The sequence below is a fragment of the Cellulomonas uda genome, assembly GCF_006538705.1.
GTDB classification, from domain to species: domain Bacteria; phylum Actinomycetota; class Actinomycetes; order Actinomycetales; family Cellulomonadaceae; genus Cellulomonas; species Cellulomonas uda.
This window is the reverse complement of the sequence record NZ_BJLP01000025.1, coordinates 1-55,836: the sequence shown is the minus strand read 5'-3', so window position 1 is coordinate 55,836 and position 55,836 is coordinate 1. Positions and strand designations below refer to the sequence as shown.

Below are 55,836 nucleotides of genomic sequence, written 5' to 3'. Positions count from 1 at the left end.
ACCTAGACGGTGTGGGGGAGCCGCATGCCCTGCTCGAACGCCGGCACGGTCGCCTGCGCGCGGTCGCGGTCGCACCCGACGGGACGGTGCTCGTGGTCACCGGCAACACCGACGGTCGCGGCGACCCGCGCCCGGACGACGACACGATCCTGCGGCTGACGGTCCGCTGACCTGCGGCGACGCGCTGTCGCCGGGTTGTCCACAGGGCGTCCGCGGGCCGTTGCCCGTCCCGGCTACCGTCCTGCCACGACCGATACCGGGGGTGGAGATGGACGGGTTCGAGGTGGACACCGACAGGCTGCGCGAGCACGCGCGGCACGTCCGCGAGCGCGCGGGAGACGTCGCGGAGCTCGCGCCGGTCGCGCTCGCGATGGCTGCCGACCCCGGTGCGTTCGGGATCGCGCTCGCCCCGGTCGGCAACGCCATGGCGCTCGCGCAGGCGGCCTGCGGCGTCGCGATCGGCGGCGTCGGGGGCGCCCTCGCCGTCACGGGCACGGCGGTCGACGTGGTGGCCGACTCGTACGACGTGACCGACACGGCCGTGCGCACGGTGTTCCGTGCGGGCCAGGTGGTGCTGCGATGAGCGGGCTGCCCGCTCCCGGGGTCGAGGTGGCCGAGACCGAGGCGTGGCACTCGGGCGCGGGGCTGATCAGTGACGTCGCGACCCTTGCCGGGCAGGCCCGCAGCGGGTCCTGGGTCGACGCCACGCTGAGCACGGCGGCCCTGGCGGGCAACGGTGTGGCGCTCGGGGTGGACCCGCTCGGCGCGGCGGTCGCGTGGGGAGTCGGGTGGGTGCTGGACCACGTGCAGCCGCTCAAGGGGTGGCTCGACGAGGTCGGGGGCGACGCCGACCAGGTCACCGCGTACGCGCGCACGTGGGAGACGATCGAGCGGGACCTCGTCGCGGCCGCCGACGGGCTCGAGAGCGACGTCGCGCGTGACCTGGCGTCGATGTCCGGCCCCGCTGTCGCCGCCTACCGCGGCGTGGCGTCGGTCCAGGTCGAGGCCGCCCGGACCGTCGCGCACGCGGCCGGTGCGCTCGGCAGCGCGCTGGCGGCCTGCGCCAAGCTGGTGCGGATGGTCCACGACCTGATCCGCGACGCCATCGCGGACGTGGTCTCGTCCGTCGTCTGCTGCACCAACCCGGTCTCGGCAGTGGCGAGGGCGAGCCGGCTCGCGGCGCGCTGGGGCGTGCGCCTCGGACCGCAGGTCGTGGCGCTCGCCCGCACGATCGACAACCTCGTCGACCTGGTGCGCTCCGTCACCCGCCCGATCCGGGCCGTGGGCGAGTTCCTGAGGCGGCGCCAGGAGGGGATCGGCCTGTCGAGCGCGGTCGGTCCTGCGGTGACGGGGATCGGGTACTTCACGACAGCGGTCGCCCCGTTCCTCCCGGGCCCGGCGGCCCCGGCGGCGAGCGTCCCGCCGTGCGCGCCGCGGCCCTCGCCCTAGGGTGGACGTGCGGTCGCCCTCGACGCACGTGCCGCCGAGGTCGCGGCGGTGCGCGACGCGGTCGTCTCGCGGACGCACGTCGTCGTCACGGGTCTGCCCGGCTCCGGGCGCTCGCACGTGCTCGCCCAGGTGCGCGCCGCGCTGCCCGACGACGTGACCGCGGTCGAGGTCCGCACCGTCCGCGGGGAGGGGCGTCCGCTCGAGTCGCTCGCGCTGGCCGGCCTGCTGTCCGGGCCCGCGGCCCCGAGCGCGATCGCGTCCGCGGTCGACCAGCTCGCGCACCGCGTGGCCGGCCGCCGCGCCGTGCTGCTCGTCGACGACGCGGACCGCCTCGACCCGGCGTCGGCGGCCGTGGTCGCCGCGGCGGTGCCGGCCGACTGGCTCCGCGAGACCGACCGGGCCGTCGTCCTCGAGCACCTGGCGCACCGGGGGCTGCTCGCCGCGCGGCCGGTCCCGCTGGCGAGCCACCTGACCGAGCAGGTCGCCCGCCGTGCGCGCGGTCCACGCACGCCCTGACCTCCAGCGCCCGACGTCGCGCCCCGCCCCCGTCCGGGTCGGGGCGCTCGTCGTCCCTGCGGCCGGTCGGTGGTCGCGCCCTCGGCGCACGCGGACGCTCACCTAGGATCGGGCGCATGTCCCGCATCCTGTCGGCCGTCGCGTGGCCGTACGCGAACGGTCCCCGTCACATCGGTCACGTCGCCGGCTTCGGCGTCCCGTCGGACGTCTTCTCGCGCTACATGCGCATGGCGGGCCACGACGTGCTGATGGTCTCGGGGACCGACGAGCACGGCACGCCGATCCTCGTCGAGGCCGAGAAGCACGGCACGACCCCGCAGGCGCTCGCGGACCGGTACAACCGCGTGATCGCGGAGGACCTCACCGCGCTGGGCCTGACCTACGACCTGTTCACGCGGACGACGACCCGCAACCACTACGCGGTGGTGCAGGAGATGTTCCGTACCGTGCACGCGAACGGCTACATGATCGAGAAGACGACCATGGGTGCCATCAGCCCGAGCACGGGGCGCACGCTGCCGGACCGCTACATCGAGGGCACGTGCCCGATCTGCGGCTACGACGGCGCGCGCGGCGACCAGTGCGACAACTGCGGCAACCAGCTGGACCCGGTGGACCTGGTCAACCCGCGCAGCCGGATCAACGGCGAGAAGCCGAAGTTCGTGGAGTCGACGCACTTCTTCCTCGACCTGCCGGCGTTCGCGAACGCGCTCGACGCGTGGCTGCGCACGCGCTCGGACTGGCGGCCCAACGTCCTGAACTTCTCGCTCAACCTCGTCGACGACATGCGCCCGCGCGCCATGACGCGGGACATCGACTGGGGGATCCCGGTGCCGCTCGCGGGCTGGGAGGACAACCCGAACAAGCGGCTGTACGTGTGGTTCGACGCGGTGATCGGCTACCTGTCGGCGTCGATCGAGTGGGCGCGCCGCTCGGGCGACCCGGACGCGTGGCGCCAGTGGTGGAACGACCCGGACGCGCGGTCGTACTACTTCATGGGCAAGGACAACATCACGTTCCACTCGCAGATCTGGCCCGCGGAGCTGCTCGGCTACGACGGCAAGGGCGCCAAGGGCGGTGCGCCGGGCGCGTACGGCGAGCTCCAGCTCCCGACGGAGGTCGTCAGCTCCGAGTTCCTCACCATGGAGGGCCGCAAGTTCGCATCGTCGCGCGGCATCGTCATCTACGTGCGCGACATGCTGGCGCGCTACCAGCCGGACGCACTGCGCTACTTCATCGCGGTCGCGGGTCCGGAGAACCAGGACTCCGACTTCACGTGGTCGGACTTCCTGCGCCGCACCAACGACGAGCTGGTCGCCGGCTGGGGCAACCTGGTGAACCGCACGGCGAGCATGATCCACAAGAACTTCGGCGAGATCCCCGCCGCGGGCGACCTGCTGGACGTGGACCGGGCGATCCTCGACCAGTCGCGCGCGGCGTTCGGGACGGTCGGGGACCTGATCGGCACGCACCGGCACAAGGCCGCGATCGCGGAGGCGATGCGCGTGGTGCAGGAGGCGAACCGGTACGTCTCGGAGACCGAGCCGTGGAAGCTCAAGGGCGACCGGGAGCGTCTGGGCACGGTGCTGAACACGGCCGCGCAGGTCGTCGCGGACGCGAACACCCTGCTCGCGCCGTTCCTGCCGCACTCGGCGCAGAAGGTGCACGAGACGCTGGGTGGCACGGGCGTGCTCGCGCCGCAGCCGCGTCTCGACGAGGTCACGGACCTGGACGACGAGTCGCGCCACTACCCGGTGATCACGGGTGACTACTCCGACGTGCCGGCGTGGGTCTCGCCCACGCTGACGCCCGGGGCTCCCGTGCCGGCCCCGACGCCGGTGTTCACCAAGCTCGACGACTCGATCGTCGAGGAGGAGCTCGCCCGCTACCAGAACCGCTGATGGGCCGGTCGCGCGAGCGGGGCTGGCCCGCGACGCCCGAGCCGCTGCCGGTCCCGGTGGTGGACAACCACACGCACCTGGAGACGGTGGTCGGCTGGCGTGCGCCGGGCTGGGACGACGAGCGCGCGGACCACGGGGCCGACGGGGGCGACGAGTGGCCCGACCTCGCGGCGCACCTGTCCCGCGCCGCCGAGGTCGGCGTCACGCGCATGGTGCAGGTCGGCTGCGACGTGGAGGCGGTGCGCTGGACCGACGCCGCGGTGCGCGCGCACGCGGAGCTGCTGGGTGCGGTCGCGGTCCACCCCAACGAGGCGGTGCTGCACGCGGGCGTGCACGAGGTCGCGCCCGACGGCCTCGAGCCGGACCCGCAGCCGTGGCACGACCTGCCGCTGGACGAGGCGCTGGACCTGGTCGCGACGACCGCGCGCGGCAACCCGCGGATCCGGGCGATCGGTGAGACGGGGCTGGACTTCTTCCGCGCGGGGCCGCGGGGCCGTGCGGTGCAGCGTGAGGCGTTCCGCGCCCACGTCGCGCTCGCGAAGGAGCTGGGCCTGGCGCTGCAGATCCACGACCGCGACGCGCACGACGAGGTGGTCGAGGTGCTGCTGCGCGACGGCGCACCCGAGCGCACGGTGTTCCACTGCTTCTCGGGCGGCGAGGACCTCGCGCGGCTCGCGGCCGAGCACGGGTGGTACTGCTCGTTCGCGGGCCCCGTCTCGTTCCCGGCGAACGAGCACCTGCGGGACGCCGCGCGCGTGCTCCCGGCCGAGCTCCTGCTCGTCGAGACGGACGCGCCGTACCTGACGGTGCACCCGCTGCGCGGCCGGCCGAACGCGCCGTACCTCCTGCCCGGGACGGTGCGGGCGCTCGCGGCGGCGCGCGACGAGGACGTGGCGGGGCTGTGCGTGACGCTGGCGCGCACGTCGCAGGAGGTCTACGGCTCCTGGTGACGACCGACCCGCGACGACACGCCGGGCGACACGCCGGAGCGCGGGTGCGCCGGGGCGCGCGACCGGGTGATCACCTGCTGGGAAGGTCCAGGTGCCGGGTTCCACCGCCGATCACCGATCGGTTACGGTCGGACGTGCGTCCGGGGGGCAGGACGATCGAGCACGGCCGTTCGTGGTCGACGACGAGCACGAGCACCGGCACGACAGGCGTCGCGGGACCGCGACGACGGCCCGCAGGACGGAGGAGCACCGCGTGAGCACGGCACGTCGCGTCGGCCCGCGCCGGGGTCACGACTCGGGTCGCAGCTCGGGTCACGGCTCGGGTCACCGGCTGGGCCGTCGGCTGGGCAAGGCGGTCGCGCAGGGCACGGTCGTCGCGCTCGTCGTCGGTGCCACGACCGCCTTCGCGGTGCTGCACAAGGAGGTCGTCGTCGACGTCGACGGCGAGCTGGTGCAGGTCGAGGGCTTCGGCCGCACGGTCGGCCAGGTGCTCGCGGCGGGGGACATCCACGTCGGTGAGCGCGACCTCGTCGCGCCCGGCGTGCACGAGGCGGTGACGCGCGGTGAGCAGATCGTCGTGAGGCACGCGCGTCAGCTCGACGTGGCGGTCGACGGTGAGCAGGCGCGCATCTGGACGACGGCGCTGACGGTCGGCGAGGCGGTCGACGCGCTCGGGCTGCGGGACGGCGAGGTGCGCCTGTCGGCGTCGCGCTCGGCGTCGCTGGGCCGCGGGACGCTGCACGTCTCGACGCAGAAGACGATCCACCTCGTCGTCGACGGTCAGGTGATCGACGGCATCTCGAGCGGGTCGACGGTGCGGGACGCGTTGCGGGACATCGGCCTGGTGCTGAACGAGGGTGACCAGGTCTCGGTGCCGCTCGACGCGGCCGCGGTGGACGGGCTCGCGGTGCTCGTCACGCGCGGCGAGCAGAGCGGCGAGGTCGTCACGGAGACCCTCCCGTTCGAGACCGAGGAGATCGAGGACGCGAACCTGCTCAAGGGCATGCGGATCGTGACCCAGGCGGGCCGCGCGGGCGTGCGGACCACGACGTACGAGCTCGAGGTCGTGGGGGGTGTCGTCGTCGGGCGGCACGTCATGACGTCGGTGGTGACGACGGAGCCGGTGACGCAGGTCGTCAAGGTCGGCACGTCCGAGCTGCCGACGAACGCCACGGTCTCGCCGGGCACGGCGCAGGCCCTGGGCAAGGAGATGGCCGCGGCGCGGGGCTGGGGCGACGACCAGTTCGCATGCCTGCTGACGCTCTGGAAGCACGAGAGCGGGTGGCGGGTCAACGCGGAGAACAAGTCGTCGGGTGCGTACGGCATCCCGCAGGCGCTCCCGGGCTCGAAGATGGCGTCGGTCGCGAGCGACTGGCGGACCAACCCTGCGACGCAGATCACATGGGGCCTGAACTACATCAAGGGGCGTTACAAGACGCCGTGCGGCGCTTGGGGCCACTTCACGGTCAAGGGCTGGTACTGACCAAGTCCTGACCGGCCGGACCGCCGTCAGGTCAAGGGTCGGTCACGTCCGGACCGCGTCGAACGTCCTGCTTCGCCCGCCGTGACGCTTGGCGGGATGATCACGATCGGGTTACGGTCGCGTGTCGTCGTGTGAGCACACAGGGTCCTGCCCGCTCGCCGCGGCCTCGCGCACCGGCCCGGACGGCGGCCCGCGAGCGACAGCCGGATCGGGGATCCGGGACCGACGGTGACGGCTCCCTCCAGTCGCCACACGCCCAGCGCGCGCGCCCCGCGTGCGCAGCGACCGGCGACGTCGGGCGTCCTGCGGGACGCACCCGCTCCCCGTGCCCGGGAACCACGACGGCTGGAGCCCCGTGCCCTTCTCGACCCGCATCGGACGCCTGATCACGCGCACGCGTGCCACCACGGAGCCCACGGCTCCGCTCGACACCACCACCGAGCAGGGCGGCCGACCGGGCCGACGCCTGGCTCTTCCCGCGCTCGTCGCGGCCGGCGCGCTCGTCGTCGCCGGCGGGACGGCCGTCTACGCCCAGGCCCACAAGACCGTGACGCTCGACGTCGACGGCACGACCCGCACGGTGACCACGTTCGCCGGGTCCGTTGACGGCCTGCTGTCCGACGAGGGCGTCGCGACCGGCGCCCGCGACTCGGTCGACCCGGCCGGCAGCCTGTCCGACGGCGACGTCGTGACCGTGCGCCACGCGCACCGCGTCACGGTCGCGCAGGACGGCAAGCACCGCACCGTGTGGACCACCGCGCTGACCGCCGACGAGGCGCTCGACCTGCTCGCCGTGCGCGACCCGGACGTCCAGCTCGTCGCGTCGCGCTCCGGCGGCGGCCGCCCCGAGCTCTCGCTCGACCTGTCCCTGCGCGGCCCCGCGACGATCGTGGTGGACGGCAAGGAGCTCGAGGTCGGCGACGTGCGCACCACGGTCGCGGACGCGCTCGAGGACGCGGGCATCGCGCTCGGCGGGTACGACCGGGTGCGCCTGGCCAACGACGACGAGCGCCACGTGCGGGTCGTCGTGCAGCGCGTCTCGGTCCGGACCGTCACGCGGTCCGAGGAGGTCGCGTTCTCCTCGAGCGAGAAGGACGACCCGTCGCGCTACGTGGGCACGCAGGCCGTGACGACCAAGGGTGTGCCCGGCACGCGCACGATCGTCGAGCGCGTCACCACGGTCGACGGCAAGGAGACCAAGCGCGTCCTCGTCGCCGACACGCAGACCGTGAACCCGGTGCACGAGGTCGTGTCGGTCGGCACCAAGAAGCGCCCGGTCGTCAGCTCGGGCGGCGGCGGTGGCTCGTCGAGGGGTGGCCCGATCGGCGACACGCGTGACGCGGACTCGCTGAACTGGGCCGCGCTCGCGAAGTGCGAGTCGGGTGGCAACCCGACGATCGTCTCGGCCAACGGGCTGTACCACGGGCTCTACCAGTTCTCGGTGGGCACGTGGCGCTCGGTCGGCGGTGCCGGTCTGCCGTCGCAGGCGTCGCCCGCGGAGCAGACCTCGCGCGCCAAGATGCTCTACCTGCGCTCCGGCGCGGGCCAGTGGCCGCACTGCGGCCCGCGGCTGTTCAGCTGACCGCTGTCCCGCCGGCTCCCCGATGAGGGAGGCCGCACGTCCGACGAGGGCGCTCGCCCCGGCCGCACGCAGCACGCGTGCGCGCCCGGGGCGGGCGCCCTCGTAGGCTTGGCGCCCATGACCGTCACGCTGCTCGGCCCCGCGCAGATCCGCGACCTCGCCGAGCGCGCCGGGGTGCGCCCGACCAAGACCCTCGGGCAGAACTTCGTGCTCGACGCGGGCACGGTCCGCAAGATCGTCCGCCAGGCGGGGGTCGAGCCCGGCATGCGGGTCGTGGAGGTCGGGCCGGGCCTCGGGTCGCTCACGCTGGGGCTGCTCGAGGCGGGTGCGGACGTGGTCGCGGTCGAGATCGACCCGGTGCTCGCGCGCCTGCTGCCGAGCACGGTCGCGGAGCACGCAGGCCTGCACCCGGACGCCACGTCGCCCGACGAGCCCATGTCCGACGAGCCCGTGGTGCTGCGGGACGACGAGGGCCGCGCGCGCCTCACGGTGGTGCTCCAGGACGCGCTCGAGGTGACGGCGCTGCCGGGTGAGCCGCCGCGCGCGCTCGTCGCGAACCTGCCGTACAACGTGTCCGTCCCGGTGCTGCTGACGTTCCTGGAGCGGTTCGACTCGCTCGACCACGCGCTGGTCATGGTGCAGGCGGAGGTCGCGGACCGGCTGGCGGCGCCGCCGGGGAGCCGAACGTACGGCGTGCCGTCCGCGAAGGCGGCCTGGTACGCGCACGTGCGCCGGACGGCGACCGTGGGGCGCTCGGTGTTCTGGCCGGTGCCGAACGTCGACTCGGCGCTCGTGCGCCTGGACCGCCGAGAGCCGCCGACGACGTCGGCGACGCGCCTGGAGGTCTTCGAGGTGATCGACACGGCGTTCGCGCAGCGACGCAAGATGCTGCGGGCGGCGCTGGCCCCGCTGTTCGGCTCGAACGAGGCGGCGGCGGCCGCGCTCGCGGCCGCGGGCGTGGACGCGCAGGCGCGGGGGGAGACGGTCGACGTCGAGGGCTTCGCGCGGGTCGCGGAGCAGCTGGCCGGTACGCGCCGTGGCGCGCCTGCTGGCACAGTGGGGCCGTGACGCTGAGCCCGGTGGAGGTCGCCATCACCCGCGAGGTCCGTGTGCGTGCCCCCGGCAAGGTGAACCTGTCGCTGCACGTGGGGCCGGTGTCGCCCGACGGGTACCACCCGTTGACGACCGTGTTCCAGGCCGTGTCGGTGTTCGAGGAGGTCGTCGCGCGCACGTGTGACGAGCGGGTGGTGACGGTCTCGGGCCCGCAGGCGGAGCTGGTGCCCACGGACGCCTCGAACCTCGCGCTGCGCGCGGCCGAGCTGGTCGCGCAGGCGGCGGGGATCGACGAGGGTGTGCACCTGCACATCGACAAGGGCGTGCCGGTGGCGGGCGGCATGGCGGGCGGCTCGGCGGACGCGGCGGCGGCGCTGCTCGCGTGCGACGCGCTGTGGGGGGCGGGGCTCTCGCGGGCGCAGCTGCTGGAGCTCGCGGCGCAGCTCGGCTCGGACGTGCCGTTCGTGCTGCAGGGGCACACCGCGGTGGGCCAGGGCCGGGGCGACCTGCTGACGCCGGTGCTGGGCCGCGGCGAGTTCCACTGGGCGTTCGCGGTGCAGGGGCGTGGCCTGTCGGCGGGCGCGGTGTACCGCGAGCTGGACGCGCTGCGTGACGGTGCCGCCGACCTGGGCCTGCCGCCGGACCTGGACGACGACGTGCCGCTGCTGCAGGCGCTGCGCGCGGGGGACCCGCGGGCGCTGGGCGCGGCGTTGCACAACGACCTGCAGGACGCGGCGCTGTCGCTGGACCCGCGCCTCGCGGAGCCGCTCGGTGTCGCGCGGGACGCGGGCGCGCTCGGTGTCGTCGTCTCCGGCTCGGGCCCGACGGTCGCGGCGCTCGGGCGCAGCAGGCAGCACGCGCTCGTGCTCGCGGCGGCGTTCACGGCGTCGGGCGCGGCGGACCGGGTGCTCACGGCGACGGGCCCGGTCGCGGGTGCGCGCGTCGTGTCGACGTCGGACTAGACGATCCCCACCACCTCTTGACGACGCCCGGCGACGTGTCAATAGTTAAGTACATGCTTAACCATGGCGACGGGGACGACCCCGGGACCCGGCTCGACGCCGTGTTCCGTGCCCTGTCGGACGCGAGCCGCCGCACGATCGTCGAACGCCTCGTGCGCGGACCCGCCAGCGTCGGCACGCTCGCCGCACCCCTGCAGATGTCCCTGCCCGCGGTCCTGCAGCACCTCGCGGTGCTCGAGACCGCCGGCATCGTGCAGTCGCAGAAGATCGGCCGCGTGCGCACCTGCTCGCTCGTCCCCGGCGCGCTCACCGGCCCGACGGCCTGGCTCGCCGCCCAGCGCCTGCCCGCCGAGCGGCGCCTCGACCGCCTCGGCGACCACCTCACGACCACCCGACCCGCACCTCAGGAGCAGTCATGACCACCACCACCGCCCCGCTCGCGCACGCCTCGTTCACCATCGAGCGCACCTACCCGGTCCCGGTCGAGCGCGTGTGGGCCGCGCACGCCGAGCTCGAGCAGCGCCTGCAGTGGTTCGGCGACGCCGAGAGCTTCGACACCGACGAGCGCGCGCACGACTTCCGGCCCGGCGGGTTCGACGTCGAGGACGGGCGCTGGCACGACGGACCGCGCAGCCGGTATGTCGCGCGCTACTCGGACCTCGTCGAGAACGAGCGCATCGTGCACACCTACGACATGTGGGTCGACGGCGTGTACCTGTCGACGTCGCTCGTCACGACCACGTTCGAGACCGTCGACGGCGGCACCCGCCTCACCTACACCGAGCAGGGCGTCTACACCGACGGGCCCGAGGGCGTCGCGGGCCGGGAGTCCGGCTGCGGGCAGATCCTCGACGCCCTGGGGGCGTTCCTCACGCGGTGAGCCCGGCGCGTCGGGGCCGGTAGCCTCTAGATCCTCATGGCTCACCTCCTCGGCGCGGACCGCGTCACCCTCGCGCTCGGCACCCGGGTCCTGCTCGACGGCGTCTCCCTGGGTCTGGACGATGGGCAGCGTGTCGGCGTCGTCGGGCCCAACGGCGCCGGGAAGTCCACGCTGCTGCGCGTCCTCGCGGGCGTCCAGGGTCCCGACGACGGGCGCGTGACCCGCGCGGGCGGCGTGCGCCTGGCGATGCTCGACCAGCGCGACGACCTGGGCTCCGGCACCGTGCTCGACGCGATCCACGGCACGGCCGACGCGCACGAGTGGGCCTCCGACCCGCGCATCCGCGCCGTGCACGCGGGCCTGCTGCCCGACGTCGACGTGACCGCCGACGTCAGCACGCTCTCGGGAGGGCAGCGCCGCCGGGTCGCGCTCGCCGCGCTGCTCGTGCGCGACGACGAGGTGCTCGTGCTCGACGAGCCGACCAACCACCTCGACGTCGAGGGCGTCGCGTGGCTCGCCGCCCACCTGAACCAGCGCTTCTCGCGCGGGCCCGGCGCACTCGTCGTCGTGACCCACGACCGGTGGTTCCTCGACGCGGTCTGCACGCGCACGTGGGAGGTGCACGACGGCGCGGTCGACCAGTACGAGGGCGGGTACGCCGCGTACGTGCTCGCGCGCGCCGAGCGTGCCCGCACCGCGGCCGTCACCGAGGAGAAGCGGCAGAACCTGCTGCGCAAGGAGCTCGCATGGCTGCGCCGCGGTGCCCCCGCGCGCACGTCCAAGCCGAAGTTCCGCATCGACGCCGCGAACGCGCTCATCGCTGACGAGCCCCCGCCGCGCGACCCGCTCGAGCTGTCCCGCATGGCCACCGCCCGGCTCGGCAAGGACGTGCTCGACGTCGAGGGCGTCACGGTCGCGCTCGGCGGGCGCACGCTGCTCGACGACGTCACGTGGCGCCTGGGACCGGGGGACCGGTACGGCGTCGTCGGCGTCAACGGCGCGGGCAAGACGACGCTGCTGCGCCTGCTGTCCGGGCGGCTCGCGCCCGACGCGGGACGGGTCAAGCGCGGCAAGACCGTCCAGGTCGCCGAGCTGCGCCAGGACGTCGAGGACCTCGACGAGGTCGCGGACCTGCGGGTCGTGGAGGTCGTCGAGGCCGAGAAGCGCTCGGTCGTCGTCGGCGGCAAGGAGCTGACCGCCGCCCAGCTCGTCGAGCGGCTCGGCTTCACGCGCGACCGCGCCCGCACACCCGTGAAGGATTTGTCCGGCGGGGAGCGCCGGCGCCTGTCGCTGCTGCGTCTGCTCGTCGGCGAGCCCAACGTGCTGCTGCTCGACGAGCCGACCAACGACCTCGACACCGACACGCTCGCGGCCCTGGAGGACCTGCTCGACGGCTGGCCGGGCACGTTGATCGTCGTCTCGCACGACCGGTACCTGCTCGAGCGCGTGTGCGACCGGCAGGTCGCGCTGCTCGGCGACGGGCACCTGCGGGACCTGCCCGGCGGCGTCGAGGAGTACCTCGAGCTGCGGCGCGTCGCGCTCGAGGGCGCGGCCTCGTCGTCGGGCACCCCTGCCGCAGGGACGGACGCGACGACGACGGGCTCGCCGAGCGCCGCCGACGTGCGCGCCGCGCGCAAGGAGGTCGCGCGCATCGAGCGCCGGTTGGCGAAGATCGCCGACCTCGAGTCCGCGCTGCACGCCCGCATGGCCGAGCAGGCCACCGACCACGAGGCCGTGCAGCGTCTCGACGCGGAGCTGCGCACCCTCGCGGCCGAGCGCGAGGAGCTCGAGGAGGCGTGGCTCGAGGTCGCGGACGTCGCGGGCTGAGCGCCGGCCGGCAGTACTGGTTACGGCGCTGGCCGTCAGTACTGGCCAGCGGTGCTTGCGTCAGTGCGGGGCGTCGAACGGCAGCAGTGCCGAGCGCAGCAGGTCCGCCAGTCGCGTGCGGTCGTCCTCGGTGAGGTCCGCCAGCAGCGTGCGCTCGGTGTCCAGCAGGTCCGCGAACGCCGCGTCCACCCGCGCCAGGCCCGCGGGCGTGAGCTGCACGAGCACACCGCGCCGGTCGTCGGGGGACGGCTGACGCTCGACCAGACCCTTCTCCGCGAGCCGGTCGATGCGGTTCGTCATGGTCCCCGACGTCACGAGCGTGAGCGTCAGCAGCGCCCCGGGCGACAGCCGGTACGGCGTGCCCGCGCGACGCAGCGCGGACAGGACGTCGAACTCCCACGTCTCCAGGTCGTGCCGGTCGAACGCGCCCCGGCGGGCCAGGTCCAGGTGCCGCGCGAGGCGGCTCACGCGGGAGAGGACCTCGAGCGGGCGGACGTCCAGGTCGGGCCGCTCCCGGTTCCAGGCGGCGACGATGCGGTCGACCTCGTCGTGAGCCGTCTCCGCCATACGCCGAGATTACTCGACGTCGACAGAACGCCGGCGGACCGGCGCGGGTTCGGCCTGCCCGGCCGTCGCCTCGCCCGCGGTGACCTTGGTGAGCGAGGGGCGCCGCTCGAGGCCCTGCAGGCCGTTCCACGCGAGGTTCACCAGGTGCGCAGCGACCTCGGACTTGCCCGGGCGACGCGCGTCGAGCCACCACTGACCGGTGAGCGCGACCATCCCGACGAGCATCTGCGCGTACATCGGCGCGGTCTTCGGGTCCTGCCCCTGCTTCCGGAACTCGTCCGCCAGCAGGTGCTCCACCTGGGTGGCGACGTCGCCGATGAGGCTCGAGAACGTGCCCGTCGCCTGCGCGACCGGCGAGTCCCGCACGAGGATGCGGAAGCCCGCCTCGTTCGCCTCGATGTACGACAGCAGCGCGAGCGCGGTCCGCTCGACGAGGACCTTCGGGTGCCCGCCGCCCTCCAGCGCACCCGTGAGCGCGCCCGTCAGGCCCTGCACCTCACGGTCCACGACGACCGCGTAGACGCCCTCCTTGCCCCCGAAGTGCTCGTAGACGACCGGCTTGGAGACCTCGGCGCGTGCCGCGATCTCCTCGACGCTCGTGCCCTCGAACCCCTTCTCGGCGAACAGCGTGCGCGACACGTCCAGCAGCTGCGCACGTCGTTGGACCCCCGTCATCCGTGACCGGGGTGCCCGTCTGCTCTCCGCCATGGCGCCCATCATGCCGTGCCACCCCCCGCCCCCGGGCCCGGGTCGCGCGCCGGGACGCCCAGGTCACCCGACCGCCCCGCCCCCGGCGCGACCGGGCGGCCTCGTCCGGCTGGCAGACTTGGGGCGCCGTCGGCGGCGCGCGCCGCCGACGATCCGCCCTGGTGTAACGGCAGCACGCAGGCCTTTGGAGCCTTGCGGTCCAGGTTCGAATCCTGGGGGCGGAGCCCGGCCCGGCCGGTGGGCCCGGTGGCCCGGGGATCCGAGCAAGGGACGTCCGCCCGCCGCGGCCTGCGGCGCCGCGGGCAGGATGGGTCGGTGGGCACCCAGCAGCTCGTCCCGTCCCACCCGCCGACGAGCGTGCGCCACGTGCTGCGTGAGCTGTCGGACGTCGTCGGCCGGGGTGAGCCCCGGCTGCGCCGGGTCCCGGCGGCGGTGCTGCGGGCAGGTGGGCGCGTGGTGCCGCTGCTGCGCGAGGTCGACGGGATCCGCTACCAGTTCGACGAGCCGTTCGTCGTCGACACCGCGGAGACGACCGCGACCTTCGGGCTCGAGCCCGTGCCGTGGCGCTCGCTGGTCGAGACCACGGCCCGCGCCTGGGCGGCCCACCGCGACTGACCGGCCGGCCCGCCCGGCGGGTCAGGCGTGGACCAGGGAGCCCTCGGGCGTGACCTCGTCGGCCGTGTCGTCGTCGAACCAGCGGCCGTGCTCGCCGAGGTAGCGGAACCGCACGACCGTGCCCGGCGGGACGGTGACGGTCACGCTCGACGTGCCGTTCGAGCGGCGGCGCAGCACGTGCGCGCCGGGCGTCCAGTCGTTGAACGTGCCGACGACGCTCACGGGACCGTCGACGGCGGTCGTCGGCAGCGCGAACGTGAGGCGGGTGGCGGACGCGGCGCGGGACTTCTTGAGCAACGGGACCTCGCTGTTCGTGGGTGCGTGGCCGGCACGTGGGTGCGTGCGGTGACGGTTCGGCGATGACGGGTGTCGCGGGCATCGTGGCGCGGTCCTGTTACGAGCAGACCCCGGGCGGGTGACCGGTGTGTGACGCCGTGCTCCGATCGGTCGGCGCCGAACCGGGTGAATCGGGACGAACCCTGCTGACGGGTGTCAGACCGGACACCTAGCCTCGGGGGAGCAGGCCGTGCCGCGGCCGGGTGAGCACCGGCCGGGCTGGTGGGGACGGGGGCCGGGTGTCCGAGCGGGCTGACGTGCAGGAGGGTGCGGGGGGCGAGCCCGTCGCCGCCGACGAGCGCGTGGACGTGCCGGTTCCCGACGAGACCGGCCCCGACGAGACCGGCCCCGACGAGACTGGCCCCGAAGAGACCGACCCCGCCGGTGCGGCAGCCGCGCCGAGCAGGCGGCGGTGGGGGCGGCGCGTGCTGCTGTCGCTCGTCGTCGTGCTGGTCGTCGTCGTGCTCGCGGGGGTGTGGCTCGCGTGGCGCGGGACGCAGGTCGCGGCGGCGCTCGCGGACGCGGAGACCCACCTGGGCACGGTGCGGGACGCGGTGAGCGCGGGGGACGTCGCCGCGGTCGGCGGGGTGCTGCCCGGCCTGCAGGACGCGGCGGACCGCGCGAGCCGCGCGACGGGCGACCCGGTGTGGCGCCTGGCCGAGCACGCGCCGTGGCTGGGTGCGCAGGTGTCGGCGGTCTCGGCCGCGACCGACGCCGTCGACGCGCTCGCGCACGACGCGCTGCCGCCGCTCGTCGACGTCGCGGGGGACTTCTCGACCGCCGCGCTCACGCCCCAGGAGGGCCGGGTCGACGTGGCGCGGCTCGACGCGATGGCACCCGCCGTCGCGCAGGCCTACGCGGCGGTCGACGCGGGCGTGTCCCGGCTCGAGGCGGTCGACGCCGACGCGCTCGTCCCGGCGCTCGCGGACCGGCTCGTCCCGGCGCGCGAGCAGCTCGTCGAGCTGCGCGACCGGCTCGAGGCCGCGGACACCGCGCTCGCGATCGTGCCGCCGCTGCTCGGCGTCGACGGCCCGCGCTCGTACCTGGTGCTCGTGCTCAACCCGGCGGAGCTGCGCAGCGCGGGCGGCATCGTCGGCTCGGTGCTGGAGGTGCGCGCGGACGCGGGGGCGATCACGGTGGGGGCGCAGCACCCCGCGCGGACCATGGGCCGTCCCGACGAGCCGGTGGTCCCGCTCGACCCGGCGGAGCGTGCGCTGCTCGGCGACGTGCCCGCGCGGTACATGCAGGCGGTGACGGCGACCCCGGACTTCGCACGCACGGCGGCGTTCGCGAGCGCCCTGTGGACGCGCGAGACGGGCCGGACCGTGGACGGCGTCCTCACGGTCGACCCGGTGGTCCTCGCGCGGCTGCTGGACGTGATCGGCCCGACGACCACGCCCGACGGCACGACGCTCACGTCCGACGACGCGGTCGAGACCCTGCTGTCGGCCGCGTACGCGCGCTACCCCCACGCGGCGGACTCCGACGCGTTCTTCGCGCAGGTCGCGCAGTCCGTGGTCGCCGCGACGTTCGCCGGCGGGTACTCGGGGTCGGCGCTCGTCGACGCGGTCGGTGACGTGGTGGGCGAGGGGCGGGTGTCGGTGTGGACGTCCGACGACGCCGTGCGCGAGCGGCTGCGCGAGGTCGGCCTGGTGCACGACTTCCTCGCCGACGACGCGACGGCGGACGTGACCGCCGGCGTGTTCCTCAACGACACGACGGTCTCGAAGATGGACTACTACCTCGACACCGCGCTCACCGTCGACGACGCGACCTGCACCGCGGACGGCGCGAGCACGTGGCTGCACCTGACGCTCACGAGCACCGCGCCGGCGGACGCCGCGACGACGCTGCCCGAGTACGTCACCGGCGGCGGCGACAACGGCACGCCCGCCGGGTCGTTCACCACCCAGGTGCTGCTGTACTCGCCGCGCGGCGGTGCGCTCGGCGAGATCCGCGTGGCGCGCGACGGCGGCGAGCCGCAGTCCGTGGGCCCGGGGCTGCAGGAGCACGCGGGGCGCCAGGCGGGTGCGCTCACGGTGCGGCTCGCACCGGGCGAGACCGCCACCCTCGACGTGCAGGTGACGGCCGGTGCGGGTGCCGACGAGGTGCGCGTCGAGCGCACGCCGACCCTGCAGCACGGCCGCACCGGGCCGGTCGCGGTGTGCGGTGCGGCGGCGCCCTGACGCCGGACGGCGGTGTGACCCGTGACTCGGCCACCGCGCGCGGGCGTGCCCGGACGCGGCGGTAGAGTGGCGGGCGCGCACGGATCTCACGCCCGGATCGTCGGGCACACCCCCGCGAGGAGCACCCACAGGTGACCGTCCCCCGCCCAGCTGCCGTCATCGTCCTCGCCGCAGGTGAGGGAACCAGGATGCGCTCGGCGACCCCGAAGGTCCTGCACACGCTCGCCGGTCGCAGCATGCTGGGCCACGCGCTCGCCACCGCCCAGGCGCTCGACCCGGAGCGGGTCGTCGTCGTCGTCCGGCACGAGCGGGACAAGGTCGCGGCGCACGTGACCGAGCACGTCCCCACCGCGCTGGTCGCCGACCAGGACGCGATCCCCGGCACGGGCCGTGCCGTGCAGGTCGCGATGACCGCGCTCGACGCCGCGGCACAGGCGAGCGCCGTCGCGGCGCTCGACGGCCCCGGGGTGCCGGGCTCGGCGTCGGGCGTGCTGCTCGAGGGCGCTGTCGTCGTCGTCGCGGGTGACGTCCCGCTGCTCGACGCGGGCACCCTCGGCGAGCTGCTCGCGGCGCACCACGCGGACGGCAACGCCGTCACCGTGCTCACCACGGAGGTCGAGGACGCGACGGGCTACGGGCGCATCGTGCGCGAGCCGGGCACGGGTGACGTGCTGCGGATCGTCGAGCACAAGGACGCGAGCGACGCCGAGCGCGAGATCCGCGAGATCAACTCCTCGATCTACGTGTTCGACGCCGCGGTGCTGCGCGGTGCGCTCGGCCGCCTGGGCCGCGACAACGCGCAGGGCGAGGTCTACCTGACCGACGTGCTCGCGATCGCGCGTGGCGACGGCGGGCACGTGCGCGCGCTGCGTGCCGACGACCCGTACGTCGTCGAGGGCGTCAACGACCGCGTGCAGCTCGCCGCGCTCGCCGCGGAGCTGAACCGCCGCATCCTCGAGGACTGGATGCGCGAGGGCGTCACCGTCGTCGACCCGGCGACGACGTGGGTGGACGTGGACGTCGAGCTCGAGCGTGACGTCACGATCCTGCCGAACACGCAGCTGCACGGCGCGACGGTCGTGCGCGAGGGCGCGACCGTCGGCCCGGACACCACGCTCACGGACGTCGAGGTCGGGCCGCGCGCCACGGTCGTGCGCACGCACGGCAGCCTCGCGGTGATCGGCGAGAAGGCCAGCGTCGGCCCGTTCGCGTACCTGCGCCCCGGGACGGTCCTCGGCCGCAAGGGCAAGATCGGCACGTTCGTCGAGACGAAGAACGCGCAGATCGGCGAGGGCTCGAAGGTCCCGCACCTGTCGTACATCGGCGACGCGACGATCGGGGAGCACTCGAACATCGGCGCCGCATCCGTCACGGTCAACTACGACGGCGTCAACAAGCACCGCACGACGATCGGCTCGCACGCCCGCACGGGCGCGGACAACATGTTCGTCGCGCCCGTCACGGTCGGCGACGGCGCCTACACGGGCGCCGGGACGGTCATCCGCCGCGACGTGCCCGCGGGCGCGCTCGGCGTCAGCGCCGGGGCGCAGCGCAACATCGAGGGCTGGGTGCAGCGCTCGCGCGCCGGCACGCCCGCCGCCAAGGCCGCGCAGGCCGCAGCGCCCGCCGCCGGCACCCCGCTCGACGAGTCGCTCTCGCCGCAGGCCCGCGCGGAGCTCGAGCGCGCTGCCACCGCCGCACGCGGCATCCCCGTCACGCCCCCGCCCGGCCTGCCCGGCCAGCCGGCGCAGCTGTCCGACCCGCCCAGCCCCACCGGGGGCCAGACCACCGCCGAGCACGGCACCGAGGAGACGAGCACGCGATGACGGGGATCATCTCCCACGACGGAGAGAAGCGGCTCGTCGTCGTCTCCGGGCGGGCGCACACCGAGCTGGCCCAGGCCGTCGTCGACGAGCTCGGCATCGAGCTCGTCCCGACCAGCGCGTACGACTTCGCGAACGGCGAGATCTACACGCGCTTCGGGGAGTCGGTGCGCGGCGCGGACGCGTTCGTGCTGCAGTCGCACGCGTCGCCCGTGATCAACAAGTGGATCATGGAGCAGCTGCTCATGGTCGACGCGCTCAAGCGCGCCTCGGCCAAGACCATCACCGTGATCGCGCCGTTCTACGGCTACGCGCGCCAGGACAAGAAGAGCCGCGGCCGCGAGCCGATCTCGGCCCGCCTGCTGGCCGACATGTTCAAGACCGCCGGTGCGGACCGCATCATGTCGGTCGACCTGCACACGTCGCAGATCCAGGGCTTCTTCGACGGCCCGGTCGACCACCTGTGGGCCATGCCGATCCTCGTCGACTACGTGCGCTCGCGCGTCGACCTGACGAACGTCACGGTCGTCTCGCCCGACGCGGGCCGCATCCGCGTCGCGGAGCAGTGGGCGGCCAAGCTCGGCGGCGGCCCGCTCGCGTTCGTCCACAAGACCCGCGACGTCCGCACCGCGAACAAGGCGGTCGCCAACCGCGTCGTCGGCGACGTCGAGGGCCGCTCGTGCGTGCTCGTCGACGACCTGATCGACACCGCCGGCACCATCTCCGAGGCGGTGCGCGTCCTCAAGGAGGCCGGCGCGAAGGACGTCATCGTCGCGGCGACGCACGGCATCCTGTCCGAGCCGGCCGTCGGCCGGCTCTCGTCGTGCGGGGTGCGCGAGGTCGTCATCACCGACACGCTGCCCGTCGAGGACGACAAGCGCTTCGAGCAGCTCACCGTCCTGTCGATCGCGCCGCTCATCGCGCGCGCGATCCGTGAGGTGTTCGACGACGGCTCGGTCACCAGCCTGTTCGACGGCAACGCCTGAGCCGACCGCCCCCCGAGACGCCCCGTGTGCGGGGCCGTCCTCGTGTGGGAGCCTGCACGCGTGCTGGTGCGCATCCTCGTGAGGCTGTCGGGTGGCTGGTGGGCGCACCGCGAGCGGACGCTGCGCGCGCGGGGCCCGCTGCGGCGGCTCCACGCCGCCGTGCACAAGCTCTACCTCGAGGAGTTCGGCGGGTACATCTCGCTGCTGACCATGTTCGCCGGACCGCCGGTGTTCCCGCACAAGCCGATCGGTGTGTTCATCGCACCCGGCGCCGTGATCGGGCGCGGCGTCACCGTCTACCAGCAGGTGACCATCGGCAAGAACGACATCGAGACGAGCCCGCGGTTCGGCTCCCCGACGATCGGCGACGGCGTGTACATCGGTGCGGGCGCCAAGATCATCGGCGCCGTGACCGTCGGCGCGGGTGCCCGCGTCGGCGCGGGTGCCGTCGTGGTGAGGGACGTCCCCGCGGGGGCGACCGTGGTCGCCGGACCCGTGCGCGTGCTCGAACGCCGCGACGAGCCCGCGGCGGGTGACTGACCCCACGCCCGACCCCGCGCCGCCGGGTTTCAGCCGGGCCACGTGAGCGGGTAAGATCCTCAGGTTGCCTCGGCGAGGGACGTCGGACGGTCCACACCGCTTCCGGTCCGTGATCGACTGGGCGAGCGCCTCCGCGTGCGCCCGTCCTGCGCCCCGCGTCGAGGCCACCGGGCCCTTCGTCGGCCCACCGCCAGACCACCGGCCCCGTGCCGCACCCGTTCTCGTACGTCGCGCCCCCGTGCGCCCAGCATCACTGGAGTCATCGTGTCCGAGGTCAAGCTCGCCGCCACCACCCGCACCGAGTTCGGCAAGGGCGCCGCGCGTCGCCTGCGCCGCGCCGGCCAGATCCCCGCCGTCCTGTACGGGCACGGCACCGAGCCCGTCCACGTGTCCCTCCCGGGCCACGAGACGATGCTCGCCGTCAAGCACGCCAACGCCCTGTTCGAGATCCAGGTCGACGGCAAGCCGGTCCTCGCCCTCGCCAAGGACGTCCAGCGCGAGCCGGTCCGCCAGATCATCGAGCACGTCGACCTGCTGATCGTGAAGAAGGGCGAGAAGGTCTCGGTCGAGATCCCCGTCGTCATCGTCGGCGAGTCCGCGCCCGGTACCATCCACGTCGTCGAGACGCAGACGCTGGCCCTCGAGGCCGAGGCCACGCACCTGCCCGAGTCGGTCGAGGTGTCGATCGACGGCCTCGAGGACGGTGCCATCGTCAAGGCCGGCGACGTCACGCTGCCCCAGGGCACGACCCTCGTCACCGACGCCGAAGCGACCGTCCTGACGGTCTCGACGCCGCGCGTCTCCGCCGAGGACCTCGGCGAGGAGTCGGGCGACGCCGAGGCGCCGGCCGAGGGCTGAGCACCCCACTCGCGGGCCACGCCCCGCGGACCTGCGACCGACGCCCGGTACCGTCTCGTGCGGTGCCGGGCGTCGGCGCGTCGTCACCGCCGCCCGCCCGACGGCCGGGGCACGACGACGGACGAACGCTCGCGACGCAGTGAACGACTGAACGAGGAGGACCGGTGGCTGACGCTCCGTGGCTCGTGGTCGGCCTGGGCAACCCCGGGCCGCAGTACGCGGGCAACCGGCACAACGTCGGCCAGATGGTGCTCGACGAGCTCGCCCGGCGCACGGGATCGTCGTTCGGCGCACGCGCGAGCGGCCTGCTCTCCCGGCGGCCGCAGGCGGCCGTCGCCGAGGCGCGGCTCGGCACGCTGCCCGGCGGGGCGCCGGGCCCGCGCGTCGTGCTGGCGAAGCCCACCACCTACATGAACGTCTCCGGCGGGCCGGTCGCCGCGCTCGCGCGGTACTACGACGTGCCGCTCGAGCGCGTCGTCATGGTGCACGACGAGCTGGACATCCCGTTCGCGGACGTCCGGCTCAAGCGCGGCGGTGGCGAGGGCGGGCACAACGGGCTGCGCGACACCACCAAGGCGCTCGGCAGCAAGGAGTACGTGCGGGTCCGGGTGGGGATCGGCCGCCCTCCCGGGCGTCAGGACCCCGCGGACTTTGTGCTCAAGGACTTCTCGAAGACCGAGGCGAAGGACCTGGACTGGCTCGTGGACCGCGCCGCGGACGCCGTCGAGGCCGTGGTCCTCGAGGGGCTCGAGGCGGCCCAGCAGCGCTTCCACACCAAGCCCTGAGACCGGGTGGGTGCGCCGCGTCAGTGCTGCCGGCTGGTCACACGGCGCAGCACGTTGCGGGCGCGGGCCGGGGCGTCGCGGAGCTGACGTCGCCGTCGCTCGCGCGCGTGGCGCGACTGCAGGTGCGCGATGAGTGCGCGACCCTCCTGCTCGTCGTCGAGGATGCCGCGTCGTGCCCACAGCGCCGCGAGCTCCGCGGCGGCCTGCTGGGACAGCCGCGGGACCGCGTCGCGGTGCAGACCCATCACGGGCAGGCCGTCGGCGGAGGCGATGACGGCCCGCACCCCCTCGACCGTGGCGGTCCGCGGCCACACGATCGGGTTGGCGTCGTCGGTGAGCTCCATGGCGCGCTCGAGCGTGCCGTCGCGCCGCGCCACCCACCCCGCGTAGAGGAAGAACTCGGTGAGGTCGTGCGCGACGAACTCCTGCGCGAAGGGTCGGCCCGCGCTCGCCTCGACGTCCGCGAGCAGGTCGAGCACGGTCGCGCGCTCGAGCGTGAACGGCGTCGTCGTCGCCGCGAACCGGGCGACGTGCGGCGCGGGGTCGAGGCCCAGGTACCGGCACACGCGCTCGAGCGACGGTCGCAGCGTGTGAGCGGTGTAGGCGTAGGCGCGTACGCGGGGACGGCCGTCGGCCGCGACGAAGAAGTGCTCGTCGGGCGGCGCGACGACGTGGTTCTTGGCGTCGAGCGCCACGTAGTGCGGTGTCTCGACGAGGTGCGCGACCGCGAGCTTGAGGACCTGCTGGCTGCGCCACCCCGAGGTGAGCGGCAGAGCCGTGACGTCGGCCGGGCGCAGCACGCGCACGTGGGCCTCGTGCGGCCCGTACCGGGCTCGCAGCGCGGCGACGTCGCGGATGCCGCGCCGGGTGTTGTCGAGCACGACGACGTGTGTGCCGGGCGGCACGTGCCGCGCGAACGAGCGCGCCTGCAGGTCGAGCAGCGCGAGCTCCGCCTCGAAGACGGGCGTCACGAACGTCAGATCGGGCACCCGTCCTCCTGTCCGCGGTCGGCGCGAGCATATCGGGCATCCCGGACGGGGCGGCGTCCGGCACCGGGTGAGGTCCCCACGGCCGAAGGCCCGCACCGCCGGGGGCGGTACGGGCCTTCGAGGAGGTGGGTGTCAGATGTTGGTCCGCGCGACCGTCCCGCCGTCGACCCACGCGTTGCCGCGCATGTCGAGCGGGAAGGCCGTCGGGACCCGGACCGCGCAGTTCTTGTAGATCTGGCCGCGCCCGAACGTGTTGTCCGCGATCGTCACGCCCTTCGGTGCGGTCGTCGTGTTCTTGATGTTGATGCTGCACGCCCCGCCGTCGATGCGGTTGCCCGTGAGGGTGACGTCCGAGACCGTCCCGGCGTCCTGCGTGAGCATGAGGGCGGCGTTGCCGGCGCCCGAGATCTCGTTGTTGCGGATCGTGATGTTGGTGCCCTTCTGGAGCTGGATCGAGTCGGAGTGGCTCGGCGTGCCGCCCCAGTTCGGGTCCTCGAGGAAGTGCGCGTTGTCGTGCAGGCGCGAGTTCTCGATCAGCACGTTCGACCCGTGGATGTGGACCGGGTCGACGACGTCGGAGATGTCGACGCGGCGCAGCGTGAAGTTCCAGCCCTTGACGCCGTCCTGGTCGGGCGTCCGCGTGCTCGCCTTGAGGGTCGAGCTCTCGACGGTGACCGAGTAGCCGTCCCCCTGCACCCGCAGCAGGTCGTTCTTCGCGGGGACGTCGGTGCCGCGGATGTAGCTGTTGCGGATCACGACGTTCTTCGCCTTGATCGTCACGTACCCGTGGATGTCCCACTTGTCGATCACGGTGTTGTCCTCGGTGACCGTGACGTTCCCGTTGACGACCTTGGTCATCGTGGTGCCCGTGGGGACGCCGACGCTCGTCGGGTCGGTCTCGACCGGGCTGGTCGCGGCGCCGGTGTCGGCGGCCGTGCCCTTCACGGTGAGGTCCCGGAAGGACACCGTGAGCGGCGCGACGGTCGCGGAGCCGGCGAGGTACGCGTTGAGGGCGACGGAGCCGGCCTTCTGGTACGTGGCGTTCGAGCCGGTGGCGGTGAGCTGCCAGTCCGTGGGCTCGGCGGTGCCGGACTTCCAGAGCTTCGCGCGCACGGTGGTCGGAGCGGTCCCCACGACCTGGACGCGGACCTGCTGGGCCGACTTGGCGGCGACGGTGCCGAGCGACGTGGTCGCCAGGGCGGTCCCGCCCTCCATGAGCGAGAGCTGGGCGGTGCCGTCCGTCTGGTACTTGACCCGTGCGCTGTAGCCGTCGGTCCCGACGACGCGCCCGACGACCGCGATCTGGGCGGCGGCGCCCGCGATCGTCTTGTCGAGCGTGACCGACACCGTGGTGTCGCTCGCGGTCGCCTGGACGCTCGTGAGCGAGGAGATGCGGGTGGCGCCGGCGGCGCTGATGACCTGCTTCGCGGCGCCCGAGGCGACGGAGTAGTTCGCGGTCGACCCGAGGTGCGTCCACGCGCCACCGGTCGTCGCGGTGCCCCAGCCGTTGGAGCGGGCGGTGCCGAACGCGTCGCGGGCGAGCACGGTGGTCCCGACCGGGGGGACGGGCGCGGTGACCGTGACGGTGCTCGTGGCGGTGCCGGTCGAGCCGTCGTTGTCGGTCACCTTGAGCGTCACGGGGTAGGAGCCCGCGGTGCGGTAGGTGTGCTCCGGTGCGGCGCTCGTGGAGGTGGTGCCGTCACCGAGGTCCCACGCGTAGGAGTGGATGGTGCCGTCGGTGTCGGCCGATGCCGAGCCGTCGAGGCTCGCGGTGAGGTCGTCGACGGAGGTGGAGATCGCGGCGGTGGGGACGGCGTTCGGGATGGCCTTGGGGGTCGCGGCGCGCACGCTCAGGTCGTCGTAGGTGAACGCGAGCGGCGCGTTCGTCGCGGAGCCCGAGACGTACGCGGACAGGCCCACCGCGCCCGCGGTCTGCAGACCGGCGGTCGCGCTCGTGGTGGTGACGGTCCACTCGGCGGGCTCGGAGGAGCCCGCGGCCCACGCCTTCGCGCGCACGGTCGTCGGGGCGGTGCCCGTCACCTGGAGGCGGACGGAGACCGCGTCGCCGGCGCCGAACGTCCCGGGGAGCGTGACCGCGGTGCCGGACGCGCTGCCGTCGACCGTGGCGAGCGTCGCGGTGCCGTTCGCGAGCAGGCGCACCTTCGCGCCGTACTGCAGCGAGCCGACGAGGCGGCCGGCGAACGTCAGGTGCGTGCCGGAGCCGGTCTGGCCCTTGTCGGCGACGACGGTCGCGGTGAGGTCGGTGTCGGTGGAGGAGACGCCGAGGAGGTTCGCGCTCAGGGTGGACCCGGCGCGGGGGACGGAGAGCGTGCCGGCGCCGCCGGCCACGCCGAAGGCGCTCGCGGAGTTGACGGTCCATGCGCCGCCCTGGTCCGCGGTGCCCCAGCCGGACGTCGTCGTCCGGGTGAAGGTGTCGCTCGCGATCGAGGGGTACTCGTAGCGGTAGACGGTGCCTTCGGCGGCCGAGGCAGGCAGTGCGGAGGCGAGGGGGGACAGCGCCACGGCGATCCCGGTGAGGACGGCGGCAGCGAGGGACGAACGCGTCGTCGTGCGACGGTTCGCGGGGTATTTCGTGACCACGGTGCTTCCTTGGGGAATTTGAGGTTAGTGACCGGATGGGGGGATCCGGGCTTTTTTCTAATTCGCCCTGAAGTGCTCGGTCAACTGCCTCGAATCGGGCGTAACTTCGCGATATGCAGTGTGATGCAGACCACGAAACGCCCTGATCAGGACCGTCATCACGGGGAAGTCCGCCGTCGTATGAGCCGCGTCACATGCATTTCACCCGCTACATTTGTCTCTGCGCGCAATTCGGGCAAGTAGGTGCAAGATAATGCACATCGAAAGGGGCCGAAGGTCCTATTCAGGAGCCATTGTCGAGACGTGCGGGAGCGCGACCGCGCGCCGCGACCTGCGCCGATGCGGCCGTGCAGGCGGGAGGGTGGCCTGACCGCGAGGACGGCCGGCCTGGCCGGCGCGACGGCTGAGCGGCCGTCGACCCCGCGCGGGTGGGGCTGGGTGCGGGCTGTCCCCCACGCGCGTGACGCCGCCACGTCGGCGGGGTGAAATCGGACAGAAGGTACTGACCGGACACCTGGACCGCACTAGCGTCGCGGTGTCGAGACCGAGGGGGCCAGGTCGCTCTCAGTCAACCGGGGGGACACATGACGTTGACCGCTGACCGCGGCTACTTCGCGTTCGGCGAGGACCACGAGCGTCGCCGTCCTGCCCGGGAACCACGGCGCTCCTGGGCGTCGACCGAGCCCTTCGAACGCCGCCGCACCCGCTTCAACGCGCAGGAGGCCTCGCGTGTCGACGCGTGGCGCATCGTGCGTCGCCGGTACGCGCTCACCGCCGCGACGTTGGACGCGATGTGCGCCGCCCTGGTGACGTACGTCGTCTCGCTCCCGTCCGTCGACGGGCTCGTCGGCCCCGCGATCGCGCTCGGTGCGAGCATCGGCTTCGTCGTGCTGGTCGCCGTGTGCGGCGGCTACCGGCCCACCGAGCTCGGCGACGGTCCCGGCGAGTTCCAGTCCATCGCGCGGGCCGTCGGCCTCGCGGTGGTCACCGCGATGGCCTACGCCTTCCTCACCGGCGCCGCACTGCCGCGAGCCGGTGTGCTCGTCGGCGCGCCGGCCCTCGTGGCGAGCGCGGGCGCACTGCGCTACGCGCAGCGCCGTCGGCTGCACGCGTCGCGCCGCGACGGCGAGGCGATGCGCGGCACGCTCGTCGTGGGCGACCCGGTGAGCGTCGCGCGCGTCATCACGGACCTGTCCGGCGAGCCCCACCACGGGTACCGCATCGACGGGGTGTGCCTGCAGACCCTCGACGGGCGCGAGGCGGTCGAGGGTGCGCCCGTGCTGGGCGGCCTCGCCGACGTCGTGCAGGTGGTCGCGGACCATGCCGCCGAGGTCGTCATCGTGACGGGGTCCTGCCTCGGTGGCGAGGCGCTCCGGCGCCTGTCGTGGGCGCTCGGCCGCGCGGGCGCGGACCTCGTCGTCGCGCCCGACCTGCTCGAGGTCACCGCGCCGCGCCTGTCGGTGCGACCCACGGCGGGTCTGTCCCTCCTCGAGGTCGAGGTCGACGCGCCGCGCCGCCGGCTGGTCGCCAAGTCGGTGCTCGACGTGACGGTCGCGACCCTCGCGGGGCTGGTGCTGCTGCCGCTCGTGCTGGGTCTCGCGGCGGCCGTCCGGCTCACCTCGCGCGGACCGGCGTTCTACCGCCAGACGCGCGTCGGGATCGACGGTCGGACCTTCACGATCTGGAAGCTGCGCTCGATGTTCATCGACGCGGACCAGCGGCTCGCCGCGCTCGCGGCGCGCAACCAGGGTTCGGGCGTCCTGTTCAAGATGCGCGACGACCCGCGCGTGACCCCCATCGGCCGGGTCCTGCGCAAGTACTCGCTCGACGAGCTGCCCCAGCTGTGGAACGTGGTGCGCGGCGACATGTCGCTCGTCGGGCCCCGGCCGCCGCTGGTGTCCGAGGTCGCCGAGTACGAGGACGAGGTGCACCGCCGGCTGCGGGTCAAGCCCGGGCTGACGGGCCTGTGGCAGGTCAGCGGGCGCTCGGACCTCGACTGGGACGCCGCTGTGCGGCTCGACCTGCGGTACGTCGACAACTGGTCGGTCGCGATGGACGTCATGATCCTGTGGAAGACCTTCCGCGCGGTCGCGACGGCGTCGGGCGCGTACTGACGCCCGCGCACACCCGGAAGGTGGACAGGTGACAGGACGGACGCTGTCGATCGCGATGATCGGCACCCGCGGCGTGCCCGCACGGTACGGCGGGTTCGAGACGGCGGTCGAGGAGGTGGGCAGCCGGCTCGCTGCCCGCGGCCACCGCGTCGTCGTGTACTGCCGTCGCACGGAGCACGACGACGACGAGACGTACCTCGGGATGCGCCGCGTGACGTTGCCCGCCCTGCGCCGGCGCTCGCTCGAGACGCTGAGCCACACCGCGCTGTCGGTCGGCCACCTCGCGGCCCGGCGCACGGACGTCGCGTTCGTGTTCAACGCGGCGAACGCGCCGCTCCTGCCGGTCCTGCGCGCGTCCCGCGTCCCGGTCGCGACGCACGTCGACGGGTTGGAGTGGCGGCGCGCCAAGTGGGGCCCGACGGGCCGCAGGTACTACCGACGCGCCGAGGAGCTCGCGGTGCGCTGGTCGGACGCGCTCATCGCGGACGCGCCGGGCATCGCGGCGTACTACGACGAGGAGTTCGGCGTGGGCACGCGGCTGCTGTCCTACGGCGCACCCGTGCAGGAGGACGCCGCCCACGACCGCCTGGGCGAGCTGGGGCTGGTCCCGGGTGGGTTCCACCTCCTCGTCGCGCGCTTCGAGCCCGAGAACCACGTCGACCTCGCGGTCCGCGGGTACGTGGACAGCGGTGCGCGCCTGCCGCTGGTCGTCGTCGGGTCCGCGCCGTACGCCGACGAGTACACGCGCCAGGTCCACGAGGCGGCGCGCGGCGACGCGCGGGTCCGCTTCGTCGGCGGCGTGTGGGATGCCGAGCTGCTGGACCAGCTGTACGCGCACGCCTCGACCTACCTGCACGGGCACAGCGTCGGCGGCACCAACCCGAGCCTGCTGCGCGCGATCGGCGCGGGGACGGCGACCATCGCGTTCGACGTGTCCTTCAACCGTGACGTGCTGGCCGACGACGGGCGCTACTTCCGCAGCCCGGCGGACGTGGCGCTCGAGCTCGACGACGCCGAGCGGGATGCGGCCGCCACGGCCGAGCGGGGCAGGGCGCTGCGGGAGCGTGCGCGACGCTACGACTGGGACGACGTCGCGCTCGGGTACGAGCGGCTCGCGCTCGACCTCGCGGCACGCGACGTGCCGGGGCCGCAGCGCGTGCGACGGCGGCGCAGCGCGTGGCCCGACGAGGCGCCCGAGGCCGCGACCCAGACGGTGGGCGCCCGTGACTGAGGTCGAGCCGCGGCCGGTCCGCACGCGCGAGCCCTACCGCGACACGGTGCGGCGGCTGGCGGACGCGCAGAAGCAGGCGGCCCGCGGCGCTCCCGCGTACTCGCGCTTCGTCAACCGCCGGCTCGGCCGGCTCCTGGCGGCGTGGGCGTACGGGCGCGGCCTGACGCCGAACCAGGTGACCGGGCTCAGCGCGCTCGCGACGTTCGCGGGCATCGCGCTGCTCGCTCTCGTCGAGCCCTCGTGGTGGCTCGGTGCTCTCGTCGCGGCGCTCCTGGTGCTGGGGTACGCACTGGACTCGGCCGACGGCCAGGTGGCGCGGCTGACCGGGACGGGGAGCCCCGCGGGCGAGTGGCTCGACCACATGGTCGATGCGACGAAGATCGCGACGCTGCCGCTCGCGCTGGGCGTGGGCCTGTACCGGTTCGACGCGGTGGACCTGGGGTGGCTCGTGGTCCCGCTGGTGCACGCGGTCGCGGGCAGCGTCCTGTTCTTCGGGATGATCCTGACGGAGCAGCTGCGCCGCGCGCAGGGGGTGCAGAGCGTCGCGGTGACGGGCGGACGTGCGCCCTGGCTGCGGTCGGTGCTCGCGGTCCCGACGGACTACGGCGTGCTGTGCTGGGTGTTCCTGCTGCTGGGCGCGCCGGACGTGTTCGTGCTGGTGTACGCCCTGGTGGTGGCCGCGACGGCGGTGTTCACCGTGGCCGCCGCGGTGAAGTGGTACCGGGAGATCTCCCGCTTCGCGCGGTGAGAGAGCGCTGTCCTCACGTCATGTGACGAAGGTCACATCCGCGTGCGTCCGCTGGCGAACCCGCAGGTCGGGGCGACGGCAGCCGCTGTCCCGGTTGTTGCCGTTTCGTGACATTTCGTGGAGGGACGTTCTCACCCGTTCGGACCAACCCCTAGGCTCCCGGCCAGCACGAGCACCATCAGGCGACAAGGCAGGAGACGTGCCTATGCGGGCCCGACGACGACACGCCAGGACGAGCCGGAAGGGGATGTGGCGGGCGATCCTCGCAGGAGCGGTCGCCGGCATCGCCGTCGGTGTCGTCCTGGTCCAGCCCGGCGCCGCCTCGGACACCTACCGCGTCGACCAGCGCGTCATGACGAACGTGGTGCTCCGGCCCGGGACGCAGTACGTCCTCGAGCTGCCGGTCCCTCGGGACACGACGGCGGTCTCCCTGGTGGTCGCCGGACAGCTCGCCTGGCGGCCCACGCGGATCTCGGTGTGCGCAGGCGCGACCGCGAGCTCGGGCTGCACGGCCAAGCCCCAGCTCGTGACCCCGACGCTGAAGCCGGGCTACGCCCACATCTCCCTCGCGCTCAAGCCCGGTGACCGCCGGGTCGTCGTGCACAACGCGGGCGCGAGCGTCGCGGTGACCATGCGCCTGGCGACCTACACGGGTCCGACGCCGCCCGCCACGACCACGCCGACGCCCCGGTCGACGACAGCCGCGCCGTCCCCGACCCCCCGTCCGACGGCCACCTCGAGGCCGAGCGTCGCCCCGACGACGACACCCACGCCGAGGGCGACCGCCACGGCGACCCCGACCACGCGGCCGACGGCCACGCCCAGGCCGACCGCGACGGCCTCGCCGAGACCGACGGCATCACCGAGCCCGACCACGGCACCGAGCACGGGCGTGCCCGGTCCGTCCAACACGGGAGTGCCGTCCGGCACGCGGCTCACCGTGCACGAGGGTGACCTGCTGATCTCGAAGGACGGCACGGTCGTCGACGCCCTCGACGTCCGCGGCTTCGTGCGGGTCACCGCCAAGGACGTCGTCATCAAGCGCTCGGTGATCTCCGGCCGGCCGATCTCCTCGAGCCTCGGGCTGGTCATGGTCATGCCGGGCGCCGGCGTCACCATCCAGGACTCGGAGCTGTACGCCAAGGAGCGCTCGCCGCACGTGCGGGCCGTGATCGGGTCGAACTTCACGCTCACGCGCGTCGACATGCACGACGTGGTCGACCAGATCATGATCACGGGCGACGACGTCGTGGTGCAGGACTCCTGGCTGCACGACAACGTGTACTACGAGTCCGACCCGACCGCCGGTGGCGGCCCGACGCACGACGACAACGTCCAGATCTCCCAGGGCCGCAACATCAAGCTGCTGCGCAACAGGCTCGAGGACACGCACAACGCGGCGATCATGGTGACGCAGGACGCCGGCCCCGTCAGCGGGCTGCAGGTCGTGGGGAACACGATCGGTCACGGCGCGTGCTCGGTGAACCTCGCCGAGAAGGCCGTCGGCCCGATCGCGAGCGTGACGCTGCGGGACAACGAGTTCGTCCCGACGCAGAAGTTCGCGAAGTGCGCGATCGTCGCCGACCCCGCGACGATCCCGCTGCTCTCCCTGCGGAACAACACGTGGACCTCGGGGTCCGCGGTGTCCGTCACCGAGCGGCAGTGACCCGGCCGGGGACGAGCGCGTCGAGCTCGGCGCGCACGTCCCCGGCGTAGCGCTCGGTGCTGAACCGCACCAGGGCCTCGGCCCGCCCCGCGTCGGCGAGAGCCCGGCGCAGGGCGGGGTCGTCGTGGAGGCGGCGGAGCGCGGCCGCGAGCGCGTGCGGGTCGTCGGGCGGGACGAGAAGGCCCGTCCGACCGTCCTGCACCACCTCGACGAGGCCTTGCGTGGCCGACGCCACGACGGGCCGGCGCGCGAGCATCGCCTCGACCGCCGTGTTGCCGAACGGCTCGACGCGCGAGGGCACGAGTGCCACGTCGGCGTCCGCGAGCTCGCCCCACGGCGGGTGCACGAAGCCGAGCAGCTCGACGCGCTCGTCGAGCCCCAGCTCCGCGACCCGCCGACGCAGGTCCCGCTCGAACCACTCGTAGCCCTCGAAGGTGCTGCCCGCGAGCCGCAGGCGGACGTCCCGGCCCTCGCGGACCAGCAGCCCCACGGCCTCCACCGCCACGTCGCTGCCCTTGCGCGGGGACAGCCGTCCGACGAGCACGACGCGCAGCGCGCCGTCGCCACGCGCCGGCGGCGGCCCCGGCTCGTCGACCGGCCCGAGGACGCCGTTGTGCACGACGCGCGTGCGCTCGCGCAGCGAGCCGAACGCGCCGCCGAGGGCGTCGCGCGCCGCGGCGCTGTTGGACACGAGCCGCGTGGCCGCGAGCAGCGGCGCGGTGAGGCCCGCGGTGACCAGCCGGTGCTGGTCCGCCTCCGCCTCGTGGACGTGGCACAGCGCGGGGACGCGGGCCAGGCGCGCGGACGCGAGCCACGTCGGCAGCGTCACCGTGCTGACGTACAGCGCGTCGACGCGCTCGCGCCGCAGCCACCGTGCCCCGGCGGCCACCGCACGTGTCCCCCCCACGGCGAGGTCGACCAGGCCGCGCGGCCGCAGGAGCGACTTGCGCAGCACGGGGAACGACGCGGTCACGACCCGGGCACCCCGCTGCGCCGCGCGCGGCGCGAGCGGGCCGTCGCCCGGGAGCACCAGCGTCACGTCCCAGCCTCCGTCGACCGCGGCCGTGAGCGACTCGAGCATCTGCTGGTCCGCGCCGTACAGCTCGGTGGACGGGTGGACGACCGCGAGGCGCCGCGCGCCGGTGCCGGTCACGAGCCCTGGGCGCCGGTCGGGGGCCACGGCGTCGCGTCGCGGCGCGCGTAGCGCAGGCCCGCGAGCGTGCCACGCGTGACGGCCAGGAGCGGGCCGGGACCCTGCAGGAGCTGACGCTTGCCGCCCCGCAGGACGACCGCGCGCGCCCACGCCGCCGAGCCGCGCGCCCACCGGCGCCGCCCCGCGCGGTCGAGGTGGTGCGCCGCGAAGACGAGACGGTTGCGGCAGTTCTCCTCGTAGTAGGTGTCGGAGCGGCGGCGCGTGCCCGCATGCTCCTGCGTCCCGCCGATGTCGTGGGTCGCGACGAGGTCCCGCCGGACCGCGAGGCGCAGGCCCGCCTGCCGCGCGCGCCACGACAGGTCGACGTCCTCCCAGTAGAGGAAGTACCGCTCGTCGAAGCCCCCGACGCGCTCCCACGCGTCCGCGGTGACGGCGAGGCACGCGCCCGACAGCCACGCGACGTCGTCGTCCCGCGTCGCGCCGTTCGCGCGTGTCCGGCCCGTCGTCAGGTCGATCGTGCCGCCCGAGAACCACGTCGCGCCCTGCGGGCCGAGGATCACGGGTGCGACGAGGCGGTCGGGCGTCTCCAGCACGTCGTCGAGCAGGGCGCGCGCGGCGTCGCCCGGCAGCGACAGGTCGGGGTTCACGACGAGGAACGCGCGCGCCCCACGCTCCAGCGCATGCCGGGCCGCGAGGTTCACCCCCGCGCCGAACCCGTCGTTCGCCGACTCGACCACGTGCCAGCCGTGCGCCTCGCCCACGGCACGTGCCCGCGCGCGGTCCTGCGCGGCCGGCGAGTTGTCGACGACGACCACGTCGGCGTCGAGGGTCTCGACCGTGCGCGCGAGATGCCGCTCGAGGAGGTCCGCCGAGCGGTGGCTCACGACCACGACGGCCGTTCGCTCGGGCGCGGGGTCGGTCACGGCAAGGCCTCCGAGGGTGCTGCGCTCCCCGGTGTCGGACCGGGTGGAATCGGGCACAAGGGACTGACGGATGCTAACCCAGCGGGTACTGTCCGGACCGGGAGTGACGGGGTGAACCGCCTGGCAGGAGCCGCGCGGGGGCGCACCACAGGGGTGCTGCCGGACGATCAGGAGTGTGACGAGCGGTGACGACGAGCGGCCCGGCCCGGAACCGTCCGCTGCCCGACCGGCCGCGCGTGCTCCAGTCGTTCCGCAGGCCGCGCGCGACGACGAACCCCTACCTGGTGCAGCTGCGCGACGAGCTCGGCACGCACGCCGACGTCGAGGTCTTCTCGTGGCCCGCGGCCCTGCTGCGGCCGTTCGACGTGCTGCACGTGCACTGGCCGGAGGTCGTCGTCGAGCGCCGCAGCGGGGTACGGCACGTCGCGGCGTGCGTGCTGTTCGCGCTCGCGGTGTGGCGGGCCTCGCGCGGCGGCCGGGCGCTCGTGCGCACCGCGCACAACCTCGACCCGCACGAGTCGCCGGACCGGGCGACCGCCGCGGTGATCCGCTGGTGCGACCGCCGCACGACGTGGTGGGTGCGGCTCACCGACCGCACGCCCGTGCCCGACCCGGAGCGCGCGACGACGGTCCCGCACGGCGACTACGTCGCGTGGGCCCGTCCGCACGAGCGCGTCCCGGTGGTACCCGGTCGGCTGGCCTACGCGGGCCTGATCCGGCCGTACAAGGGGGTCGAGGACCTCCTCGACGCGTTCGGCGACGTCGACGACGACGCGCTCTCGCTCGTCGTCGCGGGCCGCCCGACGACCCCGGCGGTGGCCGACGAGGTGCGGGCACGGGCCGCGGCCGACCCGCGCGTCGGGCTCGACCTGCGGTACGTGGACGACGCCGCGCTGGTCGCGCACCTGTCGTCCGCCGAGCTCGTCGTCCTGCCCTACCGGCGCATGCACAACTCGGGGGCCGCGCTGCTCGCGCTCTCGCTGGGCCGGCCCGTGCTGGTCCCCCGCAACGACGTGACCGACGACCTCGCGGCCGAGGTGGGGGAGCGGTGGGTCCAGCGCTACGACGGCGCTGTCACGCCGGGGGCGCTGCGCGACGCGCTCGCCGCGGTGCGCGCGAGCGCCGACGCGCCCGGCCCCGACCTGTCGGGGCGGACGTGGGACGTCGTCGCGCGCGGGCACGCGCAGGCGTACCGGCAGGCGCTGGCCGCTGCCCGGGCGCACGCGGGCGACCGGGAGAAGGAGACCGCGCGATGAGCCGGACCGTGGTGGTGGCGATGCTGACGTACCGGCGCCCGCAGGACCTGGCGCAGGCCGTGCCCGCGTTCCTCGCGCAGGCCGCGGCGCACGACGCGACCCTGCTCGTCGTCGACAACGACCCCGACGGTTCGGCGCGCGCGTGGGTCGAGGGTCTCGACGACGCCCGCGTGCGGTACGTGCACGAGCCGCGGCCGGGCATCGCCGCGGGGCGCAACCGCGCCCTGACGGAGTGCGCGGACGCCGACCTGCTGGTGTTCGTCGACGACGACGAGACGCCGGAGCCGGGGTGGTTGGACGCGCTGCTCGCGCAGTACGAGCGGACGCTGCCGGCGGCCGTGGTCGGCGCGGTGGTCTCGCAGTTCCCGGGCGAGGTCGAGCCCTGGGTGCACGAGGGCCGGTTCTTCGAGCGGCGCCGTCTGCGCACCGGCACGACGACCGACGTCGCGGCCACGAACAACCTGCTGCTCGACGTGCGGCAGGTGCGCGCGCTCGGCGTGACGTTCGACGAGCGGTTCGGGCTGAGCGGCGGCAGCGACACCCTGTTCACGCGCACGCTCGTGCGCCGCGGCGGCCGCATGGTGTGGTGCGACGAGGCGGTCGTCGTGGACCACGTGCCGACCGACCGCGCGACGCCCGGCTGGGTGCTCGCACGGGCGAGGCGCAGCGGGAACTCGGCGGCCCGGGCGCAGGTCGCCGTCGCGCAGGGGGCTGCCGAGCGCACGCGTGCACGCCTCGCGTACGTCGTCCGCGGCGGGGCGCGCGTCGTGGGGGGTGGTCTGCGCGTGGCGCTCGCCGCGGTGCGCCGCGACCGGGTGGCGGGGCTCGTCGGGCGTCGGAACGTCAGCCGGGGCGTCGGGATGCTGGGCGGCGCGTTCGGTCACGTCGTCGTGGAGTACGGGCGTCCCGCGGAGCTCAGCCCGCGCGCGGACGACGCAGCGCGGCGGTGAGCGCGGCGCGCAGGTCCGCGACGTCGTCGCGCAGCGGTCGCGCGAGCAGCAGCAGCATCGCCGCCCCCGCGAGCCCCGCGAGGACGCCCGCGACGACCTGCAGCCACGGTGAACGACCGTCGAGCGCCCAGGTCGTGGCCGATGCGGCCGCTCCCGTGACGACCCCGACCGACAGCGCTCGGCCCGCGCCGCGGTACAGCGCGGCGACCGGCACGGGCGTGATGCGGCTCAGCCACCACAGCGACAGCGGCCACGCGAGCATGGGCGCGATCGCGTAGCCGGCGGCCACGCCGACCACGCCCCACACGCTCCCGACGAGCACGCACGTGATCCGGATGACCGCGGAGACGGTCGAGTAGTGCAGCAGCTGGCGCGTCAGCCCGCGCGCGAGGTACACCCAGTACCCGACGTACGCGAGGGTCTGGAACGCGCCCGCGACCGCCAGCAGCCGCAGCAGCGGTGCGACGCCCGACCAGTCCGAGCCGAGCAGGATGTCCACCACGGGCTCCGCGACCCCCACGACGACCGCGAGCCCCACGCACACGGGGTAGGCGAGCGTGAGCTGGCCGACCTTGACGATCCGGTCGAACTGGGGGGTCGTGCCCGCCTTGGACAGCACCGGGAGCGCGACCGTCGTGCTCGGCGCGCGCACCTGGTTCAGCGGGTTCATCAGGAGCTGGAACGCGCGGTTGTACAGGCCGAGCGGGGCGGCGCCGAACCGGTGGCCGATCGTCAGGGAGTCGACGTTGTTGGCCAGGTAGCCGACGAGCTGCGAGGCGAGCAGGTGCGCCCCGAACGAGTACAGCGGCCGCATCGGCGCACCGCGGTCGAACCGCCCCGGCACCCAGCGCCCGGCGAGCGCGAACAGCACGAGCCCCGACGCGGCGGCCGTGAGCTGCTGCACGACGAGCGCCCAGTAACCGGCTCCATGGACGGCCATGACGACCGCCACGACGAGCGCGATCGCCGGTGAGAGCACGTCCACCGTGGCGACCAGCCGGAAGCGCATGGTCCGCACCAACGAGGCGCGGTACTGCGTGGTCATCCCGTTGAGCAGGAACATGCCGGACAGCGCGTAGGTGACCGGGACGAGCTCGGGCGTGTCGTAGAACGCGGCGATGGGGTGGGCGAGCGCGAGCGTCACGCCGCCGAGCGCGAGCCCGATCCCGCTGTTGGTCCAGAACAGGTTGTCGCGCTGGCCCGTGGTGAGGTGCGGGGCCTGGATCGCGGCCGAGCTCAGGCCGAAGTCGCGCAGCAGGTCGCCGACGCCGACGATCGCCAGGACCATCGCGACGATGCCGTAGTCGTGGGGGGACAGCAGCCGCGCGAGCACGACCACGCCGCCGACCTGGATGACGAGCCGCGCCCCCAGGCCGAGGGTCGTGGCGAACGCGCCCCGTGCGGCGCGGCCGGCGAGGTCGGTGGTCATGCCTCGCGTGCCGCCCCGCGACGCACGCGGCGGAACGTCCCGCGCGCGGTGCGCACGCTCGCGCGCAGGTCCGCCAGGGCGAGCCGGAGGAGCCCGAAGCCGCGGAAGCGGGGGACCCGCGCACCCGCGAGCCGTGCCCCGGCCAGCCGCCCGGCGAGGGTCTGCCGGCGGGCGCGCTGCAGCGGCTGGACGCCGGCGACGGTGTCCGGGTCGACGGGCCGGGCGCCGATGACGCCCGCCTCGATCGCGCGCCGCACCACGTCGAGACCGCGTGGCGTGCGGGCGACGAGCGCGCTCACGCCGTCGGACTCGGTGAACACCGGGTAGCCGTGCTCGTCCGCGTGCCACAGGTCGCCCGCCGTGATGTCCGCGCTCTCCCCGATCCCGTCGGGGCAGATCTTGCAGCGCCACTGCACCGCGCGGCCGAGCGTCGAGCCCCACGACTCCTCGTAGGACGTCGAGACCTCGCGACCGGACCGGGTGCGTGCCGTGAACCGGCCCGGCCAGCCGCGGCCGCGGTACCAGAGCTCGGTGAGCGGCTCGTCGGCGTCGACGCCGAGCTGCGCCAGGACCTGCCCGGTCGCGTGCGCCGAGGGCGTCCCCGCGCAGAAGAACGACAGCAGCAGCGGGGACTGCTCGCCGTGGCCGACCAGGGCACGCAGGGCGGCGACCTCGCAGGGCTTGCCGACGGTCGAGGTACCGGGCTCGAGCGCGGACGCCTGCGCGCACACCGCGACGGGGGCGTAGCGCGAGCCCGCGGCGGCGAGCGCCTCCTGCCGTGTGGTGATCGTCACCGCGACCGTCGTGCGCGGCTCACGCGCCGCGGCGGCGGCCGTCGACGCGACGACCTGCCCGGTCTCGACGAGCCACGCCTGCAGTGCGCTCAGCACCCCGCCGCTGCTGCCCTGGCGTCGCAGCTCGGGGTCGGTCGCCCAGGCCTCCCAGCACCCGGCGACCGGTCCGAGCACGTCGTGCCGACGCGAGCCGGTGGTGCGTTGCGCGCGCACCGTGCGGCCCGGGCACGTGCGGTCGAACGTGCGCACGTCCGCGGGGCCCGACGTCGCGGGGCCGGTGCGCACCGGACGCAGGAATCCCGCGGTGCTGGGCTGCATCGTCAGCCCTGCGTCGAGCAGCGTGCACGCGCCGCACCCGGAGCACAGCCCGTCCGCGACCACCTGGCGGACCGCGCGGTCGAGCGCTGCGCTCATCCGGCGTCACCGACGCGGTGCAGCACGCCGGGGACGGGTGCGAGGAGCTCGTCCGCGCGGGCGAGCGCACCCTCGACGTCGTCGTCCAGCGGGCGGTCGGCGAGCGCGAGCACGTCGTCGACGGGGTTCGGCGCGGTGCGCAGGTCGACCGTGTGGTCCCAGCCGAGGCCCGCGAGCAGCGGGGCGAACTTGCGCGAGTACGCGAGCGGGACCGCAGGGGTGGCGCAGGACAGCGCGTTGAGGCAGGCGTGCATGCGTGAGCCGACGACGAGCCGGGCGGACGCCGTGAGCTCGCGGACGTGCGCGAGGTCCCGCGGGACGAGCACCTCGACGTCGGGGTCGTCGAGGAGGGCGGCGAGCTCGCGCACCGCGGGCACGTCGTTGTCGACGGCGGGTGAGTCGAGCACGTGCGCCAGGAGGCTGAGCCGGCGGCCCGACGCGACGAGCTTGCGGGACAGGTCGAGCACGGTCTCGCGGTAGCGTGCCGCCTCGACGTGCGGGTTGGGCGCCCACAGCAGCCCGGAGACGTTGAGCAGCACGTCGCGCGTGCGCTCGACCACCGGGCGGGGGAGCGCGAACACCACGTCGGTCGCGAGCAGGTCGGCAGGTCGCCCGAGGCGCGTCGCGTGCTCGGCGCTCACCGCGTCGCGCGCGATCACGGCGGCGCTCCGCGCGAGGGTGAACCGCCCCAGCGCCGTGCCCCGCCGCGTGCGGAACGGCCCCACCGTCTGCGGCCCGAGCACCACGGGCGTACCCGCGCTGCGGGCGACCTCGGCGACCAGGCTCTGGTTCGTGAGGCGCCCCAGGCCGTAGATGTCGGCGAAGCTGTCACCCCCACGGGTGTCCACCGCGAGGTCGAACCCGGCGAACCAGTCCCGCAGGGGCAGTCGCCGGTCCACCCGCGCCCGGGCGAGCGTCCGCCAGCTGCCCAGCGGCATCGGGCTCACCGACGAGCCGTAGTAGAGGTGGACCACCTCGGCGCCCGGCCACGACCGCTCGACGAGGGCTGCGGTCCCGTGCGCGAGCGCACGCACGCCCAGGTTGGTCGACTCGTCGTTCGCCCACAGGACGACAACCCGCACGTTCGCCTCCTCGGGCAGCTCCGGACGTCGGCGCGAGTCTAGGTGGCGGTGTCCTGGTTCGGGTGCATTCGTCCCAGACATCACCCGGGTGCTCCTGCGCACTTCGGGCACCACGCGCGGGTCCGCCGGGCCATACTGACCGCCGTGCACGCTGGTCCGGCGGAAGGGTCGAGTCATGGCGGAGGAGCCGGTCACGCGCGGTGCGCGGCGCTGGTGGGTCGGGGGTGCGGCGCTCGCCGTGCTCGCCGTGGGCGTCGTGGTCGCGGTGTCGGCCTCGGGTGACGACGAGCCTGGCGCGCGCGCCACGACGACCCCCTCGGCCGCTGCGGTGACGACCGCGGCGGTCACACCGAGCGCGACCCCCGCCCCGGCCGGTCCCGCGCCGACCGCGGCGCCCACGGCGTCCGCCGAGCCCCGGCCCGCGCCCACCGCGTCGGGTGGGCCGGCCGTCGTCGTCCCGGTGCCGCCGATCGGCGACCGCACGCCGACCGTCGCGCCGCCCGAGGGCGAGGCCGAGGTCGGCGGGGTGGGCGTCGCCGTGCAGGTCGAGTCCGTCACCTCGCAGGGCAACGGCCCCGGCGAGGTCTCGGGGCCCGCGTACGCGCTGACCGTCGTGCTCACCAACTCCTCCGACGAGGCGTACGACCCGGCGACCCTCCAGGTGTCGCTGTACGCGGGTGCCGACGGCGTGCCGCTCGCGACCGTCGACTCCGACCCGCGGGCCGCGACGCCCTCCGCGCCCCTCGCGCCGGGCAAGCGGGCGACCGCGACGTACGTGTTCGTCGCCCCCGACCCGCAGGTGCTCCCGCTCGCCGCGGTCGTCGACCTGTCGCCCCGGCTCGCCCCCGTGGTCCACCAGGGACTGACGCCCCGCTGAGCGCCGGCGGCGTCCCGCACCCACCGACGCCACCCGCACGGGTGACACCCGCGGACCTTCCTGGGTGATTCTCCCCAGGGCCGTGGGTGAAGTGTTTTCCCGGATGGTCACGGCTGTCCGATGCGTGTATAAGGTCCGGCTTGTCCAGTTATGCGCGTGTCTGCGTCGGAGGGCGAGCTCATGGTTAGGAGCAATTTCGTGCGGCGCGTGGCGGCCGCCGTGGGGGCCGCGGCGCTCGTCGCCGTCGGCACCGCGTTGCCGGCCGCGGCCGACACGAAGCCGGTCGACCCGGCCGACCCGGACACCCCCGTCACGGTCTCGACCGACCCGCTCCCCACCGTCCAGATCGACGGTGTCGTGTGGGACCAGGTCGTCGTCGGCAACACGGTGTACGCCGCGGGCAAGTTCACGACGGCGCGCCCCGCGGGTGCCGCGCCCGGGCAGAACACCGTGGTGCGCAACAACCTCCTGGCGTTCGACATCCGTACCGGCGAGCTCATCTCGAGCTTCGCGCCGAGCCTCGACGGGCAGGCCCGCGGCATCACGCGCTCGCCCGACGGCAAGCGCGTGTACGTGACGGGCGACTTCAACAAGGTCGACGGTGTGTACCACGTGCGCGTCGCGGCGATCGACACGGCCACCAACAAGGTCGTCGCGGGCTTCAAGCCCACCCTCGCGTCCGCAGGGCTCACGATCGCGGCGAGCAACACCACGGTGTACGTGGGCGGCAACTTCAAGTCGGTCGCGAGCACCACCGGCGGCACGCTCGTCCCGCGCATGTACCTCGCGGCCCTCGACGCGCAGACCGGCGCGCTCACCTCGTTCCAGGCGGACGCCAACGCCCCCGTCACGTCGCTGGCCTACTCGCCGGCGACCGACAAGGTGTTCGTCGGCGGCCGCTTCACGACGATCGGCGGCCAGAGCTACTACGGGCTCGCGTCGGTCCACCCGACGACGGGCGACGTGATCCCGCTGCCCGCGAACTCGACGATCCGCAACGCCGGGACGACGTCCGCGATCCTCGACCTCAACGTGCTGGGCGACAAGGTCTACGGCACGGGCTACCACTACGGTGACGGCGGCAACGTCGAGGGCGTGTTCAAGCTCGACGCGCCCACGGGCGCGGTCGAGTGGGTCGCCGACTGCCACGGGGACGGCTACTCGTCGTTCACCGCGAACAGCGTCGTGTACCTGGTGACCCACGAGCACTACTGCGGCAACATGGGCGGCTTCCCGCAGACCGACCCGTGGACCATCCACTACGGCACCGCGTTCACGGACCACGCCACGGGGGTCAACACCCCCGACATCTACGGCTACCCGCACCACGCGGGCGAGCCGGCACCGTCGCTGCTCACCTGGTACCCCGACCTCATCTCGGGCAGCTACACCGGGCAGGGGCAGGCCGGCTGGAGCGTCACGGGCAACGACGACTACGTGGTGTTCGGCGGGGAGTTCCCCGGCGTGAACAACCGTGGCCAGCAGGGTCTCGTGCGCTTCGCGACCCCGGACAAGGCGCCGAACAAGATGGGCCCGCTGACCGAGGACGTCGAGGGCAACCCGTGGCGTGCGTCGGCGTCGTCGCGGGTGTCCGGACTGGCCCGCGTGACGTTCCCGACGACGTGGGACCGCGACAACGAGACGCTGACCTACAAGGTGTACCGCGGCTCGACCGCGACGACCCCGATCTTCACCGAGACGATCACGGCGAAGTTCTGGCTGCCGGTGACCCGGTCCGTCAACGACCCGGGCAGGACGCCCGGCAGCACGCAGACGTACATCGTCACGGCGACGGACCCCTGGGGGAACGTCGCGCAGGCACCGCCGGTGTCCGTGACGATCAGCGCGACGGGCTCGCTCAGCGACTACTCCGCGGCCGTGTACGACGACGGTGCGACGGGCTACTGGCGCCTGGGTGAGGCGTCGGGCTCGACGGTCGAGGACTGGGCGGGCACGTCCGACGCGATCGCGCAGAGCGGGGTGACGCGCGGCGCCGCCGGTGCGATCACGGGCGACGCGGACACCGCGTCGCGGTTCAGCGGCACGAGCTCGGGGTACGCGTCCACGCAGGCCCGGATCCCCGGACCGCAGACGTTCTCGATCGAGGCGTGGTTCCGCACGACGACGAAGAACGGCGGCAAGATCGTCGGCTTCGGCAACAACCGCACGGGCAACTCGACCAGCTACGACCGGCACGTCTACATGGACACCAACGGACGCCTCCTGTTCGGGGTCTACCCGGGCTCGTCGCAGACGCTGCAGAGCGCCAAGGCGTACAACGACAACGAGTGGCACCACGTGGTGGCGACGCTCGGCTCGGGCGGGATGCAGCTGTTCGTCGACGGCTCGCGTGTCGGCCGGCGCTCGGACGTGACGTCCGCGCAGAGCTACTCGGGGTACTGGCGCATCGGCGGTGACACGCCGTGGACCGCGCAGGGCTACTTCAACGGCCAGATCGACGAGGTCGCCGTCTACCCGTCCGCGCTCACCCCGGCGCAGGTCGACGAGCACTGGGTCGCGTCCGGCCGGACCTCGGCGGTCCCGGCCGCGCCGGCCGACGCGTACGGCGCCGCGGTGTTCGGGCTCTCGCCCGACCTGTACTGGCGGCTCGGCGAGGCGACCGGCACGACGGCGGCGGACTCGGGTCCGTGGGGCAACACCGGCTCCTACAAGGGCACGGTGACGCGCAGCGTGGCGAGCGGCGTGCAGGTCCCCGCGGGCAACGTGGGCGTGTCCTTCAGCGGCGCGGCGAACGCCCTCGTGAGCGCCACGGGCGCGGTCGTGAACCCGACGACGTACTCGCAGGAGCTCTGGTTCCGCACGACGAGCACGGCCGGCGGCAAGCTGATCGGGTTCGGCGACGCGACGTCCGGGCTGTCGAGCAACTACGACCGGCATGTGTACATGGAGACCGACGGCACGCTGACGTTCGGGGTCTGGACCGGCGAGGCCAGCACCATCACCACGCCGGGCAGCTTCAACGACGGCACGTGGCACCACCTCGTCGCGACGCAGTCGTCCGCCGGCATGCGGCTGTACGTCGACGGCGTGCTCCAGGGCACGAACCCGCAGACGGGCGCGCAGGCCTACACCGGGTACTGGCGCATCGGCGGTGACAACACGTGGGGTCCGCAGCCGTGGTTCGCCGGCGCGATCGACGAGGTCGCGGTCTACCCGGTGGCGCTCACGGCCCAGCAGGTCGCCCAGCACTACACGCTCGGCTCGGGCACGGTCCCGAACCAGGCGCCGACCGCGAGCTTCACCTCGAGCGTCGAGGACCTGACGGTCCACCTGACCTCGACCGCGAGCGACCCGGACGGCACGGTCGCGAGCCACCTGTGGACGTTCGACGACGGCACCACGTCGACGCTCGCGAACCCGACCCACGAGTTCGCGACCGCGGGCGAGCACGTCGTGACCCTCAAGGTGACGGACGACGACGGCGCGAGCGACACGGCCAGCGCGACCGTGACGACGACGCTGCCCAACCAGGCGCCCACCGCGGCGTTCGACGCGACGGTGGACCACCTCGTCGTGTCGGTGGACGCGGCGGGCTCGAGCGACCCGGACGGCGAGGTCGTCTCCTACCGCTGGACGTTCGACGGCGAGGTGTCGTCGCAGGACGGCGCCACGGCGACGTTCACCGCGGCCACGGCCGGCCCGCACACGGTGAGCCTCGTGGTCACGGACGACGACGGTGCGACGAGCGCGCCGGTCACCACGACCGTCACGACGACCGCCCCGCCCGTGAACCAGGCGCCCACGGCCGCGTTCGACTGGGAGGCGTCGGACCTGACGGTGTCCGTGGACGGCAGCGGCTCGAGCGACCCGGACGGCACCGTGGCGTCCTACCGGTGGACGTTCGACGGCGCCGTCGCGGGCGGTTCGGGCGCGACCGCGTCCCACACGTTCACGACGGAGGGCGAGCACACCGTGACGCTCGTCGTGACCGACGACGACGGCCTGGCGAGCGCGCCGGTCTCGCAGACCGTGACCGTCACGGCTCCCACGGGCCCGCAGCAGCTCGCGCTCGACACGTTCACGCGGACGACGACGAGCGGCTGGGGGAGCGCGGAGACCGGTGGCGCGTGGACGCTCGCCGGCTCGGCGTCGCTGTTCAAGGCGACGGGATCGGCCGGCACGGTCACCGTGAACCCGGGCTCGACGCCCAAGGCGCGGCTCGACGGGGCGGCCGGTGGCGACGTCGACGTGACCGCGAAGGTGGCGCTGGACAAGCTGTCGAGCACCGGCACCGTCACCGCGTGGGTCTCGGCCCGCATGGGCACGGGCTGGACGTCGGAGTACGCGCTCAACACGCGGTTCTCGCAGACGGGCGTGCTCACCGTGCAGCTGCTGCGGCGCCTGTCCACGGGCGAGACCGTGCTGGCGTCGAGCACGGTGTCGGGAGTGACCTACGCGCCGGGCACGCAGCTCAAGATCCGGCTCCAGGCAGACGGCTCGGGCACGACCGCGCTGCGCGGACGCGTCTGGACGTCCGCGACCGAGCCGACGACGTGGCAGGTCACGGCGAACGACTCGACCGCGGAGCTGCAGGACGCCGGCGGCGTCGGCATCGGCCAGTACGCGGCGGCCTCGACACCGAACGGTCCGATCACGTACACCTGGGACGACGTGTCGTCGCTGGAGCTCGACTGACGGAAGGCGCACGCATGGCACCCGACCCGGATCTCGCGCCTGACGCGACGAGCCGAGCCGACGGTGGGTCCGAGACGGTCGCGGCCGTCTCGGACCTTCCCGCGCCCACCGTGGTGTCGGCGCTGCCGGCGCCCGAGCCGACCGCACCGCCGCAGGCCGTGCGCGGGCCGCGGGCACGGCACGAGTGGATGGACACGCTGCGCGGCGGGGCGATCCTGCTCATGCTCCTGTGGCACGCGGTCTCGATCCCGCGCATCGAGGGCGTCGACGTGCCGGCCTGGCTGGTCGCGTTCAACGACGCGCTGCTGCCGTTCCGGATGCCGACACTGATGTTCCTGTCGGGGCTGCTGCTCCCGCGCTCGCTCGCCAAGCCGACGGCGACGTACTACCGGGGCAAGATCGCGCTCATCGCGTGGCCGTACCTGGTGTGGGTCTGGATCTTCCTGGCGATCGACGGCACGAACGGGTACCCGTGGTGGACGCCGCAGCTCTACATCGCGAAGTCGTACCTGTGGTTCCTGTTCTACATCGGCTGCTTCTACGCGGTCGCGCCGCTCCTGCGCCGCCTGCCCGCGTGGGTCCCGCCGCTGACGATGCTCGTGGCGTGCGTCGTCGTCACGGCGTACCTGCCGCACCGCATGCTGTTCTACGGCGTGTTCTTCTTCACGGGGGCGTGGGTCGCGCGCAGCGTCCCGGACGTGCCCGCCCTCCTGCGCGGGCGCCGGGTGCTCGTCGCTGTGCTCGCGGCCGCGGCGCTCGGGTTCGCGGTGGCCTCCGGGATCGACCGGGGCGTGAACTACGACCCCCTGTTCGTCCCGCTCTCGCTCGCGGGAGTCGCGGTCGCGGTGCTGGGTGCGGCCTCGCTGTCGCACCGGTCGACGGCCGCGCTGCGGTACGTCGGACGCAGCTCGATCGTCTACTACGCGTCGCACTTCCCCGTGATGCTCGGGGTCGTCGCGGTGTGTCTCGCCGTCGACGCTCCGTGGTGGGTCACGGTCCCGGCGCTCGTGCTCGCGGGGCTCGCGGTGGGCACCCTGCTGACCGCGCTGCGTGACCGCGTCCCCGTGCGGTGGCTGTTCGAGGCGCCGTTCCTGGCCCGCCGGCCCCGCGTGTCCCCGACCGGCGGGTGACCTGCGAGCATCTGGGTGAAGGTCCCGTCCATCCGGGGTGAAGATCATCCGGGTTGTCCGGATTCGTGCGGTGCACGGCGCATACTGACGCCTCCGGGGTCGTTCACGCGTGGGGTGGGGAGGTGGCGTGGCCCAGATCCTCGGGAGTCCCGACGGGCTGTCGGTCATGCTCCTCGTGCTGGCCGTCGGCGCGGTCTTCGTCGTCGTCATCCGCGCGCGCCCGGTGCTCGGCGTCGTCGGGTGCCTCGCCGCCCTGTGCCTCGTGCCGCCGTGGGTGGGAGCGGGGTTCGGCGTGTTCGTCACGCCCTTGCTGGCAGCCTGCCTGGGCTGCATCGTCGCGTTGTGGCACGGCAGCGACATGCGCCTGCGCGCGTTCGACGCGGCGCTCGTGCTCGTGCTCGGCGCGGTCGCGGTCGGCTTCGTCGCGGGCATCGTGACCCTCGAGCGCGCGTTCGCGGCGGTGATCGGCTGGGGCGTCGCCTACCTGGCCGGACGGATCATCGGCATGCGGGTCGAGCCGGGTGACGTCGCGACGGTCGTCGCCGTCGCGTTCGGCGTGGTCGCCACGCTCGCGATCCTCGAGTTCTTCACGCGGAACAACGTCTTCGTCGACATCAAGCTCGGCGGCAACGGCTACGCGCGCTGGTCGGGCATCCGGTGGCGCGGCGGCGTCCCGCGCGCCGAGGGCGCGTGGGGGAGCGCGATCGCGCTCGGCGGCGCCCTCGCGATGTCCGTGCCGTTCGTCTGGGTCAGCCGCCTGCGGTCGGCCGCCAAGGCGCTCGTGCTCACGGCGGTCGCGTTCGCCGCGGTCGTGACGTTCAGCCGGATCGGCATGATCTCGACGATCCTGGCCCTCGTCGGGTGCCTCGTCCTGCTCGGGTCGGCCGTGACGCCGGCGTTCCGCCGGGTCGTCGCGGCCCTGCTCGTCGTCGGCGCCGCGATCGCGGTCCCGCTCACGAGCGACGTGTTCACCGCCGCCGGAGACGAGGCGTCGAACAGCGCGGACTACCGCGGCGACCTGCTGTCCCTCGTGCCCGAGATGAGCTGGCTGGGCGGCACGGGGTCCATGACGACGAACGCGGCGGGCGAGACGCGGTACGGCAGCTTCGGCTCGATCGACTCCGCCCCGATCCTCCTCGGCCTCGACTACGGCGTGCTGCCCCTGCTCGTGCTCGTCGGAGCGTCGCTCGCGGCCTTCGTCGCGGTCCTGCGCACGCGCCGCAACGCGGCCCTCGTCGCCGTCGTCGCGGTGATCCCGGGACTGACGAGCGTCGCGTTCATCACCCAGTTCACGACGATGTTCTGGCTCTGCGTCGGCCTCGCGGTGGCCGATGCGGACCGCTCGGCGCGGGCGTACGCGCCACAGGTCTCCTGGACGGGCCCACCGGTCCGTCCGCTCGCTCGTGCCGGGGCGGACCGCCCCGCGCTGCTCGGTTAGGAAGGCTCGTCGATGTCGATGCGGGAACTCGTGATGGCCGCGCGCAAGCACTGGGTGCTCGTGCTGCTGCCGGTGCTGGTGCTCGGCGGTGCCATCGGGTACCTGTCCATGAAGACCCCGCCCTCGTACCGGTCGTCGGCCACGGTCTACGTGACGCTGAGCTCGAGCGGGTCGGCCACCGACCTCAACCAGGGCGCCAACTACACGCAGGCGCAGATGCTCTCGTTCGCGCAGCTCGCGACGATGCCCATCGTCCTGGAGCCGGCGATCGAGGAGCTCGGCCTGGGGATCTCCCCGAAGCAGCTCGCGGAGCGCGTCTCGGCGAGCACGCCGTCCGGCACGTCCCTGCTCACCGTCTCCGTCGCGGGCAGCTCGCCGCAGGCCACGGCCGAGGCCGCGAACGCCGTGGCCGCCGAGCTCACGACCGTCATCCAGGCGCTCGCGCCGGTGAGCGAGAGCGGCCGCGGCACGATCACCGCCACGATCGTCAAGGACGCCGTACCGCCCGCGTACCCGTTCTCGCCCAACACCAAGCGCAACGTCATGGCCGCGGTCTTCGCGGGGCTGCTGCTCGGGATCGTCGCCGCGTACCTGCGCCAGGCGCTCGACACGCGCGTGCGCACCGCGCGGGACGTCGACGCCGTGATCGGCGTCCCCGTGCTCGGGTCCGTGCGGCCCGTCAAGCGCGCCGCCGGGTTCTCGTTCGCCGGTTTCGAGGGCGTGGGCGATGCGCAGGGCGAGGAGTTCCGCCGCATCCGCACGAACCTGCAGATGATCGGCCGCGTCGGCACGCCCAAGGTGTTCGCCGTCTCGTCCGCCGTCAGCGGCGAGGGCAAGTCGTACACCGCGCTGCGGATCGCGGCGTCGTTCGCCGCCGCCGGTGACCGCGTCCTGCTCATCGACGCCGACCTGCGCCGCCCGAGCATCGCCACCGCGCTCGGCATCGAGGGCGCCGCCGGGCTCACCGAGTGCCTCGTCGGACGGGCGACGTTCGACGAGGTCGCGCAGGTGGTCGGCGATGCGCTCACCGTGCTCGCCTCCGGCGCCGTCCCGCCCAACCCGTCCGAGCTCCTCGCGTCGCGAGAGTTCGAGGAGATCCTGGTGCGCGGGCGCGAGCGGTTCGACGTCGTGGTCGTCGACGCACCGCCGCTGCTGCCCGTCGCCGACGCCGTCGTGATCTCCCGCATCGTGCTGGGCATCGTGCTCGTCGTCGACGTCTCCCGTGTGCGGCGTGCCCAGATCCAGCGGGCGGTCGAGACCGTGCGGCTGGGCGGCGGACGTGTCGTCGGCGCGGTGCTCAACCGCGCGAAGGTCTCCGCCGACGAGTCCGCGTACTACGCGCAGGCGCCGCGGAGCAGGCGCGGTCGGCGCGCACGGTCCGGCCCGCCGACGGGCCTGCCGGACCTGACCGTCCGGCCCCTGTCGCGCGCACGCCCGCAGGACGCCGCCGAGCTGCGCGCCGTCGCCGGGCCCGTGCCGACGCAGCACGCCGACGAGCGTGCCGGCGGGCGTGTCGACGAGCGTGATGGCGAGCGTGCCGACGAGCGCGACGGCGGGCGTGCCGACGAGCCTGTCGACGAGCGTGCCGACGGACCGCGGTCCGGGCGGGACGACGGGCCGGAGCGCGCCACGGAGGAGCCGGAACTGCTGCGCGGCGACGAGCCGCGGCACGACGAGGCCGAGTCGGCACCCGCGCACGCCCCGACGGGTGGCGCCTGAGCCGGACAATTCACCCGGGCAGAGCCTGTCCGGGTTGTCCGGATTCGCCTAGCCTCGTCACGTCTGCCGCCAGCGTCGTCGGCGCCCGACGTCGACGACAGGGAGAGCCATGACAGCGCGGATCGGATACGCACCAGGGGCGTACGACCTCTTCCACGTCGGCCACCTCAACATCCTGCGGCACGCACGTGAGCACTGCGACCACCTCGTCGCGGGCGTGGTCTCGGACGAGATGCTCGAGCGCACCAAGGGTCGGCGGCCCGTCGTCCCGCTCGAGGAGCGCATGGAGATCGTCCGGCACGTGCGCTACGTCGACCAGGTGCACGCCGAGACGGTCCCCGACAAGCTCGACACGTGGCGCGAGCTGCGGTTCGACGTGTTCTTCAAGGGCGACGACTGGCGCGGCACGGCCAAGGGGCGCGACCTCGAGCGACGCTTCGCCGAGGTGGGTGTCGAGGTCGTCTACTTCCCGTACACGATGCACACCTCGAGCACCGCGCTGCGCCGTGCGCTCGCACTGCTCGAGGGGGCGTCCGAGCCGCTCGCCGCGGCGCGATGACCTCGTCGCCGCCGGCGTCACGGGCCACGGCCGGTGCGCCTGCGGCGAACGGTCGCCTCGAGTGGGTCGACGCGGTGCGCGGGTACAGCGTCGTCGCCGTCGTGCTGGCGCACGTCGTGCTGTGGGACCTGCTCGGCCCGGGCGCGGCGACCGCCCCCGCGGGTGAGTCGGTGTGGGGACGGGTCTACGCGGTGCTCGGCAGCGCGCGCATGCCCGTGCTGCTGGCCGTCTCCGGTCTCGTGGTCGCACGTCGCGTGCGGCTCGGGTGGCGGCCCGGCGGGCTGACGTTGCGGGTCGCCCGCAACTACTACCTGTACGTGGTGTGGCTGCTGCTCTACGCCGTGTTCTACGCGGTCGTGCGCGACCCGTCGCTCCCGCACCGGGTCGACGGCGTGGCCGACGTGCTGCGTCAGCTCGTCGTCCCCGGCACGACGCTCTGGTACGTGTTCGCGCTCGCGGTGTACATCGCGGTGCTCGGGCTGCTGCACCGCGTGCCCGCGTGGGCCGTGCTGTCGGGCCTGGTCGCACTGTGCCTGGCGGCGCACGTCCTCACGTCGTCGGACCAGGTGTGGGCCAAGGTGCCCGAGCTGTTCCTGTTCTTCGCGGTCGGCGTCTACGGCGCGGGTCCGCTGCGCCGGCTCGGCGAGCGCGCGTCCTGGGGCCTGGCGCTCGTCGCGGCGGCGCTCGCCGTGGCGGTGACCGCGTCGGGGCGCGTGGCACAGGGGGTCGAGCTCGCGGAGGCCGTGGTCTTCGTCGCTCGGTGCCTGGCGTTCCTGGTCCTCGCGGTGCTCGTCGTCGTCCTCGCGGTCCGGTGGGACCCGCTGCGTCGGCTCGGGCTCCTCCTGGGCCGCCAGACCCTGCCGATCTACGTGCTGCACCCGCTGTGGATCGCGGTGCTCCTGGCCTACGCGGGCGGGCCGGCGCGCGAGGTGACGGCGACGGCCGTCGGGTCGTTGCTCTACCCGCCGGTCGTCACCGCGCTCGTCGTCGTGCTGTGCCTCGCGGTGCACGCCGCGGCCCGGCGCGCGCACGGCCTCGTCCCGGCGTTCGCGATGCCGCACGGCTGGGAGGAGCGGCTGGGTGCGGTCGACGAGCGCGCACCCGTGCGCCCGGCACGCGTGGAGTCCGGCCGCGGCGCGTAGGCCCCGTCGTCGAGGTGCGCCCGGCCCGCCCTGTCCTGCCCGGCCCTGTCCTGCCCTGCCCTGCCCTGCACCGTGTCGGCGGCGGCTCGTAGACTGACCGCGACCCCCTGACCGCACGCGGCAGCGGTGTGCGCGGACCGGTTCGCACGGTCCGGCGCCCCCCGTCCGCGCCGGAGCAGGGGCGCTCGTGCTGCCCGCGGCACTCCTGAGGAGCCCGCGGGCACCGCCCGCCCGACGAACGTGAAGGACCCATGGACCTCACCGGACTGCTGCCCGCCCTGCTCGCCGACCCGGCCGCCGCCGCGGCGCTCGAGGCCGTGCCCGCGCGTGGCGAGGTCGACGTCGTCGGACCGGCGGGCATCCGGCCCCCGTTGCTCGCGGCGCTCGCCGGAGCGGGCGGTCACGTGGGTGGGCGCCCGCTCGTCGTGACGACCGCGACGGGCCGCGACGCCGACGAGCTCGCCGACGCGCTGCGCTGCTACCTGCCCGACGACGACGTCGCGGTGCTGCCCGCCTGGGAGACGCTGCCCCACGAGCGGCTGTCGCCGCGGGCCGACACCGTGGCACGGCGCCTCGCGGTGTTCCGCCGGCTCGCGCACCCGACGTCGGAGCGCGGCCCCGCGGGTCCGATCCGCGTGCTCGTGGTCCCCGTGCGCGCGCTCCTGCAGCCCGTCGTCGAGGGCCTGGGGGAGCTGCGTCCGGTCGAGGTCGCGGTGGGGGACCGCGTCGACCTCGACGACCTCACGCAGCGGCTCGTGGACGCCGCGTACAGCAGGGTCGACATGGTCGAGAAGCGCGGCGAGTTCGCGGTGCGCGGCGGCATCATCGACGTGTTCCCGCCGACCGAGTCGCACCCGCTGCGTGTCGAGCTGTGGGGCGAGGACGTCGAGGAGATCCGGTGGTTCTCGGTCGCTGACCAGCGGTCGCTCGAGGTCGCGGACCACGGGCTGTGGGCGCCGCCGTGCCGCGAGATCCTGCTGACGGACGCGGTGCGCGAGCGCGCGACGTCCCTCGTGCCGCAGCTCCCGGGCGCGGTGGACATGCTCGACAAGCTCGCCGCGGGCATCGCGGTCGAGGGCATGGAGTCGCTCGCGCCCGTGCTGGTCGACCGCATGGTCCCCGTGCTGGACCTCGTGCCCGACGACGCGCTGCTGGTGCTCGCCGACCCGGAGCGCATCCGTCGGCGCGCGCACGACCTCGTCGCGACCACCCAGGAGTTCCTCGAGGCCGCGTGGACCTCGGCCGCGGCGGGTGCCGCGACGCCGCTCGACCTGTCCGCGGCGTCGTTCGCGACGTTCGCCGAGGTGCGCGCGCTCTCGCAGGTCCGCGGGCTCGGCTGGTGGACGCTGTCCGGGTTCACGCTGGACGCCGGCGCCGACGACGAGAGCGCCGACGCGCCGGTGCGTGACACGGACGGCGTGGAGACGCTCGTCGTCGCGGCGCGCGAGGTCGAGCGGTACCGCGGTGAGGTCGCCCGCGCGGTCGCCGACGTGCGTGAGCTGCAGCGCGCCGGCTGGCGGCTCGTGCTCGCGACCGAGGGTCACGGGCCCGCGCAGCGCATGGTCGAGCAGCTGAAGGCCGCCGACTGCCCCGCGCGGCTCGTCGCGACGATCGACGAGGAGCCCGCGGGCGGCGTCGTCCTGGTCACGCCCGCTCCGGTCGGTCCCGGGTTCGTCGCCGAGGCGCAGCACCTCGCGGTGTTCTCCGAGTCGGACCTGACCGGGCGTGCCGGGTCCTCCACGCGGGACATGCGCCGCATGCCGAGCCGGCGGCGCAACGTCGTCGACCCGCTGCAGCTGCGCGCGGGGGACTTCGTCGTGCACGAGCAGCACGGTGTCGGACGGTTCGTCGAGCTGGTGCAGCGCACCATCGGCTCGGGCGCCGCCGCCGCGACGCGCGAGTACCTGGTGATCGAGTACGCGTCGTCCAAGCGCGGCCAGCCCGGCGACCGCCTGTACGTCCCCACCGACCAGCTCGACCAGGTCACCAAGTACGTGGGCGGCGAGGCGCCGAGCCTCAACCGCATGGGCGGCGCGGACTGGGCCAAGACGAAGGGGCGGGCGCGCAAGGCGGTCAAGGAGATCGCGTCCGAGCTGATCCGCCTGTACTCGGCGCGCATGGCCACCCCGGGCCACCCGTTCGGGCCGGACACGCCCTGGCAGCGCGAGCTCGAGGACGCGTTCGCGTACGTCGAGACGCCCGACCAGCTCGCGACGATCGACGAGGTCAAGGCCGACATGGAGAAGCCGATCCCCATGGACCGGCTCGTGTGCGGCGACGTGGGCTACGGCAAGACCGAGATCGCGGTGCGCGCCGCGTTCAAGGCCGTGCAGGACGGCAAGCAGGTCGCGGTCCTCGTCCCGACGACGCTGCTGGTCCAGCAGCACTTCGACACGTTCGCCGAGCGTTACTCGCCGTACCCCGTGACGGTCAAGGCGCTCTCGCGGTTCCAGACCGCCAAGGAGAGCAAGGAGATCCTCGAGGGTCTCGCCGACGGGTCCGTCGACGTCGTGATCGGCACGCACCGGCTCATCACGGGCGGCGTGCGGTTCAAGGACCTCGGGCTCGTCGTGATCGACGAGGAGCAGCGGTTCGGCGTCGAGCACAAGGAGACGCTCAAGGCGCTGCGCACCAACGTCGACGTGCTCGCGATGTCCGCCACCCCGATCCCGCGCACGCTCGAGATGGCCGTCACCGGGATCCGCGAGATGTCCACGCTCGCGACCCCGCCCGAGGAGCGCCACCCCGTGCTGACGTTCGTCGGACCGTACGAGGAGAAGCAGATCTCCGCCGCGATCCGCCGCGAGCTGCTGCGCGAGGGGCAGGTGTTCTACGTCCACAACCGGGTCGAGTCGATCGAACGCGTCGCGTCGCGCCTCAACGAGCTCGTGCCCGAGGCCCGCATCGCCGTCGCGCACGGGAAGATGGGCGAGCACCAGCTCGAGCGCGTCATCGTCGACTTCTGGGAGAAGCGGTTCGACGTGCTGGTCTGCACGACGATCGTCGAGACCGGCCTGGACATCTCCAACGCCAACACCCTCATCCTCGAGAGCGCCGACCGTCTCGGCCTGTCGCAGCTGCACCAGCTGCGCGGGCGCGTCGGCCGCGGCCGTGAGCGGGCCTACGCGTACTTCCTCTACCCGCCGGAGAAGCCGCTCACCGAGACCGCCCACGACCGCCTGCAGACCATCGCCGCGAACACCGACCTGGGCGCCGGCATGGCCGTCGCCATGAAGGACCTCGAGATCCGCGGCGCGGGCAACCTGCTCGGCGGCGAGCAGTCTGGGCACATCGAGGGCGTGGGCTTCGACCTGTACATCCGCATGGTCGGCGAGGCCGTCGCCGCGTTCCGCGACGACGTGCCCGAGGAGCTGCCCGACGTCACCATCGAGCTGCCCGTCGACGCGCACATCCCGCACGACTACATCGCGCACGAGCGGCTGCGCCTCGAGGCGTACCGCAAGATCGCCGTCGCCACCGACGACACCGCGCTGCGCGAGGTGCACGCCGAGCTCGTCGACCGCTACGGCCCCGTGCCCGAGGCCGTCGACAACCTGTTCGAGGTCGCGCAGTTCCGCCAGCACGCCCGACGAGCCGGCCTGTCGGACATCACCGCGCAGGGCAAGTTCGTGCGCTTCGCGCCCGTCGAGCTGCCCGAGTCTGCACAGCTGCGCCTCAAGCGGCTCTACCCGGGCACCGTCCTCAAGCCCGCGCTGCGCACCGTGCTCGTGCCGTTCCCGACGACCGCGCGCATCGGCGGCAAGCCGCTCCACGGCCGCGAGGTCCTCACGTGGTGCCGCCAGCTCATCGACGCGGTCATGCTCAACGACGTCTCCGCCGCCGCCCAGGTCGGCACCACCCGCTGACCGGCGCGCAGGCGGGGCAGCCCGTGGCCGCCTCGCCTCGGCCGCTTCAGCTCATCGCTGCTCGCGGCCGCTCGCGGCGCGCGGTCAGGCCTCGACGACGTCCGCGTCCGCGGCGTTCTTCTTGATCGACTCGACCGTCGACTTCGCCGACGCCTTCTCGGTGTACTGCTGGCTGTGCGCCAGCACGTTGCCGTTCTGGGCGACGATCCGGAAGAACCACTTGCCGTTGTCGCTCTTGACGATCTCGAACTTCATGGGACTGCTCCATCCAAGCGCCGTTGCCTGACGCGACTACCCAACACCTCTGGGCGGCCCGTCAGGCAGACGGCGCTCGGGCATTCACCCGTGTGGGCGTGGTCATCGGTCGCTTGTGCGCGCGCGGGGGTGACGCCTGTCGCCTTGTTGTCCACAGGCAGCGACGCACCCGTTGTCCCGTTTGTCGGTCTCCCACTAGTTTTCGTCTCGGCCGCGTGGGATCGTTCCCACCGGCGAGCGCCGCACGGCTGCGGCGCTCCCACGTATGACCGAAGTAGGGGGAACACATGGGTACACCTATGTCCAAGCGTCGCCGAGTGATGGCGGTGATCGCCGTCGTCGTCGGCATCGCGGTCTGCGGCCCGGCGGCCGGCGCGGCGGCGGTCGCCTACGCGACGAAGTCGTCCCCGCAGGTCGCCCGCGGCTACGGCAGCACGGGCAAGACCTTCGGCAGTTGGACCGCGTCGAAGGGATCTCGCACGGCCATCTCCAAGATCGTGGACGCGCGGTACAAGCTCAGCAACGCCGACGACCACAAGGTCTACGTCCACCTCAAGAGCATCGCGGCCATCGGGAACCTCGGTCCTTACGAGAAGGCCTCGAAGTCGGCTAGCGGGACGAGGGAGAGCGGTGAGTGGCTCGCCATCGCGTCCGAGCCGGTGCACACCTACTCCGTGACGATGAAGCCGGTCACGGTGCGTGTGGACGCGTTCATCAAGACCTGCCTCGACATCCCCTCACGGCCGGACGTCTGCTCGGCGGGCAAGTCCTTCTACTCGTACCTGAACTACTAGTCACCAGGCGCGGCGGCCTGTGACGGGCCGCCGCGCCGGCGGG

At 74.0% G+C, this 55,836-nt stretch carries 45 protein-coding genes and 1 tRNA gene; 35 read left to right on the top strand and 11 right to left on the bottom strand.

Annotated features, from left to right (window positions below; genetic code table 11):
• The first annotated feature begins 268 nt into the window (after positions 1–268).
• From CUD01_RS08760 to CUD01_RS08705, 12 genes are all read left to right on the top strand, one after another.
• Positions 269–583: a type VII secretion target gene (locus CUD01_RS08760; RefSeq protein ID WP_141320357.1), complete on the top strand. Its 315-nt coding sequence runs from the start codon at positions 269–271 to the stop codon at positions 581–583.
• Complete coding sequence (locus CUD01_RS08755; protein ID WP_141320355.1) at positions 580–1,449, top strand: hypothetical protein; 870 nt, start codon at positions 580–582, stop codon at positions 1,447–1,449. The genes CUD01_RS08760 and CUD01_RS08755 overlap by 4 nt, the downstream gene beginning before the upstream one ends.
• A 48-nt stretch (positions 1,450–1,497) precedes the next feature.
• Positions 1,498–1,965, top strand: coding sequence for an AAA family ATPase (locus tag CUD01_RS08750; protein ID WP_141320353.1), 468 nt, complete (start codon positions 1,498–1,500; stop codon positions 1,963–1,965).
• Between the two features lie 116 nt (positions 1,966–2,081).
• Positions 2,082–3,866, top strand: coding sequence for a methionine--tRNA ligase (metG, locus tag CUD01_RS08745; RefSeq protein ID WP_141320351.1), 1,785 nt, complete (start codon positions 2,082–2,084; stop codon positions 3,864–3,866).
• Positions 3,866–4,816 (top strand): TatD family hydrolase, encoded by a 951-nt coding sequence (locus CUD01_RS08740; protein ID WP_141320349.1) that lies wholly within the window; start codon positions 3,866–3,868, stop codon positions 4,814–4,816. The genes metG and CUD01_RS08740 overlap by 1 nt, the downstream gene beginning before the upstream one ends.
• Before the next feature lie 253 nt (positions 4,817–5,069).
• Positions 5,070–6,299, top strand: coding sequence for a resuscitation-promoting factor (locus tag CUD01_RS08735; RefSeq protein ID WP_244937725.1), 1,230 nt, complete (start codon positions 5,070–5,072; stop codon positions 6,297–6,299).
• Between the two features lie 355 nt (positions 6,300–6,654).
• Entirely contained in the window at positions 6,655–7,881 is a 1,227-nt protein-coding gene (locus CUD01_RS08730; protein WP_141320347.1) for a resuscitation-promoting factor, read from the top strand.
• Positions 7,882–7,998: 117 nt separating this feature from the next.
• The gene (rsmA, locus tag CUD01_RS08725) at positions 7,999–8,949 is read left to right on the top strand and encodes a 16S rRNA (adenine(1518)-N(6)/adenine(1519)-N(6))-dimethyltransferase RsmA (protein WP_141320345.1); all 951 of its coding nucleotides are present in this window, start codon (positions 7,999–8,001) and stop codon (positions 8,947–8,949) included.
• A complete protein-coding gene (locus CUD01_RS08720; RefSeq protein WP_141320343.1) occupies positions 8,946–9,896 on the top strand; it encodes a 4-(cytidine 5'-diphospho)-2-C-methyl-D-erythritol kinase in 951 nt (316 codons plus the stop codon). The genes rsmA and CUD01_RS08720 overlap by 4 nt, the downstream gene beginning before the upstream one ends.
• A 17-nt stretch (positions 9,897–9,913) precedes the next feature.
• Positions 9,914–10,315 carry an ArsR/SmtB family transcription factor gene (locus tag CUD01_RS08715; protein ID WP_243861195.1) on the top strand — a complete coding sequence of 134 codons (402 nt, stop codon included), beginning with the start codon at positions 9,914–9,916 and terminating at the stop codon, positions 10,313–10,315.
• Positions 10,312–10,776, top strand: a complete 465-nt coding sequence (locus tag CUD01_RS08710) for an SRPBCC family protein (RefSeq protein ID WP_141320341.1) — start codon at positions 10,312–10,314, stop codon at positions 10,774–10,776. The genes CUD01_RS08715 and CUD01_RS08710 overlap by 4 nt, the downstream gene beginning before the upstream one ends.
• A gap of 36 nt (positions 10,777–10,812) precedes the next feature.
• Entirely contained in the window at positions 10,813–12,603 is a 1,791-nt protein-coding gene (locus tag CUD01_RS08705) for an ABC-F family ATP-binding cassette domain-containing protein (protein ID WP_141320338.1), read from the top strand.
• 60 nt (positions 12,604–12,663) lie between these two features.
• Here the strand turns inward: CUD01_RS08705 and CUD01_RS08700 are convergent, their stop codons facing one another.
• Together CUD01_RS08700 and CUD01_RS08695 are read right to left on the bottom strand one after the other, a co-directional pair.
• Positions 12,664–13,170 carry a MarR family winged helix-turn-helix transcriptional regulator gene (locus CUD01_RS08700; protein WP_094181961.1) on the bottom strand — a complete coding sequence of 169 codons (507 nt, stop codon included), beginning with the start codon at positions 13,168–13,170 and terminating at the stop codon, positions 12,664–12,666.
• Between the two features lie 9 nt (positions 13,171–13,179).
• Complete coding sequence (locus CUD01_RS08695; protein WP_243861241.1) at positions 13,180–13,845, bottom strand: TetR/AcrR family transcriptional regulator; 666 nt, start codon at positions 13,843–13,845, stop codon at positions 13,180–13,182.
• Positions 13,846–14,030: 185 nt separating this feature from the next.
• Here CUD01_RS08695 and CUD01_RS08690 point away from each other — a divergent pair.
• Together CUD01_RS08690 and CUD01_RS08685 are read left to right on the top strand one after the other, a co-directional pair.
• Positions 14,031–14,102 (top strand) — tRNA-Gln (locus CUD01_RS08690).
• A gap of 91 nt (positions 14,103–14,193) precedes the next feature.
• Entirely contained in the window at positions 14,194–14,493 is a 300-nt protein-coding gene (locus tag CUD01_RS08685) for a Rossmann-fold NAD(P)-binding domain-containing protein (RefSeq protein ID WP_141320336.1), read from the top strand.
• Between the two features lie 21 nt (positions 14,494–14,514).
• Here the strand turns inward: CUD01_RS08685 and CUD01_RS08680 are convergent, their stop codons facing one another.
• Positions 14,515–14,790: an isoamylase early set domain-containing protein gene (locus CUD01_RS08680; RefSeq protein ID WP_141320334.1), complete on the bottom strand. Its 276-nt coding sequence runs from the start codon at positions 14,788–14,790 to the stop codon at positions 14,515–14,517.
• 278 nt (positions 14,791–15,068) lie between these two features.
• Between CUD01_RS08680 and CUD01_RS08675 the strand changes: the two genes are divergently transcribed.
• From CUD01_RS08675 to pth, 6 genes are all read left to right on the top strand, one after another.
• Positions 15,069–17,015 carry a DUF4012 domain-containing protein gene (locus tag CUD01_RS08675; RefSeq protein WP_141320332.1) on the top strand — a complete coding sequence of 649 codons (1,947 nt, stop codon included), beginning with the start codon at positions 15,069–15,071 and terminating at the stop codon, positions 17,013–17,015.
• A 131-nt stretch (positions 17,016–17,146) separates the two neighbouring features.
• On the top strand, positions 17,147–18,841 hold the full coding sequence (glmU, locus tag CUD01_RS08670; protein ID WP_141320329.1) for a bifunctional UDP-N-acetylglucosamine diphosphorylase/glucosamine-1-phosphate N-acetyltransferase GlmU: 1,695 nt from the start codon (positions 17,147–17,149) through the stop codon (positions 18,839–18,841).
• Entirely contained in the window at positions 18,838–19,824 is a 987-nt protein-coding gene (locus CUD01_RS08665) for a ribose-phosphate diphosphokinase (protein ID WP_094181965.1), read from the top strand. The genes glmU and CUD01_RS08665 overlap by 4 nt, the downstream gene beginning before the upstream one ends.
• Before the next feature lie 60 nt (positions 19,825–19,884).
• The gene (locus CUD01_RS08660; RefSeq protein ID WP_244937724.1) at positions 19,885–20,364 is read left to right on the top strand and encodes an LbetaH domain-containing protein; all 480 of its coding nucleotides are present in this window, start codon (positions 19,885–19,887) and stop codon (positions 20,362–20,364) included.
• A 264-nt stretch (positions 20,365–20,628) separates the two neighbouring features.
• Positions 20,629–21,222 (top strand): 50S ribosomal protein L25/general stress protein Ctc, encoded by a 594-nt coding sequence (locus tag CUD01_RS08655; RefSeq protein ID WP_141320327.1) that lies wholly within the window; start codon positions 20,629–20,631, stop codon positions 21,220–21,222.
• Positions 21,223–21,386: 164 nt separating this feature from the next.
• A complete protein-coding gene (gene pth, locus CUD01_RS08650) occupies positions 21,387–22,007 on the top strand; it encodes an aminoacyl-tRNA hydrolase (RefSeq protein ID WP_141320325.1) in 621 nt (206 codons plus the stop codon).
• Positions 22,008–22,027: 20 nt separating this feature from the next.
• Here the strand turns inward: pth and CUD01_RS08645 are convergent, their stop codons facing one another.
• Together CUD01_RS08645 and CUD01_RS08640 are read right to left on the bottom strand one after the other, a co-directional pair.
• Positions 22,028–22,996, bottom strand: coding sequence for a DUF6492 family protein (locus tag CUD01_RS08645; protein ID WP_141320323.1), 969 nt, complete (start codon positions 22,994–22,996; stop codon positions 22,028–22,030).
• Between the two features lie 132 nt (positions 22,997–23,128).
• Entirely contained in the window at positions 23,129–25,597 is a 2,469-nt protein-coding gene (locus tag CUD01_RS08640) for a PKD domain-containing protein (RefSeq protein ID WP_141320321.1), read from the bottom strand.
• A 584-nt stretch (positions 25,598–26,181) separates the two neighbouring features.
• On the opposite strand from CUD01_RS08640, the gene CUD01_RS08635 reads away from it, so the two are divergent.
• The 4 genes from CUD01_RS08635 to CUD01_RS08620 all read left to right on the top strand — a co-directional run bounded on the left by CUD01_RS08635 (position 26,182) and on the right by CUD01_RS08620 (position 31,356).
• The gene (locus CUD01_RS08635) at positions 26,182–27,711 is read left to right on the top strand and encodes a sugar transferase (protein ID WP_141320319.1); all 1,530 of its coding nucleotides are present in this window, start codon (positions 26,182–26,184) and stop codon (positions 27,709–27,711) included.
• Positions 27,712–27,766: 55 nt separating this feature from the next.
• Entirely contained in the window at positions 27,767–28,942 is a 1,176-nt protein-coding gene (locus CUD01_RS08630) for a DUF1972 domain-containing protein (RefSeq protein WP_141320363.1), read from the top strand.
• On the top strand, positions 28,935–29,690 hold the full coding sequence (locus CUD01_RS08625; RefSeq protein WP_141320317.1) for a CDP-alcohol phosphatidyltransferase family protein: 756 nt from the start codon (positions 28,935–28,937) through the stop codon (positions 29,688–29,690). Before CUD01_RS08630 ends, CUD01_RS08625 begins: the two co-directional genes overlap by 8 nt.
• Before the next feature lie 247 nt (positions 29,691–29,937).
• Entirely contained in the window at positions 29,938–31,356 is a 1,419-nt protein-coding gene (locus CUD01_RS08620) for a hypothetical protein (protein ID WP_141320315.1), read from the top strand.
• Here CUD01_RS08620 and CUD01_RS08615 read toward each other — a convergent pair.
• Together CUD01_RS08615 and CUD01_RS08610 are read right to left on the bottom strand one after the other, a co-directional pair.
• The gene (locus CUD01_RS08615; RefSeq protein WP_244937723.1) at positions 31,340–32,536 is read right to left on the bottom strand and encodes a glycosyltransferase; all 1,197 of its coding nucleotides are present in this window, start codon (positions 32,534–32,536) and stop codon (positions 31,340–31,342) included. The two genes, CUD01_RS08620 and CUD01_RS08615, sit on opposite strands and share 17 nt — an antisense overlap.
• Positions 32,506–33,432, bottom strand: a complete 927-nt coding sequence (locus tag CUD01_RS08610) for a glycosyltransferase (protein WP_166772149.1) — start codon at positions 33,430–33,432, stop codon at positions 32,506–32,508. Before CUD01_RS08610 ends, CUD01_RS08615 begins: the two co-directional genes overlap by 31 nt.
• A 185-nt stretch (positions 33,433–33,617) precedes the next feature.
• On the opposite strand from CUD01_RS08610, the gene CUD01_RS08605 reads away from it, so the two are divergent.
• Together CUD01_RS08605 and CUD01_RS08600 are read left to right on the top strand one after the other, a co-directional pair.
• The gene (locus CUD01_RS08605; protein ID WP_141320311.1) at positions 33,618–34,688 is read left to right on the top strand and encodes a glycosyltransferase; all 1,071 of its coding nucleotides are present in this window, start codon (positions 33,618–33,620) and stop codon (positions 34,686–34,688) included.
• Positions 34,685–35,638 carry a glycosyltransferase family 2 protein gene (locus tag CUD01_RS08600; protein ID WP_141320309.1) on the top strand — a complete coding sequence of 318 codons (954 nt, stop codon included), beginning with the start codon at positions 34,685–34,687 and terminating at the stop codon, positions 35,636–35,638. The genes CUD01_RS08605 and CUD01_RS08600 overlap by 4 nt, the downstream gene beginning before the upstream one ends.
• Here the strand turns inward: CUD01_RS08600 and CUD01_RS08595 are convergent.
• Genes CUD01_RS08595 through CUD01_RS08585 form a run of 3 tightly spaced genes read right to left on the bottom strand, consistent with a single transcriptional unit; the run spans position 35,604 to position 39,357 of the window.
• Entirely contained in the window at positions 35,604–37,067 is a 1,464-nt protein-coding gene (locus CUD01_RS08595) for a lipopolysaccharide biosynthesis protein (RefSeq protein WP_141320307.1), read from the bottom strand. The genes CUD01_RS08600 and CUD01_RS08595 overlap by 35 nt on opposite strands.
• Positions 37,064–38,275: a Coenzyme F420 hydrogenase/dehydrogenase, beta subunit C-terminal domain gene (locus CUD01_RS08590; protein ID WP_141320305.1), complete on the bottom strand. Its 1,212-nt coding sequence runs from the start codon at positions 38,273–38,275 to the stop codon at positions 37,064–37,066. Before CUD01_RS08590 ends, CUD01_RS08595 begins: the two co-directional genes overlap by 4 nt.
• On the bottom strand, positions 38,272–39,357 hold the full coding sequence (locus tag CUD01_RS08585; protein ID WP_166772148.1) for a polysaccharide pyruvyl transferase family protein: 1,086 nt from the start codon (positions 39,355–39,357) through the stop codon (positions 38,272–38,274). Before CUD01_RS08585 ends, CUD01_RS08590 begins: the two co-directional genes overlap by 4 nt.
• A gap of 175 nt (positions 39,358–39,532) precedes the next feature.
• On the opposite strand from CUD01_RS08585, the gene CUD01_RS08580 reads away from it, so the two are divergent.
• The 8 genes from CUD01_RS08580 (at position 39,533) to mfd (ending at position 54,744) form a co-directional block, all read left to right on the top strand.
• Positions 39,533–40,234 carry a hypothetical protein gene (locus CUD01_RS08580; protein ID WP_141320301.1) on the top strand — a complete coding sequence of 234 codons (702 nt, stop codon included), beginning with the start codon at positions 39,533–39,535 and terminating at the stop codon, positions 40,232–40,234.
• Between the two features lie 156 nt (positions 40,235–40,390).
• Positions 40,391–44,890 (top strand): LamG-like jellyroll fold domain-containing protein, encoded by a 4,500-nt coding sequence (locus CUD01_RS08575; protein ID WP_244937722.1) that lies wholly within the window; start codon positions 40,391–40,393, stop codon positions 44,888–44,890.
• Positions 44,891–44,904: 14 nt separating this feature from the next.
• On the top strand, positions 44,905–46,020 hold the full coding sequence (locus CUD01_RS08570) for an acyltransferase family protein (protein WP_141320297.1): 1,116 nt from the start codon (positions 44,905–44,907) through the stop codon (positions 46,018–46,020).
• Between the two features lie 127 nt (positions 46,021–46,147).
• A complete protein-coding gene (locus CUD01_RS08565; protein WP_141320295.1) occupies positions 46,148–47,458 on the top strand; it encodes a hypothetical protein in 1,311 nt (436 codons plus the stop codon).
• A 12-nt stretch (positions 47,459–47,470) separates the two neighbouring features.
• Positions 47,471–49,177, top strand: a complete 1,707-nt coding sequence (locus CUD01_RS16515; protein ID WP_166772147.1) for a polysaccharide biosynthesis tyrosine autokinase — start codon at positions 47,471–47,473, stop codon at positions 49,175–49,177.
• Positions 49,178–49,286: 109 nt separating this feature from the next.
• Positions 49,287–49,736 (top strand): FAD synthase family protein, encoded by a 450-nt coding sequence (locus tag CUD01_RS08550; protein ID WP_141320293.1) that lies wholly within the window; start codon positions 49,287–49,289, stop codon positions 49,734–49,736.
• Entirely contained in the window at positions 49,733–50,878 is a 1,146-nt protein-coding gene (locus CUD01_RS08545; RefSeq protein ID WP_141320291.1) for an acyltransferase family protein, read from the top strand. The genes CUD01_RS08550 and CUD01_RS08545 overlap by 4 nt, the downstream gene beginning before the upstream one ends.
• A 251-nt stretch (positions 50,879–51,129) precedes the next feature.
• Positions 51,130–54,744 (top strand): transcription-repair coupling factor, encoded by a 3,615-nt coding sequence (gene mfd / locus CUD01_RS08540; protein ID WP_141320289.1) that lies wholly within the window; start codon positions 51,130–51,132, stop codon positions 54,742–54,744.
• Positions 54,745–54,828: 84 nt separating this feature from the next.
• Here mfd and CUD01_RS08535 read toward each other — a convergent pair whose 3' ends face one another.
• Positions 54,829–54,999: a YegP family protein gene (locus CUD01_RS08535; RefSeq protein WP_141320287.1), complete on the bottom strand. Its 171-nt coding sequence runs from the start codon at positions 54,997–54,999 to the stop codon at positions 54,829–54,831.
• A gap of 287 nt (positions 55,000–55,286) precedes the next feature.
• Between CUD01_RS08535 and CUD01_RS08530 the strand changes: the two genes are divergently transcribed.
• Positions 55,287–55,793, top strand: a complete 507-nt coding sequence (locus CUD01_RS08530) for a hypothetical protein (RefSeq protein ID WP_141320285.1) — start codon at positions 55,287–55,289, stop codon at positions 55,791–55,793.
• Positions 55,794–55,836 lie beyond the last annotated feature (43 nt).

Bases quoted from the DNA above. Each gene is read 5' to 3' on its own strand.
- CUD01_RS08760 (WP_141320357.1), top strand. From the start codon at position 269: ATGGACGGGTTCGAGGTGGACACCGACAGGCTGCGCGAGCACGCGCGG.
- CUD01_RS08755 (WP_141320355.1), top strand. From the start codon at position 580: ATGAGCGGGCTGCCCGCTCCCGGGGTCGAGGTGGCCGAGACCGAGGCG.
- metG (WP_141320351.1), top strand. From the start codon at position 2,082: ATGTCCCGCATCCTGTCGGCCGTCGCGTGGCCGTACGCGAACGGTCCC.
- CUD01_RS08740 (WP_141320349.1), top strand. From the start codon at position 3,866: ATGGGCCGGTCGCGCGAGCGGGGCTGGCCCGCGACGCCCGAGCCGCTG.
- rsmA (WP_141320345.1), top strand. From the start codon at position 7,999: ATGACCGTCACGCTGCTCGGCCCCGCGCAGATCCGCGACCTCGCCGAG.
- CUD01_RS08710 (WP_141320341.1), top strand. From the start codon at position 10,312: ATGACCACCACCACCGCCCCGCTCGCGCACGCCTCGTTCACCATCGAG.
- CUD01_RS08705 (WP_141320338.1), top strand. From the start codon at position 10,813: ATGGCTCACCTCCTCGGCGCGGACCGCGTCACCCTCGCGCTCGGCACC.
- CUD01_RS08700 (WP_094181961.1), bottom strand. From the start codon at position 13,170: ATGGCGGAGACGGCTCACGACGAGGTCGACCGCATCGTCGCCGCCTGG.
- CUD01_RS08695 (WP_243861241.1), bottom strand. From the start codon at position 13,845: ATGACGGGGGTCCAACGACGTGCGCAGCTGCTGGACGTGTCGCGCACG.
- CUD01_RS08665 (WP_094181965.1), top strand. From the start codon at position 18,838: ATGACGGGGATCATCTCCCACGACGGAGAGAAGCGGCTCGTCGTCGTC.
- CUD01_RS08635 (WP_141320319.1), top strand. From the start codon at position 26,182: ATGACGTTGACCGCTGACCGCGGCTACTTCGCGTTCGGCGAGGACCAC.
- CUD01_RS08630 (WP_141320363.1), top strand. From the start codon at position 27,767: ATGATCGGCACCCGCGGCGTGCCCGCACGGTACGGCGGGTTCGAGACG.
- CUD01_RS08620 (WP_141320315.1), top strand. From the start codon at position 29,938: ATGTGGCGGGCGATCCTCGCAGGAGCGGTCGCCGGCATCGCCGTCGGT.
- CUD01_RS08600 (WP_141320309.1), top strand. From the start codon at position 34,685: ATGAGCCGGACCGTGGTGGTGGCGATGCTGACGTACCGGCGCCCGCAG.
- CUD01_RS08595 (WP_141320307.1), bottom strand. From the start codon at position 37,067: ATGACCACCGACCTCGCCGGCCGCGCCGCACGGGGCGCGTTCGCCACG.
- CUD01_RS08590 (WP_141320305.1), bottom strand. From the start codon at position 38,275: ATGAGCGCAGCGCTCGACCGCGCGGTCCGCCAGGTGGTCGCGGACGGG.
- CUD01_RS08580 (WP_141320301.1), top strand. From the start codon at position 39,533: ATGGCGGAGGAGCCGGTCACGCGCGGTGCGCGGCGCTGGTGGGTCGGG.
- CUD01_RS08570 (WP_141320297.1), top strand. From the start codon at position 44,905: ATGGCACCCGACCCGGATCTCGCGCCTGACGCGACGAGCCGAGCCGAC.
- CUD01_RS16515 (WP_166772147.1), top strand. From the start codon at position 47,471: ATGTCGATGCGGGAACTCGTGATGGCCGCGCGCAAGCACTGGGTGCTC.
- CUD01_RS08550 (WP_141320293.1), top strand. From the start codon at position 49,287: ATGACAGCGCGGATCGGATACGCACCAGGGGCGTACGACCTCTTCCAC.
- CUD01_RS08545 (WP_141320291.1), top strand. From the start codon at position 49,733: ATGACCTCGTCGCCGCCGGCGTCACGGGCCACGGCCGGTGCGCCTGCG.
- mfd (WP_141320289.1), top strand. From the start codon at position 51,130: ATGGACCTCACCGGACTGCTGCCCGCCCTGCTCGCCGACCCGGCCGCC.
- CUD01_RS08535 (WP_141320287.1), bottom strand. From the start codon at position 54,999: ATGAAGTTCGAGATCGTCAAGAGCGACAACGGCAAGTGGTTCTTCCGG.
- CUD01_RS08530 (WP_141320285.1), top strand. From the start codon at position 55,287: ATGGGTACACCTATGTCCAAGCGTCGCCGAGTGATGGCGGTGATCGCC.